Below are 57671 nucleotides of genomic sequence, written 5' to 3'. Positions count from 1 at the left end.
AAAAAAGAAAGTCCAAGATCATTAAGGTAATTCACACCCTCAACATCAAAGGCTGTTGAGAAAAACTGAATATTCCTTTCAGAGCAATAGGACATTAGATCTAAATGATTTTCGTGACTCAACTCTAATTTCTTCAACATAGCATACTGCGAGTCATCACCATCGTTGATATTAACGCTCTGATATTCTGCTTTTTTAGCCGATTTACTTACTAAACTATCTGCTTTAAAAGTCTGAAATTTAACATAATCAACTCCAGCATCTACAGCCACGTCAATTAGCTTTTTAGCTACTTGAATATCACCGTTATGATTTACTCCTGCTTCGGCTATAATAATTACTTTATTCATATTTAAATTATTCTGCCTGGATTTCCAACTACTTTTTTTCCATCAGGTATATTGGTAATAACTACAGTTCCTGCTCCTATTACAACATCTTTTCCAACAACAATTCCTTGCTTTATTACCGCATTGGCTCCCACAAATGTTCTATAGCCAACAGTAACATTTCCTGCTAAAACAGCTCCTGGCCCTATATGAACCGCATCAGCTAAAACACATTCGTGCTCAACAATACAGCCGGAATTTAATATTACATTTTCCCCAACTACTGCAAGCGCATTGACAACAACATTTTTATTAATAAAACTACCACTCCCTATCACCGCGTTCTTTGAAATGTGAGCTGTTTTATGTATAATTGTATCGACTGTCTTTCCTTTGCTCTCAATCAAATTGGCAATATTTTGTCTCAACTTATTATTGCCTATTCCGAGAACAAAAGTAACTTCCTTTTGCCATCCTATAAAATCATCATTATTTTCAAATCCTAAATATGATAAATTATAGGGGTCTGAATTCGATTCTTTTTTATCAGAATAACCAATAATTTCTAAACCATTTTCCAAAGCCGTTTCAGCAACTACAAAAGCATGCCCAGAATATCCAATAAGAATTACTTTCCTATCTAACACTACTTGGTATATTAATAATCCGCTCTTCCAAAAATTCGGCATTAATCTGTTCGTCTTTCTGACAATGGGCGTACATCGGCAAACGGTACATCAACTGCCATATTGGTCTGGTCATCACACTATTTCTGTTGGTAGTTTCCAAAAACAAATCTCGCTCGGCTTTATTCTCCAACTCCACACACATTAACCAATAGTTTGCTTTGGTATCAGGCGTTTCGGTTCTGAATTTTACTCCATTATTCGCAAAGAAAGATTGGTACTCTTTTGCTAATTTTCTTTTATTTTCTAAAAAACCATCCAACTGCTCCAATTGTGCACAAGCCAAAGCGGCATTCAAATTAGGCATCCTAAAATTATACCCCATTTCATCATGTACATATTCATAAGGATGCGGAATTTTTGCCGTAGTGGTTAGATACTTTCCTTTCTCTCCTATTGAAATATCGTTGGTAACTATAACACCTCCTCCTCCGGAGGTCACTATCTTATTCCCGTTAAATGAAAAAACACCTACCTTCCCTAAACTCCCTGTTGACTTTCCTTTGTAAACACTACCTAACGATTCTGCGGCATCTTCCACCACCGGAATTTTCCAAGCGTTACAAACATCAATCAGTTCATCTAAATGCACTGGAAATCCAAAAGTGTGCATCGGTAAACAAGCACTTATTTTTTTGCCAGTCTTTTTATTGTAGCAACCGTCCTCACACAAATTACCAAATTCTTCTAAAAATTGCGCCACTGCTTTGGGAGACAATCCCATAGTGTCTAAATCAACATCTAAAAAAATCGGGGTTGCGTTTTGGTAGGCTATAGCATTCGCTGTAGCCACAAAAGTTAACGCTTGTGTCAATACTTCATCCCCCGCTTTCACACCCACTAACCGCAAAGCCACTTGAATCCCCGCAGTACCATTGACAACAGCAACTGCTTTTTGAGTTTGGGTAATGCCTTCCATCATCAATTCAAATTGATTTACGTAAGCCCCTACAGAGGATACAAAAGTAGAATCGATAGTTTCTAATAAGTATTTTTTTTCATTCCCTCCAAAATGAGGAACATGCAACGGAATAAAACTTTCCGTTTTATACTGAGCTTTTATAAAGGATATAACCGAATTAAAATCTGCCATAATTACATTTTTGAATCTAAATATTTACCCGTTTCTTTATGTCCAAAATTAGGGATCATATTATGAAACAAAGCAACAATTTCTTCTTTATTCCATGATTTATCAACTTTCATTTGAGCAATTTTGGAGGTGAAGTTTTCTAATTTAGATGGGTCAAAATTAACGTCATTTTTTATAACACCTAAATTTTCGAAACGCTCCATATCCAAAACCTCGCTAACGGTAAAAAACTCTTCAAAATCCTTTTCTCCTGTAGTGTCACTGGCTGTAAATAGACAAGGCCATTTCTTTTGTGCGATCAAATCATCAACACTATTTCTGGCGTCCTCTTCCGATTCACACAAATAAGGTTCATATCCAATTTCAGCCAAATATTTCACCGCAATGTCGGAAAAAGAAATCAAATGCAAATTCTCACTTAATTTAGGAAAGAAAATATCTCTATTTTCTCCAAAAACACAGGACATCAAACACAACTCCCCTGATTCCTTAGGAGTAACGAAATAACGTTTAATATCATTTGGAGCCACTATGGGTTGTTTTTTCGTGATCCTCTGATTGAATCCGTGCAATAACGAGCCATCCGAAAAGGCCACATTAGCAAAACGAGCAGTGGAAATTTTTATTTGTTGGCTTTTTCGCATCAAATACATTTCCATGATGCGTTTGGATGCTCCCATCATATTTACAGGATTGGCCGCCTTATCAGTCGAAACACAAAAATACTTTTTAGTTCCATTTTCTATGGATTGCTGTAACGTTTTCTCGGTATTAAAAACATTCACATCTATCATTCTCATCAAGGTAAATCCATCTTTTTCGCTACGCACATGTTTCAAAGCGGAAAGATTCAATACATAATCGTATTTCCCATCTGATTTTATAAACGCATCATATTCTATCGACCCAATATCTAAAGCAAAAGTTTGAAAATCTCCATCGATATAACCATAAGAACTTCTCAAATCCCGAACTAGTTCCACCATGTTATTTTCGCTTATATCGACAACATGCAACTTAGTTGGATTACGTTTAAATATTTCTTTGGTTACCGCTTGACCTATGGATCCTGCACCACCAATTATTAAAAAAGAAGAACTACTAACAATTTTAGATAACTCATTTTCATAAGTTAAAATATCTTTTTTAAATATTTCTTCTTCTCTGCCTATTAATTTGAGAATATTCATTTTTTACTTAAAAATATATTATTTATATCAAAACAATTATTGAGTTATCGATTTCAACAACCTTCTAACAATCAAACCCAACACCACTAAAAATCCTGCTAAAAGACCACCCCTTACAATCCCTTTCGCCTTCCCAAATTTTTCTTTCTTTAAAGGTAAAATAGGCCTGTCAATCACCTGAATTAAAGGCGTTTCCTTACGTAAAGTAACTTTGGCTAATTCCGATTGTTTGACCAATTCGGTTAAAATAGCTGTATTAGCCTGAACGTCCACTTGTCTACGTGCAGAAGGCGCACGACGCACATTCATGGCGGGATTCAAACCAAAAGTATTATCATTGGCGACCGCCACACCAGTAATCGCTCCGTTGAGTTCCCTACGAATAGAATCGGTTTGTCTTTCGAGGACATCCATATTCATTCTGGCCTTCTTACTCTTGGTCGTGACATAAAAATCAGAAACTTCATTAACTAAGGCTTCCGTAAAATACTTGGCGAACAATTCATTAGACGAAGACATATCAATAGTTACAATCGCTACTTTTTTATCTTTTTGGCCTATAACTAATCCACTATTTGACAAATTTTGATACATTACCCCCAAAATACTGTCATGGACTCGGCTAAAATAAGTGCGCTTGGTGTCAGGTAAAAACTGGATATTTTTAAATTTGGATTTGCCTTTCCAACTATCTCTCCAACCGTTATTCTGAATATACATCTCCGCCAAAGAAATAGTCCTTCCATCTATAATAACTGGACTCAACAAGGTTTGCTCTACCATAGCGCGGGACTTGAATAACTCCGTCAAATTGGATCCGGTAAAAATACTGCCTCCCCCTCCACCAAGATCTATTCCAAATGAGCTGGCTAATCCTAAAGCGCCTCCCAATCCACCACTACCTTTCTCATCTTCTAAAACAAATGATAATGTTGCGGTGTAAATCGGTTTGTTAGATAAGGAATAGCTTAAGCCTAAAGCAGCCCCTATAATACCTGCTAGAACAATAATCTTCCATTGCGAAAGTAAATAAGCAATCCATTCTCTTCCTTTTTCCAGTAATTCCTTTAAAGATATTTCGTCATTAAGGTTTTGTTCATTCATATTTATACCGTAGTCGTTTATCCGTTAGTTGTTTTCCTTTTATTTATTGCCTACTGACTGCAAATTGTCATCAACGAACTGATTCCTATCTCAATAGCGCTATAACAACCCCAGCCAAACTCGCCAATACCCCTGCTATACTAACAAACTCTCCCGTACTCATCTTTTTGGTCTCTGGTTTTTCTGGCACTATAATTTGTGAACCTGGAGTCACTTTAGGATACGTTTTTATAAATAAGAAAGACCCCACTACATCTGCTTTCCCATTTGGGTAAATAATATAGGCTTTTTTCTTCCAGCCTTTGGCATCAATTCCACCAACGGCATTCAAATAATAATTAAAGCCCTTGCCTTTATCATAGGGTATCTCCGAAGTCAACAAAACATTACCAGTCACTTTTACACCTTCATTGTACGCCGCTACTTCAATCTCATCTCCTGGAAATAAAGTCACATTGGTATTACTCCCCGGATTTTCAAAAATGGCTTTCCAATCCACTGGTATGGTGGCAAATTTCAGGTCTTCTTTTAGTTTTTTTGTCAATTTTTTTTGAATACTATCTTTTTTTCCCAAATTCAAATTTACACTTTCAACCACTTCTATTTGTTTGGCTTGTATGGGTCTTTTAATTTTAACGCCATCCATATTGGCTAGTGAAGTCAGACCACCGGCTCTTTCAATAACATCATAGACCCTGTCTTTTTTCGTTGCCAAAACGTATTTTCCGGAATAATTTACAGCACCACTTATCGTTACCATCTCTGGTTTTTCGTACACGGCCATTTTACGAATATTTACAACATCAAAAGGCTCTAAAGCAAAGTTTTTTAACTGCTCATTGTTGTCAGCTGAAATCTCTAAATTGAACAATTGTGCTTTATTAGGATTGGCATCATCTATTTCTTCCGATTTTATCATTCGGGCAACCTCAACTCTTTTGGAGGCCGAACCGGTCAAGCCGCCTGCCTGAACTAATAAATCATTTAAAGTAAGATTCTCATGATAGTCATAAATTCCGGGCTTTTTAATTTCACCATCAATCGTTATTTTATACTCTTCTACAAAATCTAAAATCGAATACACCGTTACGACATCTTCTTTATGCAATGCAATATCAGCTTCTAGATCCCCTTCTAAGGCTTTAGCCAAATCTACATTGACGATTTCAGTAGTCAAATCCGGTTTTAATCGTATAATTCTGGCTCTATTGCTATAGGCATCTTCTTTTAACCCATCCGCTTTTGCAATCAGATCTGAAATGCGCATGCCTTCATAAAAAGAATAGGTGTCCGGTCTAAAAACGGCACCTTCAATTTTGATTCGGTTTTCAAATCGATTTAATATTTTTGACACTCGGAACACATCCCCTGACAGCGGTTTATAACTAGTATATTCAGCTGCATTGATGTCTTTCACTTTAAATTCTTTGCTTGTTTTTTGCAAAACATTTACCGAGGCGGTGTATGCAAATTCATTGAATCCTGACGCAAAAGATAATAAATCTGTAAATGTTTCTCCTTTTTTCATTTCAAAAATCCCTGGACGTTTTACCTGTCCTTCAAGAGTGACCCTTTGATTGTAAGCAGGGATTCGAATGACATCATTATCCTTTAAACCCACATTATCCGATTGATTTCCATTGACAAGGAAGCGGTAAAGATCAATATTTTTGTATACTTTATTATCTCGCAGCAACTCTATATTTCTATAACTGCCATTCTTTCCCGGGCCTCCACCCAAAAATAAGGCATTATAAACTGTTGCCAAAGAAGAGATAGAATAATTACCCGGTTGCTTACTCCCTATTATCGTCACTCTAATAGTTCTGATACGGCTCAAACTTACTGCGACTTGAGATTGTCCGGAGTCTACTGTACTATACACTCTTGCAATGGCTCCTTTTATTTTTTGGGTTGCAGCCTCAATCGTCATTCCCGTAACCGGAATCTGACCTACATACTGAATAGTTACTTTACCCTCTGTCGATACCGGCACACTGGCATTAAATTCTTGTACCCCATAAACACTGACTTGCAATTCATCTCCAGGGCCTAAAACATAATTTACAGGTGTAGCCAATTTCAAATTGGGCTCAAAATTCAACGTAGGATTATCAAACAGTTCCGAACCAAAAACTAAAGCATTTAGGGTATCTTTTACTTTACTGTTAACAATTTTTTCGTGTTTTCTGGTTAGCTCTTCCGATTCTTCCCCTTTCAAATCACCTTTTTTTCCATCCGCCGAAGTATTTTTTATTTCTCCCAAGCGGATTTTCAATTTAGCAAACTCTCCCGCAGGCATTCCTTTTGCCAAAGCCATTGGTTCCGCTTGTTCAATTGTTACATTATTAGTTTGCAACTGCGTTTTAATTTTTGCAATTTCACTGTCTGATAAATAATCCACTTTTAAGGTACTCAAATCAGTGCTTTTTAACAAGTCTTGCGCAAATGTATTGGAGGCCTGAAAAAGAGCAAACAACAATAAAAGGGTAGCAATTATTTTTCTCATAAGTAATTTATAATAATGTATATTGTATTTTAATCATTCTTTTTCAAGAATGTAATCGTTATTTTTTATGTAAAAAAAGCCGTTCAGGACAGGAAAACTTGAATTATTTTATTCTCAATTCAACAAATCTGAATGTTTCCTCTCCAATTCACTGTATATATTCTTAACATCCTGAGACCTTTCTTTTTGCAAAATCAAATTAGCGGTATCCGTATAAACGAAAATAGTATTTTTTAATCCAACAAAAGCAGTATAATTGTCGGTTCCAATGACCATATTCCCGTTTGTGTCGACAGGATGACCTTTAGAAATTAAATAATCATAAACAGACTCAAACGATCCTAAATCGGACCAAATGAAGGTAGAAGAAACAACTTTTATTTTTTTACTTCTTTCCATAACGGCATAATCAATACTGATAGAAGGTATTTCCATAGACAAATCTAAATCCAAATGTCCATTAATAGTAGCGTTCCAGGCAATTTTTGATTTTTCATAGACTTCTGGATAGAACTTATTTAATTCTTCCAATAAAACCGAAGCTTTGAAACAAAACATACCGCTATTCCAGAGGAAATTTCCTTTGGCTATAAAATCAGTAGCCGTTACTTTGTTTGGCTTCTCCCGAAAAGAAATGACATCATCATCTTTACGTTCGATGTAACCATATCCGGTTTCTGGTTTGGTAGGAATAATTCCAAAAGTAACAATATACCCTTTTGATGCTTTTTCAACAGCTTCATGAATGGCTGCCTCGTATGGTTCTATTCCATCAATAATATGATCAGAGGGCGTGACAATTAAAATATCATCCGGTTGGGAAGCAAAAGCAGCAAAAGCAATGGCGGCTGCAGTATTTCTTGGGGTTGATTCAATTATATCTAAATAGGGAGTATTCGATTTTTCCATCACTTGTCTACTGAGGTGGCAATTATCAATATTACCGACTACCATAATTTTATCCGCTATAGCACGATTGCGTTCCACAGTTATCTCAAACAACGACTTACCTTCAAATAAATCAAGATATTGTTTAGGTTGGCTTTTTCGTGATAAGGGCCATAATCTGCTCCCTACTCCACCGGTAAGAATAACATGTGTAATTGAAGGTTTATTTTTCATTATATGCTGTATTTTTTTGTCAGTTTGAGTGCCATTTTATTGTCGGTCAGTTCAAATGATTTTGCTCAAGAAACAATCCAAATCCCTTTAAAAATTGTTCTGAGAAGCTTCCCTTTAAGAAAATAAAGTGCTACAGAACTTTATTTTCTTTCAGCAATTCTTTTTCTTTTACTTCTTTACGCAAACTACTACTGGAAAATCGATGATCCCGAACATTAAAATAGAGTTCAATTCCTTTTTCTTCACAATACGTTCGACCTGTAAAATTTTTATCTTTGTATTCGTCCCCAATGATGCGGACATCTATTTTAAACGAACGCAAAATATCTTCTAAATCCTGTTCTGTTGCATAAGGGACAATTTCATCCACAAATCTACATCCTTTGAGTTGGATATAGCGCTCCACAACAGACTGAGTGGGCCTATTTTTTTCCGGACGATCAATCGTTGGGTCTGTTTGTAATGCGACTATCAAATAATCACATTGTCGTTTAGCTTCTTCCAACATAGTTATATGGCCCGCATGAAGCAAGTCGAAAGCACTAAAAGTTATTCCTGTTTTCATGATTTTTTTAATATAAGTTTATGCGAAAACATAACAATTTTACAATCTTCCATCCGCCGCATCCCCTAAAACACCTTTAACGTCGTATAACAAACTATTCGCATTTTGCAATTTAGATATTTCTAAATCTAGAAATTGGTGGTGCGCTACTCCCAAAACTACCGCATCAAATTTTTGATTCGGTACTACATTGGTGGTTATTAAACCGTATTCTTTTTTAACCTCATCAGGATTCGCCAACGGATCGTATATCGTTACTGTAATTCCATAATCCGTTAGAGCAGCAATGACATCCACTATTTTTGTATTGCGAACGTCAGGACAGTTTTCTTTGAAAGTGATTCCCATCATTAACACTATAGCGCTATTAACAGAAATTCCTTTTTTAATCATCCCCTTAACTACCTGAGAAGCTACATACTCGCCCATACTATCATTCAATCGCCTTCCGGCTAATATAATTTCCGGATGATAGCCAAACTCTTGGGCGCGTTGAGCCAAATAATAAGGATCTACTCCAATACAATGACCTCCAACTAAACCGGGTTTAAAAGGCAGAAAATTCCATTTGGTTCTAGCGGCTTCCAAAACGGCATGAGTATCTATATTCATCAAATTGAATATTTTAGCCAATTCGTTTACAAATGCAATATTGATATCGCGTTGGGAGTTTTCAATTACTTTGGCGGCTTCGGCAACTTTTATGGAAGGGGCTAAGTGTGTCCCGGCAGTAATCACTGATTTATATAATTCATTTACTTTATGTCCAATTTCTGGTGTAGAACCTGAAGTCACTTTTAAAATCTTCTCTACGGTATGTTCCTTATCTCCCGGATTTATTCTTTCAGGGGAATAACCTGCAAAAAAATCAACATTGAATTGTAAGCCCGAGACCCTTTCCAATACCGGCACACATTCCTCTTCGGTTACACCTGGATACACCGTAGATTCATAAATCACGATATCGCCTCTTTTCAAAACACGCCCTATCGTTTCACTGGATTTATATAAAGGAGTCAAATCAGGACGATTATTTTTATCTACCGGAGTAGGAACTGTTACAATGTAATAATTACAGTCCGCTATACCATCTAAAACTGAAGTACAATACAAACCAATAGCATCACCGGGTTTTTCCAGCAATACTTTTTGTAATACTTCATCGGTTACTTCAAATGTAGTATCAGTACCGGATTGCAAGGAAGCAACTCTGGATTGATTGATATCAAATCCTACAACAGCATATTTCGTTGCAAATAACCGCGCCAATGGTAAACCCACATAACCCAGACCAACAACTGCTATTTTTATATTTGAACTCATTTTCAAACCAATATTAATCAACTATTGTTAACTTAAATCCACCGCTTCGCGATTCAAACTCACAAAAAGAAGTCGGAATCAAGATGATTTTTGTGTGCAAATATAGTTACAATAAAGTATTTTATAAAATAAAAAAACATCGCCTAGAATCTCAAAATACGAATAAAGAAAACAAAGATAGGCAACCAACTAATAACCAATTAAAAGGAACGAAATTGACAAGCAGTTGTTATTTAAAAAAATCACCTAATTTAGTGATGCTAAAAATGCTAAAAAACAAGAATTTTAAGTAAGAATTCAACTCTAATACTTTAAAAAAGGACCCAAAAGATAGAAGAAAATTATTCTGATATTTCATACCTTCAAAACAGCTACCTATACAGAAAACAGCGTAAAAGAAAACGCTAGGATACAATATTTATTCTTCCACATGATTCCCGTGGGTTTGGGATAGGGAGGTCTTTTATTTGTATTTCATTTTCAAAACACATCCTAATGATTCCAAAACAAGAACATAATGGGTATTATTTACTTCTTGAACAATTGCCGTTTGAGCTGAAAATGGTCCTGAATTTAATTCTATCTTGTCACCTACTTGAAATGGAACAATTGTAATCTCACAACGATCATGTCCATCGAGTCCTTCCTTAATGATCTTAATTTCCTCATCCCTTACAATTGCAGGTTTGCCCAACCAGAACAAGTAACGCACCACACCAACTGACTGAAATACTAAATTTCTGTCAGAATCTGGTAATTGAACAAAAACATAAGAATTAAAAAGGGGCACTTCTACCTTTTTTTTTCGATCAGACCATTGACGAACTACTGTAATCAAAGGGCAATAGCATTCTATTCCACTTTTTTTCAATTGTTCAGCTACTTTCTTCTCCCATTTAGGTTTTGTATACACGACATACCAATTCATCTTGCATTCTGTATTAAAAAAAAAACATTCTCTTTATTTATTTGTATTCTCTCTTAGGTACTGTTTTATAAAAAACAATAATGTATCTGTAGATTCTTAAATCAATTACTATTATACTCTAAATGAATACTACCTTAAGAACCTATCCCCTGATAAACAAATCCAATCGCTTCCAGAGCCGCACCATCAAGTATGTTTCTTCCGTCAAAGACAAAAGCTGGTTTTTGCATGGAGTCATAAATTTTTTGCCAGTCATACTGAATAAATTCGTCCCATTCCGTTAGAATTGCTACAGCATGCGCATTTGCGCAGGCTTCATAAGGATTATCAAACGACATAATACGATCCTCATTAGTGGAAGCCGCCCTGGTTTCTAAATAATCCAAATCAGCCAAAACTTTCTTTCTGGATACTTTAGGGTCGTATACAGCAACTTTCGCATGCTCATTTATCAAATCATCGGCAACATAAATGGCTGCTGATTCTCTGGTATCATTCGTATCTTTTTTGAAAGCCCAACCCAGAAAGGTTATTTTTTTATCAGAAACCGTATTGTAAAGTGTTTGAACGATATTATTAGAGAAACGTCTCTTTTGATGATCATTCATTATAATTACCTGCTCCCAATAATCGGCTACTTCGTTCAATCCGTAGGATTTTGCAATGTAAACCAAATTCAAAATGTCCTTTTGAAAACAAGAACCCCCAAATCCAACCGATGCTTTCAGGAATTTCGATCCTATCCTGCTATCCATTCCTATGGCTTTGGCTACCTCATTGACATCAGCTCCAGTTTTTTCGCAAAGTTCTGACATCGCATTAATCGAAGAAATCCGCTGTGCTAAAAAAGCATTAGCAGTCAATTTTGATAATTCTGACGACCATACATTAGTCGTTAATATTTTATCTGCCGAAACCCAATTCGAATAAACAGCAACAAGTGCTTGTATGGCGCTTTGCCCTTCTTCCGAAGGATCGCCTCCAATTAGTATTCGATCTGGATTCAACAAATCCTGAACAGCAGTTCCTTCTGCCAGAAATTCTGGGTTTGAAAGAATTTGAAACTGCACTCCATTACCGGTATTATCCAGAATACTTTTGATTGCTTCTGCCGTTCGCACTGGAAGTGTTGATTTTTCGACAACTATTTTATTGTCTTTTGCTACACTGGCTATTTGTCTGGCACACAATTCAATATATTTCAGGTCAGCCGCCATTCCTTTCCCTTTTCCATAGGTCTTTGTAGGCGTATTGACTGATATAAAAATGATTTGGGCTTCGTCTATTGCTTTTTCCACATCGGTGGAGAAAAATAAATTTCTGCCTCTTGCTTCCCCTACAATTTTGTCTAATCCAGGTTCATAAATGGGAATATTAGCTATATTTTCATCATTCCAAGCTGCTATACGCTCTTTATTCAGATCAACTACAGTGACTTGTATTTGCGGACATTTTTGGGCAATAACTGCCATTGTAGGACCACCTACATATCCAGCACCAATGCAACAAATTTTTGTGATTTTCATTTTATAATATGCTTTCTTTTATTACCTGCTTTTTTCTTAAAAAGGTTTTTTTATTTAAGATTATCCCAATACCAACCCACCGCTTCTTTTAATCCTTCTTGCATCGAATAATGTGGATCATACCCTAATAGTGTTTTGGCTTTATCAATACTTGCCAAAGAGTGTGGAATATCACCTGCTCTGTTGGGTCCGTATTCCACTTCAACTGTGGCAATCCTCTTATCGTATTTAGACAAAAAATCCTTCAAATAATCAACCAGATTATTCAACGTATTCCTATCGCCATAAGCAGTATTATAAACAGTATTTACCGCGTCAGGATTTTTTGTTAACATCGCCAACTCGTTCATTTGAATCACATTGTCAATATAAGTAAAATCACGGGAATAGTTTCCGTCACCATTTATTTTTGGACTTTCCAATTGCATTAGTTGCATTACAAATTTTGGAATAACGGCAGCATACGCTCCGTTAGGATCTTGCTTCCGCCCAAAAACATTGAAATAACGCAAACCGATGGTTTCTATACCATACGTTCTACTAAAAATTTCAGCATACAATTCGTTCACATACTTTGTTATTGCATAAGGAGAAAGCGGCTTCCCTATTACGGCTTCTACTTTTGGCAATCCAACTGAATCCCCATAAGTGGAGGAACTTGCCGCATATATGAATCGTTTTACCTTGGCATCACGAGAAGCAACAAGCATATTTAAAAACCCCGAAACATTAACATCATTGGTAGTAACCGGATCAATTAAAGAACGCGGCACAGACCCCAAAGCTGCCTGATGCAGCACATAATCTACTCCCTTTACCGCATTTTGACAATCAGTCGCATTACGAATGTCACCTTCGATTAAACGAAAGTTAGCATTATTGATGAAATCTTTTAGATTATGTCTATATCCCGTCGCAAAATTATCCAAACAAATAACTTCATGTCCTTTAGACAAAAAATATTCACAAAGATTAGAACCTATAAATCCTGCTCCTCCGGTAATTAGTATCGTACTTTTTGTATCCTCTTTCATCTTTCTTAATTTAGAAAATCAGTTACTTTGTTATTTTTTGCGAAATTTACCCACTATAGTTTCAAATATATTTTTTGGTTTATCTTCTTCATGATACCCACTTGAATACGTTCCGTAGCCATAACCATATCCGTAACCGTAACCATAACCCGCACCGTATTTTGCTTTATTTTCAAACCCGTTCAAAATAATGCTGGTGTTATTTAATTCTCCACGTTTTACCCGGTTGTTTAATAACGTAATCATTTCTTTTTTAGTGAAATTCTGTCTTACTATATACAAGGTAACATCGCAATATTGTGCTAATTCCAAGGCATCAGATACCAAACCAACTGGTGGCGTATCCAATATAATATAATCATATTTTTTCTTTAATTCTTCAATTAATTCTCTCATTCCATCACTCATAATCATCTCAGCCGGATTTGGCGGCACCGGCCCTGAGAGAATAACATCAAGATATGGCACATGGGTATGATTAATAATTTCGTCAACTGTTTTCTGTTTAATCAAATAATTTACAATCCCAACTTCATTGGATAAATTAAATTCAGCAAACAATTTAGGCTTTCTTAAATCAAGACCAATAACTACTGTTTTTTTCTCGCTGAGCGCAAATATCGTAGCAATATTTATAGAACAAAACGTTTTCCCTTCTCCGCTTACAGATGATGTTATCATAAGGGTTTTAGCTCCATCGACATTTTGTTGTTTATACAAAAACTGTAGTGAAGAGCGAATGGCTCTGAAGGATTCAGATAAAGCAGATTTAGGTTTCTCAAAAACTGCCAAATTAGTATTCTCCTTACTCATCCCGACGACACCTAGCAAAGGAATTTGTGTCAACTTACTGATATCATCGGTGTTTTGAATCGAATTATTGATAAAGAAAATTGCAAATACAAAAAGCAAAGGAAATAGAACTCCCAGGAAAAATGCCAAAACATAATTCACAGATGTTTTTGGTCCTACAAGCCCTCCTCCAACATCTTTTGCAGGATCTATAAAATGAATATCCGATAAATTCGCTGCTTTAACAATATCAGCTTCACTTCTTTTTTGAAGAAAAGTACTGTAAATATTATCACTTAAATCATATTTCCTTTTAATCTTGATTAGCTCTTGTTGATCTTCAGGAAGTTGTTTTATAGTGCTTTCGGTTTCATTAATTTTACTGCTTACCATTGCTAAATCATATTGCAAAGATGCTTTGGCAGTAGCAATGTTTTCCAATAATACATTTTTAACAGCTTCCATTTGATTGTCAAAATCCTTGAATATTTTATCACTTTTAACTGCATACGCCATTTCAGATCTTTGGGTAGACAATGCAATCAATTTTGACACATTTACAACAATATTTGGATCTTCAATTCCAGCTACTGATGGCGCTGGAAGTTTAGCATAGTTTACGCTATTTTTTAAGTATGCTTTTAGCGAATTATAATATGCCATTTTGCGATTGACTTCGTCTTTCTTTACATCAAATTCTAGAATTTTATCCGAAAACTTAGCTCCGCCTTGTTCTATATCATAGATGTTTTTATCTTTCCTAAAGGATTTTAGCTCATTTCCTGTTTCTTTTAATTGGGATTCCATAGCAACTAATGTACTATCTATAAAAGCAATTGTATTAGTCGCAAACTGATTTTTACTGTCTAATTGTCTTTTTATAAGCATATTAACAGTAGAATTCAAATACTCAACCATTCTCGCTTTATTGGTCCCTTGCATTCCCAAAGTAATTATTGACCCTCCTTTATCATCTGATTTAACATTTATCCCTTTATATCCAGATACTGTTCCGTCAAAATCGTTAAATTGTACAAAATACTCTTTCCCTTTATAAAAGCCAGGATTATCTTTTATTTGTAATTTCCAATTTAAAAAAGGCAATGACACCTGCTCTCCTACCTTATATTTTTTTACAAAATCACCAGTTTCAACAGCGGTATTACTGTTTGAGTTAGTTGTGTAGGTTATTAATGATACATTTTGATTTTCAAAAGGGATTTTGATTTCGTATACATTTTCACTCAAAAATCTAATTCTTATCAGATTTCTTGCTAACTGGCCTTTTGATTTATCAATATTTACATAAAAAGGGACCGCACCATAAGCATCTTCCATATTATATTTACCCTGAACTAAGTAATCAATATAGTATTGCAATTTATCAACAACCAATTCATTATGAGATCTGGATTTCAAAGTAGTTGAAATGGTTTGAACTTGATCTGAAGTTCCACCCCAATTAAAAACCAAACTAGTATTAGACGTAAAAAGAGGATTACTTTCTTCCTTTACAGAAATAAGCGTTTCCATACTGTAAATTTTTTGTTTACGAATATTCACCTGATAGGCAATTGTGAAAGTGATTAATAAACTCAGCAGAAACCATTTCCAATAACTTCCGATTTTTATTAAAAATCCTTTAAAGTCAAAACTCACTTGGTTTTCAAAAATCGAAAAATCTTTTATATCTAACATTTTTTGAATTCTGTTTTAATTTTTTAATAGTAAAAAAGTAGTTGTTGCCAATGATAACAGTGTAATAATAGTACCCAAAGACTCTATGCCTGTTTTTCCGGTTCCCCAAGTTTTTTGCTTGAGTGGTTTCACATAAATATAATCATTCGGTTGCAAATAATAATAAGGCGATTTCATCACATTTATATCCGTAAGATCTAAATCCTGCATTTGAACCCCAGTTGGTGTTTTTCTCATGATTGTAACCGCTTTTCTATTTCCGGTAATAGTAATATCCCCTGCATTTGCAATAGCTTCCATGACAGTTACATGCTCTTGAAATAATGTTTTTGTACCTGGGCCACCAATTTCTCCATTAATAGTATATTTGAAACCCGCTAATTTTACAGTTACAAAAATGTTGGCCTCTTTATTAAAATATTCTGCCAACAGTTGCTTCTCAATTCTAACTCTTATTTCATCTAGGGTATAACCAATAACATTTAATTCTCCCAAAACCGGAATTCTAATATTTCCATGATCATCAACCGTAAATCCATCAAAATATAATCCTGAATCTGATTTACCAACAGAAACACCTTCATTTGTAGTAGTAAAAATAGCGACTAATTTTGGATCGATTGCCTTAATTGTGATACTCAAGACGTCATTAGTTTGCAATCTATAAGGCTTTGATCCCACCGCTGAGATAGAAGTATCGTCTTGTGAATTATTCTTTTTTTGAAGATATATTAAATCTTGAGTTGAAATACAAGAAGAAAATAACACACTAATAATTAGCAATAAATAGACTCCGGATTTACTCATTTTCAATATTTTTAACGACAAATATAGCTTTTCATTTACTATTTAAAAAGCGTAACGATTCATTAAATAGATTAATTACTTTTAAAAGACTTTTCAAAAGGGACTCTTTGCAATATACTTCTTCCCAAGGTAACTTCATCAGCATATTCGAGTTCATCACCTACCGAAATTCCTCTTGCAATTGTTGATACAATTATTTCACAATCGGCTATTTGTTTGTAAATATAAAAATTAGTGGTATCCCCTTCCATCGTAGAGCTTAAAGCAAAAATGATTTCGTTTACACTTCCTGATTTCACTTTTTCGACCAATGTCGTAATATTTAACTGACTGGGACCAACTCCGTCAATGGGTGAAATTTTACCTCCCAAAACATGATAAATCCCTCTATATTGGCCTGTATTTTCAATAGCCATTACGTCGCGAATATCTTCTACGATACAAATAATTTGATGATTTCTACTTTTGTTCGCACAAATTTCACACAACACACGATCCGATATATTATGACAATTATTGCAATATTTAATATCTTCACGCATAGCAACCAAAGCTTGTGACAAAAAACCCGTTTGTTCTTTGGGTTGTTTCAATAAATGCAAGACTAACCGCAACGCCGTTCGTTTACCAATTCCGGGCAACTGAGACATTTCGTTAACTGCTTTTTCTATTAATTTCGAAGAAAATTCCATAAATGCAAATGTAGTAATTTGTTTAATGTTTTAATCGGTTAAATGTTTAAACGAACAAAACAGTTAAGCGAATAATCCGCAAAAACAATTAAACAAAAAGTTGTATTTTGGTCACTTTAAATTCAACAAATGACACCTAGCACCATTCTACTACTTATAATCGTTTATTTTGGAATTTTATTTTACATTTCTCATACTGTAAGTAAAAAAGACAGTGGAAATGATGCTTTTTTTAAAGCCAATAAAAATTCCAAATGGTATTTAGTTGCCTTTGGAATGATTGGAACGGCTCTTTCTGGAGTGACTTTTATTTCGGTTCCAGGAGAAGTTGGGGCACCAAGCGGAGAACAATTCAAGTACTTCCAGTTTGTATTGGGTAATGCCATTGGTTTTGTCATCATTGCAAAAGTATTACTACCATTATATTATCGAATGAATTTAACTTCGATTTATAGTTACATAGAACATCGACTAGGAGTTTATTCTTATAAAACTGCCGCAACAATTTTCCTGATAAGCAGAACTACAGGTTCGTCTTTCAGATTATATCTCGTGGTGATTGTTTTACAACGCTATGTTTTTGATTTTTATAAAATTCCTTTTGCCGTTACCGTTTTGATTTCATTGGCTTTGATATTTGCATATACCTATCGTGGTGGATTAAAAACGATTATCATAACTGACACCCTACAAACTTTCTTCTTAGTTTCTTCTGTTTTTTTGACTATTTTCTTTATTTGCAGAAGTCTAAACTTAACTGTTTTTGAAGCTTTTGAAGCAGTAAAAAACAGCAATTATTCCAAAGTATTTTTCTTTGAGGATTTTGTGTCAAGTAAGTTCCATTTTGTGAAACAAATTCTGGGTGGAATTTTCGTAACCATCGCGATGGTAGGCTTGGATCAGGACCTAATGCAGAAAAACTTGAGTTGCAAGAACATTGGTGAAGCTCAAAAAAATATGTTCACTTTTACGGGGATATTTGTACTTATCAATATATTTTTCCTTAGCGTAGGCGCTTTACTTTATATTTACGGCAATAAAAACGGAATTGAAGTTCCAACCGATTTAGTTACCGGAAAACCCAGAACCGATTTGCTTTTCCCCGAAATTGCCTTTCATCATTTGGCCTTAATTCCCTCAGTTATTTTCTTATTGGGATTAACAGCAGCTACATTTGCCACAACAGATTCGGCATTAACGGCGCTTACGACTTCGTTTTGTGTAGATTTTCTTGGAATGGATAAAGCCGAAAATCTAAACAAACCAAATATAGTACGAACTAGACATTATGTTCATATTGTCTTTTCGTTTTTGATGTTTCTGGTAATTATTTTCTTTAATGCTATCAATGACAGTTCTGTAGTCGGAATGATTTTCAGGGTGGCTTCCTATACGTATGGCCCACTTTTGGGATTGTTCTGTTTTGGATTATTTGTAAAGTCGAAGACTGTAAAAGACAAATTTGTTCCAATAATTTGCTTCTTATCCCCTGCTGTAACTTTCCTTATTAGCGAAAATTCGAAAACATTTTTTTTTGGGTATGTTTTCGACAACGAACTGATTATCGTAAACGGACTAATCACTTTTCTGGGATTGGTATTGATTAGTAAGAATGCTACTTCTGAAACACGTTTTTAGCCCATCCCGAAGTTTCGAGAGACAGCAACATCCTTTCCCAGCCTGAACTTATTTCAGGATTCTAAACAAGTTCAGGCCGGGAAAAACATAGCGAAGAGCTGGACAGCAGCGAAGCGAACTGACAAATTAAATAGCTCCAAAAAAACTAATATTGATTTGTTGCCAACATAACCAGTGTACACGCTATTTCGACTTTGATATCATTTAATTTCAACAATTGATAGAACTCCGGATTCTCAGTACCTGGATTGAAAATAACACGTTTTGGTTGCGCCTCAACAATATAATTGTAGTAATCGCGTTGACGTAAAGGATTCAGATAAAGAGTGACCGTATCTATGTTTTTTAGTGGAATCGCTTTAGTCTGAATTTTAATTCCTGCTACTTCACCTGCATTTTGACCAATCGCAAGAACAGAATGCCCTTTGTCAACCAGTTTTTCAATTGCTAAAAAGGAGTATCTGACCGGTTTTGTTGAAGCCCCAAGAACCAGTGTTTTTTTATTTTTTATCATTTTCTGTAATTATATTTTGCAAAAGTAATCAAAAAGAGCCATGAGTTTATGAATTATTAAGTTTAGTTACAAAAGCAATTAAAACAATATCCTAACATTTGCACCTTTCATAGGATAAAAAAAAGAGTAATTTTACAGCATTAAATTAGAAAATTTATGGATCTTTTCATCTACTTGTTTGTTGCTCTTTTTTCAGTATTAAATCCTATTGGTACCGTTCCAATATTTGTTGGACTTACACAAGATGACACCAAACAGGAACGCTCCAGAATTTCCTTATGGACGGCAATAAATGTTTTTGCTATTCTGATAATCTCCTTTTTTATAGGTCAATATGTTTTGCTGTTTTTTGGAATCAGCATTGACGCACTCCGAATTGCTGGAGGATTAATAATTGTTAGCTCCGGATTTTCATTGCTTTCAGGTAAATTCAATAAAAAAAGAGGGATTAACAAAAAGATAGAAACAGATGCTCAAAAAAGAAATGATATTGCCTTAACTCCTTTAGCAATTCCAATGCTTGCTGGCCCTGGATCTATTTCATTACTTATTGCATTTTATCAGGAACACAACTCAACAAGCGATATCATTATATCCTCACTAGCCATTCTTGCTATAGCTGTTGCTATTTTTATTATTCTTAGAAGTGCCCATTATTTAGCAAAAATACTAGGAGCATCAGGGATTGTTGCTATTTCGAGAATCATTGGCTTTATCGTAATTGCAATTGGGATTCAATATATTGTAAGTGCAATTATCAATATTATTAAAGGGAACTTAACCTAAAACAAATAATTTTAAACTCTGACAAACTGAGAAGCTTGTCAGAGTTTTAAAATTAATTTCTAGGTAAGAAAATCTCTGCCATCATACACCTGGCACTTCCGCCGCCACAAGCTTCTATAGTATCTAAATTGGAGCTTAAAATTTCGGTGTGATTTTCCAGTTGTTCAATCTGTTTCGGGGTTAAACTATGATGTGCTGCTGCACTCATAACCAAATGCTTTTTATCATTTGCTCCACGAACTTCCAGCATGTTTCCTGCAAAACTATTCATTTGAGCTTCGGTAATCAAAATAATTTCTTTTCCGTTTTCTTTTAAGTTATCCAAAACCATTTTGCGTTCTTTTTTGTCATCAATACAATCAGAACAAATCACCGCAAAAGTTTCTCCCACGCACATCATTACATTGGTATGATAAATCAATTTTCGCTCTGAATCAATGGTTTGAAAAGCTTCAAAAATTACTGGTGCATAATCAAAATCTTCACAGAATTCGATAAATAATTCTTCATCAGCTCTAGGAGACAAAGCGCAATACGCTTTGCTATTCGCTCTATCCAGCACTAAACTCCCTGTCCCTTCCAAGAAAAAACCATCTTCCTCAGCCGATGTATAATCCATTATATTATTGATTACAAAACCTTTATCTTCGAGAATATCTAAAATATCTTCACGGCGTTCCTCACGACGATTTTCGGCAAACATAGGATATAAAGCTACATCCCCATTCTCATGAAAAGAAACCCAATTGTTTGGAAATATACTATCCGGGGTATCTGGATTTGAAGTGTCATCAATAACTGTAACATCAACGCCAACAGCTGTTAATTTGGCAACAAAAGCATCAAATTCCTGTTGTGCTTTGGCATTTACTGTTGCTGGCAAAAGCCCGTCTAATACTTTTTGATAATAATTGTTTACTGTCGTTTGTTCATTCATTCGAAACGCCACCGGGCGAATCATCAATATGGAATTTGTTGCTTGTTTCATTTTTTATTTTTTTTATTTTTTTCTAAAAACCCGCTGCAGCGCTTCTGTACTGTGCGTCTCTACAGAAAAATTAATCTCTAATTAAAGGTAAGGAGGAACATCGTAATAACCCTTCTTGTTTTGCAATTTGTGCATATGGAATTTCTTCTACCACAAACCCATTGGCCCGCAACCAATTGTTTAATCTGGTAAAGTTATTTTCGGAAACTACAACATTCTTATCTATAGAAAAAACATTAGAATTCATATGATACATTTCGTCTCTTGTAATATGAAACAAATTTTCTATTCCAAAAAGGTTCATAAGAAACAGATAATCCGCTTCTTCACGGAATCCTCTTTTATAAATAATTCCTTTATCATTCCCAACAGGCTGAAAACAACAGTCTAAATGCAAAGCATTGTCTCGGGCTTCAATTTTTGATTTTACCAAATCAAATCCCTTAACCACTTTATTTGGAAACAAATCTTTGATATATTGGACTCCCTGTACATTCGTTCTTGCGGTAATATAATCTTTATAGTCACTCCCTTTGTAAGTTCCAACAAATATATAATCATTCCACAAAATAACATCTCCTCCTTCAATGTGTACTTCCTCTGGAGGACGAACAACTTTTTTGGGATCTATTTGATCAATAACATATTGTATCGCATCTAATTCTCGCTCTCTGTCCGGCAATATATTAGATTTAATAAAAATATCATCAATAACAAAACCAATGTCTCTGGTAAATATCTGATTGTAATTGGCTATCATTTCTGGTCGAAAAACTGTCACATTATATTTTTGGAGGACTTTATTAAAAGCTTCCATTTCGGCAATCATGTCTGATTCTTTAGGATAAGTACCCGCTAAAATATGTTCTAATGATTTCGGATCATAAGCTTCTTCTGCCTTTGGTGTAGGTCCATTATTAATCGCCGAGCCTAAAACTACAGCTCTCAATCTTGAAGTTTCATTCTTTATATGTAATGCTAGCATGTATTTTTGCTTTTGACAAATATAAAAAAAGCTCCACAAATTAGTGAAGCTTTTTAATCGAAATTTATCTTTTCTCAGACGAAATAAAGCCTCTCAATGGACTACCTGTATATATCTGTCTTGGTCTTCCAATAGGTTCTTTATTTTCGCGCATTTCTTTCCATTGTGCAATCCAACCCGGTAAACGACCGATGGCGAACATCACAGTAAACATATCCGTAGGAATTCCTAATGCTCGGTAAATAATTCCAGAATAGAAATCTACATTTGGATATAAATTTCGTGATTTGAAATATTCATCCTCTAAAGCCGATTCCTCCAGTTTCTTAGCGATAGCTAGAATTGGGTCTTCTACTCCTAAAGTTGATAAAACTTCATTAGCTGCTTTTTTAATGATTTTGGCTCTTGGGTCGAAATTTTTATATACCCTGTGACCAAATCCCATCAAACGGAAAGGATCATTTTTGTCTTTGGCTTTAGCTATATATTTCTCAGCGTCACCACCATTTTTGTGAATTTCTTCTAGCATTTCAAGTACTGCTTGATTAGCTCCACCATGTAAAGGACCCCAAAGTGCAGAAACTCCTGCAGATATTGAAGCAAATAATCCCGCATGAGAAGAACCTACCATTCTAACGGTTGATGTAGAACAATTTTGCTCATGATCCGCGTGAAGAATAAACAATCTGTCTAATGCATCAATCACAACTGGATTCGCTTTATAAGGCTCCGTTGGCAATTCAAACATTAAACACATGAAGTTTTCTACATATCCTTTTGTATTATCATAATAATTTAAAGGATAACCCATACTTTTTCTGTAAGTCCAAGTTGCAATCACCAAGAATTTACCCATGGTTTTACAAACTGCTTCATACATCTCTTTTTCATTTTCAACATTTACTGACTTTGGATTAAATGCTGTCAAAGCACTTGTCAAAGCAGCTAAAACACCCATTGGATGAGCTGTTTTTGGAAAACCGTCAATGATATTTTTCATTTCCTCGTTAACCAAAGTATATTTTCTAATATCATTTTCAAATTGCTCTAACTGAACTTTAGTTGGCAATTCTCCAAAAATTAAAAGATAAGAAACTTCTAAAAAATCTGCCTTTTCAGCTAAATCTTCTATTGAATACCCTCTATAACGCAAAATTCCAAGCTCTCCATCAAGGAAAGTAATTTCGCTTTTACAAGAACCTGAATTTTTGTAACCCGGATCAATAGTAATTGCACCCGACAAATCACGTAATTTGTTAATATCGATCGCAACTTCATTTTCAGTTCCTACAGTAATAGGAAATTCAAATTTTTTACCATCAATTTCTAATGTTGCTGTTTTTGACATAATATAATTGGAAATAAAACTTTTAAAATAATAATTTATCAAATCTAGGGAATTTCAAAGTAATTAAAAAATGAATCACACAATGAAATTGTTAAAACTATCAAAAAAAAAGCCACTCACTTTACGCGAATGGCTTTAAAAAAATATATACTGATAATTATTTTATTTTGAAAGCATTTTTACCTGGAAAATAAGCTGTATTTCCTAGTTCTTCCTCAATTCTCAATAATTGATTGTATTTCGCCATACGATCTGAACGAGAAGCCGAACCTGTTTTAATTTGACCACAATTTAAAGCTACTGCTAAATCTGCAATGGTGTTATCTTCTGTCTCTCCTGAACGGTGTGACATTACTGAAGTATAACCTGCATTTTTAGCCATGTTAACGGCTGCAATAGTTTCAGTCAAAGTACCAATTTGGTTCACTTTTACTAGAATTGAATTAGCGATTCCTTTTTCAATACCTGTAGCCAAACGCGTCACATTGGTAACGAATAAATCATCTCCAACTAATTGTACTTTATCTCCAATTTTTTCAGTAAGCAATTTCCATCCATCCCAGTCGTTTTCATCCATACCGTCTTCGATAGAAATAATTGGATATTTAGCCACTAATTCTGCTAAATAATCTACTTGCTCTGCTGAAGATCTGATCTTACCTGTTTCGCCTTCAAATTTAGTATAATCGTATTTTCCATTTACATAAAACTCAGCTGCAGCGCAATCTAAAGCAATCATGATTTCATCTCCAAAAGTATACCCTGCAGTTTCAACTGCTTTTTTGATAGTATCCAATGCATCTTCAGTTCCTCCAGGAAGATTTGGTGCAAAACCACCTTCATCACCCACAGCAGTTGAAAGACCTCTATCGTGTAATACTTTTTTCAAACTATGAAAAATCTCTGTTCCCATTTGCATTGCATGTGAAAAAGAAGTTGCTTTCACTGGGAAAATCATAAATTCCTGAAACGCGATAGGCGCATCAGAATGAGAACCTCCATTGATGATGTTCATCATTGGAACGGGCAATGTGTTGGCAGAAACACCACCAACGTATCTGTATAAAGGCAAACCTAATTCATTCGCAGCAGCTTTTGCAACAGCTAGAGAAACTCCCAAAATTGCATTTGCGCCTAAATTCGATTTATTTGGAGTACCATCTAAATCGATCATCATTTGATCAATAACATTTTGTTCGAAAACTGAAACTCCTACAAGCTCTTCAGAAATAATGGTATTCACATTTTTCACAGCATTTAAAACTCCTTTTCCAAGAAATGCTTTTCCTCCATCACGTAATTCAACTGCTTCATGTTCTCCAGTTGAAGCTCCTGACGGCACAGCTGCTCTTCCTAAAACACCATTATCCGTAATTACATCTACTTCTATTGTAGGGTTCCCTCTTGAATCGAAAATTTGTCTTGCGTGAATTTTGATAATTATACTCATATACTAAAATTTTTAATTTTAAAAATACAAATATATTCTATCTTTCGTAATGATTTAATGAAAACAATGAATGTTATTAACGAAAACGTTATAATTTTTTCACAAACAAAACATTCAAGCCATTTTAAAAATTTATTTTTAAATAATCTGTTATTTTTAATCATTGCATTAAAATCAAAACAAATCAATTTACACCACTTTGTCAAAAATTCAGTACGACTTCTTTAAAACTAAAACTAATTAATTAAAGCCAAAAAATAAATCAAAAATAACTTCATTATCAATAATATAGATTAACTTTATATTCATTTTTTTTAAATTAAAAACACCCTTTATTTCGTATATTTTTTAATTCGAATTTTTCATTATTCAACTATAAATTAAAAAAAATAAAAACGTGGTGAACGCTTTAAAAAACCGTAACAATTTAATTAATTCTAGTGAAATTATAGCATTATTGAACAAAACGTCTTCTCCCCTAGAAAATCCCGCAGATTTAGATCCATTAATCAGTTACATTGGAGATGCAAAATATGTTCTTTTAGGCGAAGCCTCTCACGGAACACATGAATATTATGTCTGGAGAGCTAAAATTACACAACGACTAATAAAGGAAAAAAGGCTTTTCTTTTGTAGGTGTGGAAGGCGATTGGCCAGATTGCTATCGTTTAAATCGGTATGCAAAAGGATATTTAAATTCCGGAAAAGACATCTTAAGCGTCTTAGATGAATTTAATAGATGGCCAACATGGATGTGTGCTAACTGGGAGACTGCTGCATTCATAGATTGGCTTAAGGTTTATAACGAAGATTTATCCCCTGATAAGCGAATCGGATTTTATGGTTTGGATGTTTATAGTTTCAGAGAATCAATGAATTCCATCATTGAATACTTAGAAAAAAATGATCCAAAAACATTAGCAGTTGCAAAAACAGCCATGAAATGTTTTGAACCCTACAACAAAGATGAGGGACAATCTTATGCACGAGCCTCTTCCTACGTACCGGAATTATGTTTCCACAATATTACCAGAAAGATATGATGCCTTTATTTTTATTGACGAATCAAGCGCATTGCATCCGATACACATTAAACCAGATGGTTATCAAATTCCGGAAACCTATCCTTTCGGCATGTAGTTTACATTATTTTATAAAAAAAGGGTTTGACTTAATTAAAAGTCAAACCCTTTTTTTTATAAAACCTGAGCATAAATAAATACTACTAAAACGCTAGCCTTTTATATTTTCAATAAATTGATCGAATAAATAAGAGGAATCATGTGGCCCAGGACTTGCTTCCGGATGGTATTGAACTGAGAAACAATTTTTATTTTTCATTCGCATACCTGCAACTGTTCCATCGTTTAAATGAAGATGTGTAATCTCCAAATCAGGATGATTGTCCAACTCTTCTTTATTAACGGCAAAACCATGATTTTGAGAAGTAATTTCCCCTTTTCCAGTAATGATGTTTTTTACGGGATGGTTTATTCCTCTGTGTCCATTAAACATTTTATACGTTGAAATTCCATTTGCAAGACCAATTACTTGGTGTCCAAGACAGATTCCGAATAATGGCTTGTCGTTTTCAAGAATTTCTTTTGCTACTTGAATAGCACCCAAAAGAGGCTCAGGATCACCAGGTCCATTTGATAAAAAATAGCCATCTGGATTAAATGCAGCTAAATCTTGGTAAGTTGAATCAAAAGGAAATACTTTGATATAGCAATCTCTTCTGGCCAAATTACGAAGGATATTCATTTTAATTCCTAAATCAAGTGCAGAAATTTTATAGGTTGCATTTTCATCACCAAAGAAATAAGGTTCAGTAGTAGATACTTTAGAAGCTAATTCTAATCCTTTCATATCCGGAACTTTTGCCAATGCAATTTTTAGCTCTTCAATTGATGTATCATCTGTACAAATTACAGCATTCATGGCACCATTGTCACGTATGTAACTTACCAGTGCACGTGTATCTACATCAGATATACAGATAAGGTTTTGTTTAATAAAATAGTCTTCCAAACTCCCGGAAGCACCTTCACGAGAATAATTGAAGCTAAAGTTTTTACAAACTAAACCTGAGATTTTAATACTTTTTGATTCAACTTCCGAATCGTTTACTCCATAATTTCCAATATGTGCATTGGTGGCTACCATCAATTGACCAAAATAAGAAGGGTCAGTGAATATTTCTTGGTAACCTGTCATTCCTGTGTTAAAACAAACTTCCCCAAAAGTAGTCCCACTGATTCCAATAGATTTACCATGGAATATGGTTCCGTCACTTAATAGAAGAATTGCTTTTTGTCGTGTTGTATATTTCATTCGTTGAATTCTATTATTTTTTTAATAGTCATGTAACTTGCAAAACTCGTTTCATGTGTAGTTAAATATTGTGCAAATTTAATTCTTTAAAGCAATGAATGCAACGTTTTTAAAATTTAAATTTTAAACATAAAAACACAAGGATTAAAGAAATACAGATTTTGAATTAAACATCATGTCTTTTTGAAATTTCTTATTGAAAAACAAAAGTCAACTAACCCTGATTACTTCACTTAGTCCCTATTTCATAACAGTCAGTGAACTTCATTTGAAGCGTTATGCTTTTTCTTGTCATTCGAACGAAAGCAGAATTACAAAAAAGATTTAACGAAAAGCAGGTCAAAACTTCATTCTACTATGTAATTTGTGCTTCTCAAATTAAAAAAAATCAAAAAAAAAGGATAAACTAGTACTAGCTTATCCTTGATTTTTATTGAATGATTATTTTCATAACTATTCAGCAGTCTCTGTAGTTGTTTCAGTCTCAGCAGCTGGAGCTTCAGTAGCTTCGTCTTTCTTAGCTTTACCACCACGACGGCTTTTTGCTTTTTTAACTTCTTTTTTACCACCATTGTAAAGTTCATTGAAATCTACTAATTCGATCATTGCCATATCAGCATTATCTCCTAAACGATTTCCAACTTTAATGATACGAGTGTATCCACCTGGACGGTCTCCTACTTTAGCAGCAACGTCTCTGAACAAGTCAGTTACCGCATATTTGCTACGTAAGTATCCAAAAACGATACGACGATTGTGAGTAGTATCAGCTTTTGATTTTGTTATTAAAGGCTCAACAAATTGTTTAAGCGCTTTTGCTTTAGCAACAGTAGTGTTAATACGTTTGTGCTCGATAAGAGAACAAGCCATATTAGCTAACATAGATTTTCTATGTGCAGTCTGTCTGCTTAAGTGATTGAATTTTTTTCCGTGTCTCATTGCTTTATGAAATTTAATCCGCCAAGGCGGATTAGATTATTCTTTATCTAGTTTGTATTTTGCTAAATCCATACCGAAGTTTAAATTTTTAACTGCAACAAGTTCATCAAGTTCAGTTAAAGATTTTTTACCAAAATTACGGAATTTCATTAGGTCATTTTTATTGAACGATACTAAATCACCAAGTGTATCAACTTCAGCCGCTTTCAAACAATTTAATGCTCTTACAGAAAGATCCATATCAACAAGCTTAGTTTTAAGCAATTGTCTCATGTGTAATGACTCTTCGTCATAAGATTCTGTTTGTGCAATTTCGTCAGCCTCGAGTGTAATTCTTTCGTCAGAGAATAACATGAAATGGTGAATTAAAACTTTTGCAGCTTCAGTAAGAGCATCTTTTGGATTGATCGAACCATCAGTTTTTATTTCAAAAACTAATTTTTCATAATCTGTTTTTTGCTCAACACGGAAGTTTTCAATGGCATATTTTACATTTTTTACCGGAGTAAAAATTGAATCTGTAAAAATAGTTCCAATTGCAGCATTCTGTTTTTTGTTCTCTTCAGCAGGAACATATCCTCTACCTTTTTCGATAGTTAAATCGAAATTAAGTTTGATTTTACTGTCTAAATTACAGATAACTAGTTCTGGATTCAAAACTTGGAAACCTGAAATAAATTTTTGAAAATCACCAGCTGTCAATTGATCTTTACCTGAAACAGAAATAGTAACTGATTCATTATCTATATCTTCAATTTGACGTTTGAAACGTACTTGTTTTAGATTAAGAATAATTTCGGTAACGTCTTCAACAACTCCTGAAATAGTAGAAAACTCATGATCTACACCTTCAATGCGAACAGATGTTATTGCATAACCTTCTAATGCTGAAAGCAAAACTCTTCTAAGTGCATTACCAACGGTCAATCCGTAACCAGGTTCTAAAGGTCTAAATTCGAATTTACCTTCAAAATCGGTTGAATCGATCATGATAACTTTATCGGGCTTCTGAAAATTAAATATTGCCATAAATTTCGACTAAGTCAATTATTATTTGTTGTACAACTCTACGATTAATTGTTCTTTGATGTTTTCTGGAATTTGAAGTCTAGCAGGAACAGTAACAAAAGTACCTGATTTAGTTTCGTTATTCCAAGTAATCCATTCATAAACATGACTTGAATTTGATAAAGAACGTTCGATAGCTTCTAATGATTTAGATTTTTCACGAACACCTACTACATCACCTGGTTTCAAGTGGTAAGAAGGAATATTTACATTTTCTCCGTTTACAGTAACATGTCTGTGTGATACGATTTGACGAGCACCACGTCTAGAAGGAGCAATACCCATTCTAAAAACAACGTTGTCTAATCTTGCTTCACACAATTGCAAAAGAACTTCACCAGTAACACCTTTGGTTGCTGATGCTTTTTCGAATAAGTTTCTGAATTGTTTTTCTAATATTCCGTAAGAATATTTAGCTTTTTGCTTTTCCATTAACTGGACTGCATATTCAGATTTTTTTCCTCTTTTTTTAGCCATCCCGTGTTGTCCAGGTGGGTAATTTCTTTTTTCGAAAGCTTTATCGTCTCCGAAAATTGCTTCGCCAAATTTACGAGCGATTTTGGTTTTTGGACCAGTATATCTTGCCATTTTAAAAAATTTAAGGTAGAGATTATGAATTCAGGTCATATCCTCCGATAATCTATATTCTACCTATGTTATACTATAATTATTTTGAGTATTATACTCTACGTCTTTTAGGAGGACGACATCCATTGTGAGGCATTGGAGTAACATCGATAATCTCAGTCACTTCAATTCCACCGTTATGCAAAGAACGAATAGCAGACTCACGTCCGTTTCCTGGTCCTTTTACATAAACCTTTACTTTTTTAAGTCCAGCTTCAAGAGCTACTTTACTACAATCTTCTGCTGCCATTTGGGCTGCGTATGGAGTGTTCTTTTTAGAACCTCTAAAACCCATTTTACCAGCTGAAGACCAAGAAATAACTTCACCTTTTTTGTTAGTCAAAGAAATGATGATATTGTTAAAAGTAGCAGAAATATGAGCTTCTCCCGTTGATTCAACGATAACTTTACGTTTTTTTGCAGTTGCTTTAGCCATATTACTTATTATTTAGTTGCTTTTTTCTTGTTGGCAACAGTTTTTCTCTTACCTTTTCTTGTTCTAGAGTTGTTTTTAGTTCTTTGTCCTCTTAAAGGAAGACCAGTTCTATGACGGATACCTCTATAACATCCAATATCCATTAAACGTTTGATGTTCAAAGAAACTTCAGAACGTAATTCTCCTTCAATTTTGAAAGTTGATACTGCTTCACGAATTGCTCCGATCTCATCATCATTCCAGTCTTGAACTTTTTTATCTTGGCTAACTTGAGCTTTTGCTAAAATCTCAATAGCTCTACTACTTCCTAATCCGAAGATGTAGGTTAGTGCTATAACACCTCTCTTATTTTTTGGGATATCTACCCCTGCTATTCTTGCCATAACTATCCTTGTCTTTGTTTAAATCTAGGATTCTTTTTGTTTATTACGTACAATCTCCCTTTTCTTCGCACAATTTTGCACTCGGGACTTCTCTTTTTTACTGAAGCTCTAACTTTCATTTTGAATATCCTTTAATATCTATAAGTAATTCTTGCTTTTGACAAATCGTAAGGGCTCATTTCTAGTTTCACTTTATCACCAGGTAATAATTTGATGTAATGCATACGCATTTTTCCAGAAATATGGGCGATTACAATATGTCCATTTTCTAACTCTACACGGAACATCGCATTTGATAATGCTTCAATGATGGAACCGTCTTGTTCTATTGCTGATTGTTTTGCCATAAGTTAAGCTACTGCTTTTCTATTTTTACCACTCTTCATTAAACCGTCATAATGTTTGTTTAACAAATATGAATTGATTTGTTGAATTGTATCTATGGCAACACCAACCATAATTATTAATGAAGTTCCTCCAAAAAACATTGCCCAAGATTGTTGAACATCCATAAGACTTACAACAATTGCTGGGAACACAGCGATCAAGGCAAGAAATAAAGATCCTGGAAAAGTTATTAAAGACATCACTTTGTCAAGAAAATCAGAAGTTTCAACTCCAGGTCTAACACCGGGAATAAAACCGCCACTTCTCTTTAAATCGTCAGACATCTTATTAGTAGGAACCGTGATTGCAGTGTAAAAGAAAGTAAATACAACAATTAAAGTTGCAAAAACAAAATTATACCAAAACCCAAACATATTACTAAAAGCGCCAACAATCGATTGTGATGCATCTGATTTGGATAAACCTGCTACAGCAGCAGGAATAAACATAATTGCCTGAGCAAAAATAATAGGCATAACTCCAGAAGCATTAAGCTTCAATGGAATCCATTGTCTATTACCACCCATTAAGTCTTGTTCGTAATCGCCTGAAGAAGTACGACGAGCGTACTGAACAGGTATTTTTCGAACTGCCATAACAAGCAATACACACGCAATAATAACCAATAACCAAATGATAATTTCAATAACCAATAACATTGGTCCACCATTATTATTAGTAACTCTGGTTGTAAACTCTTGAATAAAAGCCTGAGGGAATCTAGCCAAAATACCAACCATAATCAACAATGATATACCGTTACCAATACCTTTATCAGTAATTTTTTCCCCTAACCACATGGCGAATACCGTCCCTGTAACTAAGATAATCACTGAAGAAAATAAGAATTCAAATGAATCAAATCCTAACAAAAAAGCACTACTAGGTAAAGTTCTATACAAATTATAAATGTACGTTGGACCTTGGACCAGGGTAATACCAATTGTCAACCAACGGGTAATTTGATTAATCTTTTTTCTACCACTTTCACCGTCACTTTGAAGCTTTTGTAAATATGGAATCGCAATTCCCATTAACTGAACAACAATAGATGCAGAAATATATGGCATTATACCTAAAGCAAAAACCGAAGCTTTAGAGAAAGCACCTCCAGTAAACATATCTAGAATAGATCCAATACCATTTTTGGTTTGACCAGCTAAACTGTTTAATTGAGTTGCATCAATTCCAGGAAGCGTAACGTGTGCTCCAAAACGATAAACTAAAAGAAGACCTAAAGTGATTAGGATTCTATTTTTAAGTTCCTCAATTTTCCAAACATTACTTAATGATTCAATAAATTTCTTCATCTTAATAGAAAAATTATATTGTTACAGCTTCTCCACCAGCAGCTTCAATAGCAGCTTTTGCAGTAGCAGTAAATTTGTGAGCAGTTACTTTTAATTTCGCTGTCAATTCTCCTCTTCCTAAAATCTTAACGATTTCATTTTTAGTAGCCAAACGATTAGCAACATAAACTGTCATATCAACAGCATCTGTTATCACACCATTATCAACTAATAATTGAAGTGTATCTAGATTAACACCTTCGTATTCTTTACGATTGATGTTTGTGAAACCAAACTTAGGCACACGTCTTTGAAGCGGCATTTGACCACCTTCAAAACCAATCTTTTTAGAATAACCAGAACGAGATTTTGCTCCTTTGTGACCTCTTGCAGAAGTACCACCTTTTCCAGAACCTTCTCCTCTACCTAATCTTTTATTTTGATTGTGTGTAGAACCTTCAGCAGGTTGTAAGTTACTTAAATTCATAACAGTATTTGTTATTTAGCTTCTTCAACAGAAACTAAGTGTTTAACTTTATTTATCATCCCAAGGATTGTAGGGTTTGAATCATGCTCTACAACTTGTCCCATTTTACGTAGACCTAAAGCTTCTAATCCTCTCTTTTGTGAAAGAGGACAGTTGATTTTGCTTCTAATTTGTTTTACTAATACTTTAGCCATAATTTCCTTGAATTAACCTTTAAAAACTTTTTCTAAAGAAACGCCTCTTTGTTTTGCAACAGTATAAGCACTTCTCATTTGTAATAAAGCATCAAAAGTTGCTTTTACTACGTTGTGAGGATTTGAAGATCCTTGAGATTTAGATAATACATCATGAATTCCAACTGATTCAAGAACTGAACGAACAGCTCCACCAGCAATAACTCCTGTACCATGAGAGGCAGGAATTAAGAATACACGTGCACCACCAAATTTACCTTTTTGTTCGTGAGGAACTGATTTACCATTCAAAGGAATTTTTACTAAATTTTTCTTAGCATCTTCCACTGCTTTCGCAATTGCTTCAGAAACATCTTTAGATTTTCCTAATCCGTGTCCAACCACTCCATTTTCATCACCTACAACTACAATAGCAGAAAAACCAAAAGCTCTACCTCCCTTTGTAACCTTAGTAACACGATTTACACTTACCAAACGATCTTTTAATTCAAGACCACTAGGTTTTACTAACTCTACATTCTTGTATTTACTATTAGACATACTATATTAGAATTTAAGTCCAGCCGCTCTTGCGCCTTCCGCTAATGATTTAATACGACCGTGATATAAATAACCTCCTCTATCGAAAGTTATTACATCTATCCCAGCTTTTAAAGCTTTTTCAGCAATTAGTTTTCCAACCGCTGTAGCAACTTCAATGTTCGTACCGTTACCTATTTCTTTTTCTCTTGAAGAAGCCGCCAATAAAGTAACTCCGTTTACATCATCAATAAGTTGAGCGTAAATTTCTTTGTTACTTCTAAATACAGATAGTCTTGGATTAGTAGCAGTACCACTAATACTTTTTCTAATTCTGAATCTAATTCTTTGTCTTCTTTCAGGTTTTGTTAATGACATAATCTTATTTTTTAAGCTGATTTACCTGCTTTTCTTCTTAATACTTCACCTACAAATTTAACACCTTTTCCTTTGTACGGCTCTGGCTTACGAAAACCTCTGATTTTCGCTGCTACCTGACCTAAAAGTTGTTTGTCAAATGATGTTAATTTCACAATTGGGTTTTTCCCTTTTTCTGAAATAGTTTCCAAAACAACTTCTGGAGCAATTTCTAAAACAATATTGTGCGAATAACCAAGTGCTAAATCTAATTTTTGTCCTTGATTTGAAGCTCTATAACCAACTCCTACCAATTCTAATGACTTAGTAAAACCATCTGTCACACCGATAATCATGTTATTGATTAAAGATCTGTACAAACCATGTTTTGCTCTTTGGTCTTTGTGATCAGACGATCTGTCAACTTGAACTTGACCATCTTCAACTGTAACAGTAACGTCCGAAAACTCCTGAGTTAGTTGACCATTTTTTCCTTTTACTGTAATAATACCATTTGCAACTTCAACAGTTACACCAGCAGGGATTACAACCGGACTTTTACCTATTCTTGACATCTTATATAGTCTTTAAATTAGTATACGTAACAAATTACTTCACCACCAACATTTAACTGTCTGGCTTTCTTTCCTGTCATCAAACCTTTTGATGTAGAAACAATAGCAATTCCTAATCCATTAAGGATTCTTGGAATAGTTGAAGAACTTGAATATTTACGTAAACCTGGTTTACTAATTCTTTGGATATCTTTAATTACTGACTCTTTAGTATCTTTATCATACTTCAAAGCAATTTTGATTGAACCCTGAACAGCGTTGTCTTCAAATTTGTAACTCAAGATATAACCTTGATCAAATAAGATCTTAGTTATTTCTTTTTTTAGATTAGATGCAGGAATTTCAACAACTTTGTGGTTTGCAGCCACAGCGTTACGAACTCTTGTCAAATAATCAGCAATAGGATCTGTATACATGTGTATTAATTTGCGGTTTTGGTTTTCAACAAACTATTTGTCGAACCTGAAACCAATTTATAAATGTTTATGATACAGACAAAACGTAAGTAATGTCTGTATCAGGACGCAATAAATTACGTCTTACCAAGATGCTTTTTTAACACCAGGTATCAATCCGTTATTTGCCATTTCACGAAATGTAACACGTGAAAGACCGAATTGACGCATATACCCTCTTGGTCTACCTGTTAATTTACAACGATTGTGTAAACGAACTGGCGAAGCATTTTTTGGTAACTTTTGCAAACCTACGAAATCTCCAGCTTCTAACAAAGCTTTTCTTTTCTCAGCATACTTAGCTACTGTTTTTTCTCTCTTAACCTCGCGGGCTTTCATTGATTCTTTAGCCATGTCTTAATTCTTTTTAAAAGGTAATCCTAATTCTGTCAATAGAGACTTTGCTTCTTTATCTGTTTTTGCACTAGTTACAAAAGAGATATCCATTCCTGAAATTTTGTTTACTTTATCAATATCAATTTCCGGGAAAATGATTTGTTCCAAAACTCCAAGGTTGTAATTTCCTCTTCCGTCAAAACCAGTAGCTTTAATACCACTGAAATCTCTTACACGTGGTAAAGCTGAAGTAATAAGTCTATCTAAAAACTCATACATTCTTTCTCCACGCAAAGTAACTTTTGCTCCAATCGGCATCCCTTTTCTCAATTTGAATGACGCAACGTCTTTCTTAGAAATTGTAGATACTGCTTTCTGTCCAGTGATCTTTGTTAACTCATCAACCGCATAGTCGATTAGTTTTTTATCAGATACAGCTGCACCAACTCCTTTACTTAAAACGATTTTTTCCAATTTTGGAACTTGCATTACGTTTACGTATCCGAATTCCTCTTTAAGAGCAGCAATTACTCTGCTCTTATATTCTTCTTTTAGTCTAGGTATATACGCCATTACTATAGTACTTGATTAGATTTTTTTGAAAATCTTACTTTCTTATCTCCTTCTACTCTAATACCAACTCTAGTTGTTTCCTTAGTTTTAGGATCAATTAAAGAAATATTAGATATTTGTATAGAAGCTTCTTTCTTTACGATACCACCTTGAGGGCTTTTTGCACTAGGTTTCGTATGTTTTGAAACCATGTTTACACCTTCAACAATCGCTTTGTTTTTCTCACGGTAAACACGTAATACTTTACCTTCAGCACCTTTATGGTCTCCAGCAATTACTCTTACGATGTCACCTGATTTTATTTTTAGCTTTATCATCTTAAAACGAATTAAAGCACTTCTGGTGCTAATGATACAATTTTCATGAATTGTTTTTCACGAAGTTCTCTTGCTACCGGACCAAAAACACGAGTTCCTCTCATTTCACCAGCAGCATTTAATAACACACATGCGTTGTCATCAAATCTAATGTATGAACCATCGGCTCTTCTCACTTCTTTTTTGGTACGTACAACAACTGCAGTTGAAACAGCTCCTTTTTTAACGCTTCCGTTAGGAGCAGTATCTTTGATAGAAACTACAATCTTGTCACCAACAGAGGCATACCTTCTTTTGGTACCTCCTAAAACACGGATAGTTAAAACTTCCTTTGCTCCAGTGTTATCTGCTACTTTTAGTCTTGATTCTTGTTGTACCATAATTATTTAGCTCTTTCTAGGATTTCAACTAACCTCCAACATTTTGTTTTACTCATAGGACGCGTTTCGCTAATCCTTACAGTATCTCCAATGTTGCAGTCGTTCTTTTCGTCGTGTGCGTGATACTTTTTAGTTTTCAACACGAACTTACCGTATAATGGGTGTTTAACTTTACGCACTTCAGCAACAACAATAGACTTATCCATTTTGTCCGAAGTAACAACACCAACTCTTTCTTTTCTTAAATTTCTTTTTTCTTCCATCTTTCAGCAGATTACAATTATTGCAACTCTCTTTTAGTAAGTTCCGTAGCTAATCTTGCAACTGTTCTTCTTACACTTCTAATTTGAAGTGGGTTCTCAATTGGAGAAATAGCGTGAGCCATTTTTAGGTCGGCATATGCCTTCTTAGTCTGACTAAGTTTCTCTTGCAACTCCGCTGCAGAAAGATCTTTTATTTCTGATTGTTTCATAATATAATATAAATTATGCTTCGAAATCTCTAGCAACGACAAATTTAGTTTTTACTGGAAGCTTTTGAGCTGCAAGACGTAACGCCTCTTTTGCAACTGACAAAGGTACTCCTCCAACTTCAAACATAATTCTTCCGGGTTTAACAACGGCAGCCCAATACTCAACTGCACCTTTTCCTTTACCCATACGTACCTCAAGAGGTTTCTTAGTGATAGGTTTGTCTGGAAATATTTTGATCCATAATTGTCCTTCTCTTTTCATAAAACGAGTTGCAGCAATACGCGCAGCTTCGATTTGACGAGAGGTTAAGAACATTCCATCTTCATGTACAGATTTAATACCAAACATTCCATTAGAAAGTTCATGTCCTCTTTGAGAATTTCCTTTCATTTTACCCTTTTGTACCTTACGGTATTTTGTTCTTTTAGGCTGTAACATTTTTCTTTAGTTTAAAAATTTACTTTCTTTTACGAGCGTCTGGTTTTCCACCTTTATTAAAAGGCTTTCTGTCTCCTCTAGGAGAATCGCCACCTTTACCACCACCAGTTCCGGATTGTTTTTTATCCATTCCTGCAAGCGGAGAAAGATCTCTCTTTCCATAAACTTCACCCTTCATGATCCACACTTTGATTCCCATTCTACCATAAGTAGTATGAGCTTCTGCAAGCGCATAATCAATATCAGCTCTGAAAGTTGATAGAGGAATTCTACCTTCTTTGAAACCTTCTGAACGAGCCATCTCCGCACCATTCAAACGACCAGAAATCAAAACTTTGATACCTTCCGCGTTCATACGCATAGAAGCAGCAATAGCCATTTTGATTGCACGTCTGTAAGAAATTCTGCTTTCGATTTGACGACAGATGCTTGTAGCAACTAGATACGCGTCAAGCTCAGGTCTTTTGATTTCAAAGATGTTGATTTGAACCTCTTTGTCAGTAATTTTCTTAAGTTCTTCTTTCAACTTGTCTACCTCTTGTCCACCTTTCCCAATAATAATACCAGGTCTTGCAGTAGTGATAGTAACGGTTACAAGTTTTAAAGTTCTCTCGATGATTACTTTTGATACACTAGCTTTTGATAAACGAGCATGGATATACTTTCTGATTTTGTGATCTTCGGCAAGTTTATCACCATAATCATTTCCACCATACCAGTTTGAGTCCCATCCTCTGATGATACCAAGTCTATTTCCAATTGGATTTGTCTTTTGTCCCATCTTGTATTAAATTGCTTGTGTGTTATTAATAGATCCAAGCACGATTGTTACGTGATTAGAACGTTTTCTAATTCTGTGCGCACGACCTTGTGGAGCTGGACGAAGTCTTTTCAACATCATTCCACCATCTACTGTAATCGTTTTAACAAATAAACCCGCTTCTTCCATATTAGCGTCAGGGTTTTTTGCTTGCCAGTTGGCAATTACAGATAAAACCAATTTTTCTAATTTTCTTGAAGCTTCTTTAGAACTAAATCTTAAGATGTTTAGTGCTCTTTCTACCTTCTGACCTCTTACCAAGTCCGCTACTAAGCGCATTTTTCTAGGTGAAGTAGGGCAGTTATTCAATTTTGCGAAAGCAATAGACTTATTAGCCTCTTTTCTCGCATCTGCTGTTTCTCTTTTACGAACTCCCATTGCTTCTTATTTTTTACCTTTATTTTTTGCTCCAGCATGACCTCTAAAAGATCTAGTTGGTGAAAATTCTCCTAATTTGTGACCTACCATGTTTTCTGTTACGTAAACTGGTACAAATTGACGACCGTTATGAACTGCGATAGTTTGCCCAACAAAGTCTGGAGTAATCATAGAAGCTCTAGACCATGTCTTAACTACTCCTTTATTTCCACCTGCGATGTTTTCCTGAACTTTCTTGTCTAACTTATAATGAACGAAAGGTCCTTTTTTTAATGAACGTGCCATATCTTATTATTTCTTTCTACGTTCTACGATATACTTGTTACTCGGGTTTTTCTTAGAACGTGTTCTATAACCTTTAGCTGGTATTCCATTTCTTGAACGTGGATGTCCACCAGAAGAACGTCCTTCACCACCACCCATTGGGTGATCGACAGGGTTCATTGCAACAGGTCTTGTTCTAGGTCTTCTTCCTAACCATCTTGTTCTACCTGCTTTTCCAGATACAACTAATTGGTGGTCTGAATTAGAAACCGCTCCAATTGTAGCCGAACAAGTCAACAAGATTAATCTTGTTTCTCCAGAAGGCATTTTGATTGTAGCATATTTTCCATCTCTTGCCATTAATTGAGCAAATGTTCCAGCAGAACGAGCGATTACCGCCCCTTGACCTGGTCTCAATTCGATACAAGAAATCACAGTTCCTAATGGAATTCTGCTTAAAGGTAATGTATTACCAATTTCAGGTTGAGATTCAGGACCAGAAACTAATTTCTGACCAACTTTCAATCCGTTTTGAGCAATAACATATGTTTTCTCTCCATCAGCATATGCCAACAAAGCGATAAACGCAGTACGATTTGGATCATATTCTATTGATTTAACCGTCGCAGGAATTCCTTCTTTTGTACGTTTAAAATCAATGATACGATATCTCTGCTTGTGACCACCACCTGTATAACGCATGGTCATCTTTCCTTGACTATTTCTACCACCAGAGTTTTTTATCGGCGCTATCAAAGAGCGTTCCGGCTTATCAGTTGTAATGGCGTCATAACCATTCACAACTCTAAATCGCTGACCTGGGGTAATAGGTTTTAATTTTCTTACTGACATTTTATCTTAGATATTGTTGTAAAAATCAATTGTTTCTCCTTCTTGTACTTGAACAATTGCTTTTTTAATTGCATTAGTCTTTCCACTGATTAAACCACTTTTAGTGTATTTAGTAGTTCTATCCGGTCTTACGTTCATTGTGTTAACACTCAAAACAGTTACTCCATAAGCAGCTTCAACAGCTTTCTTAATTTGTACCTTGTTTGCTTTTTTGTCAACAACAAATCCGAAGCGGTTTAAAACTTCACTTTCTTTGGTTACTTTTTCCGTTACTATAGGCTTAATTATGATGCTCATATCCTATTATTTACTTAAATTTTCTTCAATTATCTCCAAAGAACTCTCTAAAAGCACTAAATTATTAGCGTTTAATATAGCGTAAGTGCTTAATTCTAAGCTACTTACTACACTAGAGCCTTTTAAATTGCGTGACGACAAATATACATTTTTATTTGTATCACCCAAGACAAACAGGGATTTTTTATTTTCTAACTCTAAAGCTTTCAAAACGTTAATGAAATTTTTAGTGTTTGGTGTTTCAAATTCAAAGTCTGCAAGAACGATAATGTTCGATTCTTTTGCTTTAATTGAGAAAGCAGATTTTCTTGCCAAACGTTTCAAGCTTTTATTCAATTTGAATGAATAACTTCTTGGTCTTGGTCCGAAAACTGTTCCACCACCTTTAAACAATGGATTCTTTGCACTACCCGCACGAGCAGTACCAGTTCCTTTTTGTTTTTTAATCTTACGCGTACTTCCCGCAACTTCAGCTCTTTCTTTAGCTTTGTGCGTTCCTTGTCTTTGATTAGCAAGATATTGCTTTACATCAAGATATACTGCGTGATTGTTTGGTTCTATACCAAATACTGAATCAGAAAGTTGAACTTTTCTTCCAGTATCTTTTCCGTTGAAATCTAATACTTTTGCTTCCATTACTTCTGAATGATTACATAAGAGTTGTTACATCCAGGAACACATCCTTTAATAACAAGTAGGTTCTTTTCAGCAACTACTTTTAAAACTCTAAGGTTTTGAACTTTTACATTGTCTCCTCCCATACGTCCAGCCATACGCATTCCTTTGAATACTCTAGATGGATAAGAAGAAGCTCCTACAGAACCCGGCGCTCTTAAACGGTTGTGTTGACCGTGAGTTGCTTGTCCAACACCACCAAAACCGTGACGTTTTACAACCCCTTGAAAACCTTTACCTTTAGATACACCTTGTACATCTACAAATTCTCCTTCTTGAAAAATAGAAACATCAATAAGATCTCCTAAATTTTGTTCAGTTGCGAAATCTCGGAATTCAACGACTTTTTTCTTAGCTACAGTTCCCGCTTTCTTAAAGTGACCTAAAGCCGCTTTTGTGGAATGTTTCTCGTTTTTGTCATCGAAACCAAGTTGCAACGCTTCGTACCCGTCAACACCTTTGGTTCTGACTTGGGTAACAACACATGGTCCAGCTTCGATTACCGTACAAGGAATATTCTTCCCGTTCTCGTCGAAAATGCTAGTCATGCCGATTTTTTTACCAATTAACCCAGACATAATTATTAATTATTAATTATTAAATATAAATATAGAACGCAGCTTTTAACCGAATCCTATTTTTTTAGTGGGTGCAAATGTATAACTTATTTACACACAAACCAAAAAAATAATTTTCGATTAAAAACAGCGTCCTTTTTACTCTTAAACTACTTAAACTTTGATTTCAACTTCAACTCCACTTGGCAATTCAAGTTTCATTAAAGCATCAATAGTTTTAGATGAAGATGAATAAATGTCAATTAATCTCTTGTATGACATTACTTCAAATTGCTCTCTCGCTTTTTTGTTAACGTGTGGAGAACGCAGTACAGTGAAAAGTTTTTTGTGAGTTGGCAATGGAATTGGTCCTGTTACTACTGCACCTGTACTTTTTACAGTTTTTACAATCTTTTCAGCAGACTTGTCTACCAACATGTGATCGTAAGATTTTAATTTTATTCTAATTTTTTGACTCATTTTCTTAAAGATTAAGCGTTTCCTTTTGCTTTTTTGATAACTGCTTCCGAAATATTCGAAGGAGTTTCAGCGTAATGTGAAAATTCCATTGTTGATGTTGCACGACCTGAAGACAAAGTTCTTAAAGTAGTAACATAACCAAACATTTCTGATAATGGCACATCAGCTTTAATAGTTTTAGCACCATTTCTATCACCCATGTCATTTACCTGACCTCTACGACGGTTAATATCACCTACGATATCTCCCATGTTTTCTTCTGGTGTAATAACTTCCATTTTCATGATAGGCTCAAGAATAACAGCACCTGCAGCACGACCTGACTCTCTGTAACCCATTCTTGCAGCTAACTCAAAAGAAAGCGCATCTGAATCGACAGGGTGAAAAGATCCGTCTAATAAAGTTACTTTCAAACTATCTACTTGGTATCCTGCTAAAGGACCTGTTTTCATAGCTTCTCTGAAACCTTTTTCAACTGAAGGGATATATTCTTTAGGAACGTTACCACCTTTCACTGCATTAATAAACTGCAATCCTACCGGAGCTTTACCGTCAACTAAATCTGCTGGTTCGATTCTAAATACGATATCACCGAATTTACCACGACCACCTGATTGTTTTTTGTAAGTTTCTCTGTGTTGTGCAGATTTAGTAAATGCTTCTTTATATTCAACTTGAGGTTCACCTTGGTTCACTTCAACTTTAAATTCACGTTTCATTCTATCAACAAGGATATCTAAGTGAAGCTCACCCATACCAGAGATAATAGTTTGACCTGAAGCCTCATCTGTTCTAACAGTAAATGTTGGATCTTCCTCAGCTAATTTAGCCAAAGCCATACCCATTTTATCTACGTCAGCTTTAGTTTTTGGCTCAATTGCAATACCAATTACCGGTGCAGGAAATTTCATTGACTCAAGAATAATCGGGTGTTTTTCATCACACAATGTATCTCCAGTTTTAATATCTTTAAATCCTACTGCTGCTCCAATATCACCTGCTTCGATATAATCGATTGGATTTTGTTTGTTAGCATGCATTTGATAGATACGAGAAATTCTTTCTTTGTTTCCTGAACGAGTGTTCAACACATAAGAACCTGCATCTAAACGTCCTGAATAAGCACGGAAGAAAGCTAAACGACCTACGAATGGGTCAGTAGCAATTTTAAATGCTAAAGCTGCGAATGGCTCTTTAACATCAGGCTTACGTAAAATTTTAGTTTGATCTTCTTCTAATAAATCAGCATCATCAGGATGAATCCCTTCAATACCTTCTTTATCCATTGGAGATGGCAAATACTTACATACTGCATCTAACATAAATTGAACTCCTTTGTTTTTGAAAGAAGAACCAGCAATCATCGGAATGATAGCCATATCCATAGTAGCAGCTCTTAAAGCAGTATTAATTTCTTCCTCTGTAATAGAGTCTTCATCTTCCATGAATTTTTCCAACAAATTCTCATCATAATCAGCAACTGCTTCAATAAGAATTGATCGGTATTCTTTCACTTCTGCAATCATATCTTCAGGAATAGGCACAATATCATACGTAGCACCCAAACCTTCTTCATGCCATACAATAGCTTGATTTTTAACTAAATCTACCACCCCTTTGAAGTCGTTTTCTTCACCAATTGGCAAAGTAATAGCAACTGCATTAGATTTCAACATGTCTCTAACTTGCTGACAAACCATCAAAAAGTTAGAACCTTGACGGTCCATTTTATTAACGAATCCGATACGCGGTACTCTATATTGATCTGCAAGTCTCCAGTTAGTCTCTGATTGAGGCTCAACACCATCAACAGCACTAAACAAGAAAACTAAACCATCAAGTACACGTAATGAACGATTTACTTCAACAGTAAAATCAACGTGTCCTGGGGTATCAATAATATTAAAGTGATACGGCAATGTTTCCGGTAAAGGCACTCCTTGTGTAGTAGGAAAATTCCACTCACAAGTAGTAGCAGCAGAAGTAATTGTAATACCTCTTTCTTGCTCTTGCGCCATCCAGTCCATAGTTGCAGCACCATCGTGTACTTCACCTATTTTGTGTGATTTACCTGTATAGAATAATATACGCTCCGTTGTTGTTGTTTTACCAGCATCAATGTGGGCAGCAATTCCAATATTTCTTGTGTATTTTAGATCTCTAGCCATTTCTTATGAATTAAAATCTAAAGTGAGAGAATGCTTTATTAGCTTCTGCCATTTTGTGAGTATCCATTCTTTTCTTAACGGCAGCACCTTCTTCTTTAGCCGCAGCTAAACATTCTGAAGCTAACCTTTGAGCCATCGATTTTTCGTTTCTTCTTCTAGAATAAAGAATTAACCATTTCATCGCCATAGAAATTTTTCTATCTGGACGAATTTGCATTGGAATTTGAAATGTCGCCCCACCTACTCTACGACTACGTACTTCTACGTGAGGCATAACATTGGTTAACGCATCTTTCCAAATTTCTAATGATGGTTTCTCTGCATCTTGTTTTTTAGACTCAATGATGTCAATCGCATCATAAAATACTTTAAACGCTGTCGATTTTTTTCCATCCCACATTAAGTTGTTCACAAAACGTGTTACCAGTTGGTCATTAAACCTTGGATCTGGTAAAAGTGGTCTTTTCTTTGCCGCTCTTTTTCTCATGTCTTTTTTTTAATAAAAGGTCATACCCATACAAATGTGACTAATCACATCGCTACAAGAAATAACTTTTTAAATTACTTTTTTACTTCTTTTGGGCGTTTTGCTCCATACTTAGATCTTCTTTGCGTTCTTCCTGCTACTCCTGACGTATCAAGTGCACCACGAACGATGTGGTATCTAACTCCTGGTAAATCTTTTACCCTTCCACCCCTAACTAATACTATCGAGTGCTCTTGTAAATTGTGTCCTTCACCAGGGATGTAAGCATTCACTTCATTACCATTTGTCAAACGTACACGCGCTACTTTACGCATTGCAGAGTTTGGTTTTTTTGGTGTTGTAGTGTAAACACGCGTACAAACCCCTCTTCTTTGAGGACAAGAATCTAAAGCAACCGATTTACTCTTCTTAGTTATCTGAGTTCTTCCTGTTCTTACTAATTGTTGAATTGTTGGCATAATTAATACTAAAAATTTCTTATTATATTAAATTCCCGCTTTTTACGGGGTTGCAAATGTAGAAAATATTTTTTACTCTACAAACGTTAAACCATTAATTTTCAATAAGATTATTTAATCATTTTATTTTCACTACAAACAACCGATATTTGCATTACTTTTATTAAAAACAGAAACTCATTGAAACCCATACTTATTTTCATTATATTTTTTTGTTTTGGATTGGGTTGTTCAGCTCAAAATTTTCAATTACACATTATTGGCAGCACTGATTCCGAAACAAAAACTATTGATTCATTGAATTATAATTCGAATCATAAAAACGTAAAATCCATCAGTGACGAAACAATTCGAATAGCAGATAAATTATCAGAAATAGGATTTATTGAAAACATTATAACTGATAATATAAAAGTAAATGACACTAGTTATACAGCAAAACTAAGTTTGCACAATAGGGTCAAAACGATACATATATATATAGGTAGAAATAATGAATTATACAACTCGATCGTACCTAACAAAGTTAAAGACACAATCATCATCCGATATGAAGAAACAGCAACATTCCTGAACAATACTTTACAAAAATTAGAACAAAAAGGATTTGCTTTAGCAAAATTAAAACTGATTAATATTCAAAATAGAAATCAGACACTTTACGCTGATTTAGAATTCACATCTGACAAAAAAAGAAAATTAAACGCAATAGAAATTAAATATATTGAAAAGGGCAATAAAATAAAATTTCCAAAAGGATACATAAACCAAATCAATCACAAATACCAAAATAAAATTTTCAATCAAAACATTGTTAATGAAATACACAAAGAATTTGAAAAGTTCAAATTTGTCAATCAGATAAAATATCCTGAAATTTTATTCTCAAAAGACAGCACAAAAATATACGTATATCTTGAAAAAAGAAAATCGAATACTTTTGACGGCTTTATAGGATTTTCGAACAATGAAAACAAAAAAATTAATTTTAACGGCTATTTGGACATCAATCTTGAAAACACGCTTCAGGCAGGAGAACAATTTTCCATTTATTGGAAAAGCGATGGAAACAAACAAAAAACATTTAAAACCAGTTTAGAATTACCCTATTTATTTAAAAGTCCAATCGCCCTAAAAACTCATCTGATAATTTTCAAACAAGACAGCACCTACCAAAACACAAAAAAAGGAATTAACTTAGGGTATTTTATCAATTACAACACCCGAATTTATGCAGGATACCAATCAACCGAATCCATCGATATTCAGAATACCAACAGCAAACAAATAAGCGATTATAAAAACTCATTTTGGACTTCAGATTTCGAATACATAAGGAACGATAGTAACAATTCTCTTTTTACAAAAAAATCAATTTTTACATTTGCTATTGGACTTGGGAAAAAGAAATCCAACAACCTACCTCAAACTACAACCACAAACAAACAACTTTTTGTGAATCTAGAAGTAATGCATAATTTTTATTTAAATAAAAAAAACAGCATTAACATAAAAAGCCAGAATTATTTTTTGAAAAGCGATACTTACATCATAAATGAACTAATTCGTTTTGGAGGGCTAAATTCCATACGAGGATTCGAAGAAAACAGTCTTCAAGCACATTTTTTAACATTAATATTAACAGAATATCGATACACACTTTCACCAAGTTTATATATTCATTCTATAATTGATTACGGCATATACAAAGACAAAACAACACCGGAAGGAAACAACCAAAAAATGAGCTTAACCGGGCTAGGAATGGGATTAGGAGTACTAACAAAAAACGGATTACTGAAATTAGCTTTTGCAAACGGAAGCAACAAAACCCAAAAAATAAATTTTTATAACACTATTATTCACTTATGTTACAATGTTAAATTTTGAATGCATGCATAAAAAATCATTTGAAATGTTAGGAAAGTTAACAAATTATTAAGATTTTTGTCTCACTAATTCAAAATAATTAAAAATGAAACTAAAGTTCAATGGATTCTTAGTACTATTAGTAGTACTTGTGGCGCAACTAACTTTTGCGCAAGAAAGAGCTGTTTCAGGAACTGTTTCTGATAATGCAGGATTGCCTTTACCAGGTGTGAGTGTATTAGTGAAAGGAACTAAATCTGGAACACAAACTGATTTTGATGGAAAATACGCCATCAAAGCATCGCCAAGTCAAGTCTTAATTTTTAGCTACATTGGTATGAAAACCAGGGAAGCAGCAGCGAGTTCAGCAACTATTAATGTAAAATTAGTTAGTGATGCATTAGAACTTGAAGGTGTTGTAGTTACAGCTTTGGGAATTAAAAGAGAAAAAAAATCTCTTGGATATGCAACACAAGAAGTTAAAGCAGAAGACTTAAATTCCGGTGCTGGAAGTGGAAATTTCATAAACGAACTTTCTGGAAAAGTAGCAGGTGTTAATATCAAAAGAAACAATAATTTTGGTGGTTCCTCTAGTATTGTATCCAGAGGGGTTAAAAGTTTAACTGGTAGTAATGAAATGCTAATTGTTATCGATGGAATGCCAATTAATAACTCCTTAGTAACCGGCGGTACAGGTAACCAAGCATCAGGAGCTGGCGGAACTTACGATTATGGTAACAACGCAATGGATATCAACCCTGAAGACATAGAAAGTGTAAATATATTAAAAGGAGCTGCAGCTTCCGCTTTATACGGTTATTTAGGTGGTAATGGTGTTGTAATGATTACAACTAAAAAAGGTAGAGCAAAAAAAGGTATGGGAATCACTGTTTCTTCTGAATTTGTTGGAAGTACTATTGACAAATCTACTTTCGTTAAATATCAAGATAAATATGGAGCAGGTTACGGTCCTTTTTATGAAGATGCTTCCGGATATTTCTTATCAAGAGATATCAACTTAGACGGTGTAGCAGATTTAGTTGTCCCTACATCTGAAGACGCTTCTTATGGAGCAGCTTTTAACCCTAATTTGAGTGTATATAACTGGAATGCATTTACTCCTTGGTCTGATAGTTATGGAAAAGCTACTCCATGGGTAGCTGCTAAGAATGACCCAACAACTTTCTTCCAAACAGGAACTTCATTTAACAACTCTGTTTCAATAGAAGACGGAAATGACACTACTAACTTTGTATTAAATTATACTAATTCTAAACAAACTGGTATTCTTCCAAACAGTGATATGAAAAAAAATAGCGTTAGCGCTAAAATCAATCATAAGTTTACTGATAAATTATCAGCTAGTGTTTTTGCCAATTACAATTCGCAGAGCACGGTAGGTAGAAACTCAACGGGTTATAATGAAAACATTATGTCAAATTTCCGTCAGTGGTGGCAAACTAACGTAGACGTTCAAGAATTAAAACAGGTTTATGAAAGATCAGGAGGACAAAACATTAACTGGAATTTCACCGATCCATCTGACTTAACTCAAATATACTGGGATAACCCTTATTTTATCAGAAATAAAAACTTCCAGTCTGACGAAAGAAACCGTTTCATCGGCTACTCGAAACTGGATTACAAAATTGCTGACTGGGTAACAGCTACAGCTAAAATATCGACTGATTCTTACAGCGAATTACGTGAAGAAAGAAGAGCATTCGGATCTATAGCAGGTCAGTTTGGAATAAACAGATTAGACGAAACATCTGGATACCAAAAATATCAAAGATCTTTTTCTGAACAAAATTATGATTTTATCTTAACATTCAAAAAAGACATCTCAGAAAATATTAATTTTACTGGTATTCTTGGAGGCACTGCTGTACGAACTAGAATTGCCTCTACATTAAACTCTACACAAGGCGGTCTTATCGTACCAGACTTGTTCAGTTTATCAAATTCGGTTCAAACCGTTCCTTTCCCTTTGGAAGCAGAAATTAACCAAGGAGTTAATAGTTATTACGGATCAGCATCTGTCGGCTTTAAAGATTTCTTTTTTATAGATGCAACTGCAAGGAGAGACGCGTTTTCAAGTCTACCTGCAGGAAAGAATGCAATTTGGAGCTACTCAGCTTCTGGAAGTTATGTTTTTACGAAACATATTGATCAACCGTGGTTAAGTTTTGGTAAAATTAGAGCTGGTTATTCTGAAAGCCCGCTAGGAACACCAAATTTGTCTTTAGTGGATACTTATGTTAAAAACGATCCCTTTGGTTCTAATCAACAATATTCTGTTGGCGGTACAAAAAACAATCCAAACTTAGAAGCAGTAAAAACAAATACACAAGAAATTGGTTTAGAAATGCAATTTTTAAACAGAAGACTTGGTTTTGAAGTAAGTGCTTACAGAAACGTAAACAACGGAGAAGCTTTCCAAGTTCCTTTTTCAACTGCTACGGGTAATAGTGCAAGATATATTAATGCCGCAACTGTAGAAAACAAAGGTTTAGAGGTTCAATTTAACGTTACACCTTTTAAAACAAAAGATTTCGCATGGGATATTTTTGTAAACTGGTCTAAAAACAAAAATAAAGTAACCAAGTTAGCTCCAGGAATTGAAAATTTAAGATTGAACTCCTTTCAAGGTGGTGTAACTTTAAATGCTTCAATAGGACAACCTTATGGGGTACTTAAAGGAACTGATTTTACTTACTTAAACGGAGAAAGAATAGTTGGCGCTAATGGTAGATACGTGCTTAACCCAACTGCTAATAATGTTATTGGAGATGTTAATCCTGATTGGTTAGGTGGTATTCGTAATAAATTTACATATAAAAACTTATCTTTCGGATTCTTAATTGATATGAAAAAAGGTGGAGATATCTTTTCACTTGATCAATCTTACGGCTTAGCCACAGGTTTATATGATGTTACTGCAGGTACTAATGAATTGGGCAACCCAATTAGAAATACAATTGCCAATGGTGGTGGTGTTATCTTGCCAGGTGTTACTGCTGCAGGTGTACCTAATACGGTTAGAACTCCTTCTCCAAACCAATATGGTAATGTTTCTGGATATAGGAGAGCACCAAATAAAGCTTTCGTATATGACGCTTCATTTATTAAGCTAAGAGAGGTAAATATTAGTTATTCTCTTCCATCTACACTTGTTACAAGAATGAATCTTCAAGAAATGAAATTTAGTATAGTAGGTTCAAATTTATGGATAATAGATAAAAACCTTCCGTATGCTGACCCAGAAAGTGGGTTAAGTGCAAGTGCTTCATCAGCAGGTTACTCAATCGGTTCTTTACCAACGACAAGAAATGTTGGTGTTAACGTAACATTTAAATTTTAAATTATGAAAAAAATAGTTTTAATAATCTCGTTTTTAGCCTTGACCGTATCATGTACTGATGATATAACAGGATTAAATACAGACACGAAAAATCCAACATCTGCCAAACCCGAGTTTTTATTCACAAATGCTCAAAAAACTTTAGTAGACCAAATGGTAAATGCTTCTGTCAACAGAAACGTTTTCAGAATGTTAGTACAACAGTGGACAGAAACTACTTATCCAGATGAAAGTCAGTATAATTTGACTACAAGACCTATTCCTGATGCTCACTTTACAACCCTTTACAGAGATGTTCTTAGAGATTTTAAAGAGTCTAACACTTTATTAAATAAAGTTGTTACCGCTGGAGCAAGTGAAGCGGCAATTGTGGCTAATAAAAGAGCTATAATCGAAATAATGAATGCTTACACTTTTAGTGTTTTAGTAGATAGCTTTGGTAATGTTCCTTATTCTGAAGCTTTAGATATCGAGGCACATCCGTTGCCAAAGTATGACGATGCACAAACGATCTATAAAGATCTTATTGCAAGATTAACTGCGGCTCAAGCTAAATTAAATACTTCAGAAAGTAGTTTTGGGACCGCTGATTTAATATATAGTGGCAATACTGCAAAATGGAAAAAATTTGCAAATACTCTAAGATTAAGACTTGCTATAAATATGTCTGACGTTGATGCAACTTATTCTTCTGCCCAAGCTACAGCTGCGATAAACGCAGGACTTATGTCAAGCAATAGTGATGATGCTAATTTAAATTATTTAGGCGCACAACCTAACGCAAACCCACTATATGCAGATATAGTTGCAAGCGGAAGAAAAGATTTTGTGATTGCCGATACATTCGTTAATAAATTAAACGCATTATCTGATCCAAGAAGAGCTAAATATTTCACATTTGCACCAGGTACTACTGTATATAAAGGAGGTATTTATGGCTCATCAAATAGTTATACAAATTTTTCCACTATAAATAGTAACATTTTAGCTCCAACTTTTCCAGGGACTATACTTTCATATAGTGAACAAGAATTTCTGTTGGCTGAGGCAGCCGCAAGAGGTATAGCTGCTGCTGGCTCTCCAGTTTTCCATTACAACAACGCTGTTTTTGCTTCTATGGATAACTGGGGTGTAGCAAAAGACGATGCAATAGCTTATCTAGCTGCTAATCCTTACAATGGGACATCAATTGCAGCTTGGAAAAAAAGCATTGGAGAGCAAGCATGGATTGCTTTATATAACAGAGGATTTGAAGCATGGGATTCTTGGAGAAGATTAGATTTTCCAGTATTACTTGCTCCTACTACTACTTACAACGATATAAAATCAGTTCCAACAAGGTTAACTTATCCAGCAGGTGAAGCAACTGTTAACGCTACAAATGTTACTGCAGCAGCAGCAACTGTAACAGGCGGAGATAAATTAACATCAAAAATATTCTGGGATAAATTATAAATTTCACTTAATTAATTTTTATTAAAACCATCCCATTTTTGGGGTGGTTTTTTTTTATATCTTTGCGCCATGGAAAAAGAACATCAAATATTTGGGATTAGAGCAATAATTGAAGCCATACAAGCGGGCGCAACTGTAGACAAAGTCTATATTCAAAAGGAAGCTAGTAGCGAACTAATGAAGGACTTAATGAAAGTAATGAAACGCGGTAACATTAATTTTTCTTATGTTCCTGTTGAAAAACTAAATCGACTTACGCCAAATAACCACCAGGGTGCAGTGGCAACCATTTCTCCTATCTCGTTTTTTGATTTAGAATCTTTGATCGAGTCTGTAATTGAAAATGGAAAAAAACCATTGTTTTTAATTTTGGATCAAATATCTGATGCCCGTAATTTTGGTGCTATAATAAGAACCGCTGAATGTACGGGAGTAAACGGAATCATAGTTCAAAAAGCAGGTTCAGCACCTGTTAATGGCGATACTGTAAAAACCTCCGCCGGAGCCGTTTTTAACATTCCTATTTGTAAAGTAGAACACATCAAAGATGCTATTTTTCTTTTACAGGCCAGTGGCATTAAAACAGTAGCCGCTACAGAAAAAACAGATCAAAATATCTATGACATTTCATTAAATGAACCTGTAGCGATAATTATGGGATCTGAAGATCGTGGTGTAAACCCATCGGTTTTAAAAATTGTTGATGAGAAAGCAAAACTGCCTATGTTTGGAACTATTGGCTCTTTAAATGTTTCGGTAGCTTGTGGTGCCTTTTTGTATGAAGCAGTACGACAAAGAAGTTAAAATATTTTTGATTTTAAAAAAAATCAATATGTTAAAAATGAATTAAGACTCCGGTTTTGATTCATTTTTTTCGTTTGGAACTATTGTATAATCTACAGGAAGCGATGAAGAATAATAAGCCCATAATTCTTCTGATTCTTCAGGTGGCGGAAGATTAACGAAATTCCCCTCCGTATCAAAACGCTCCATGAAAGGATCACCATCAGGATTATAATCTGGTTTTTCCCAATCGTACTTGATTACCTTTTTATACTCCGGTGTTTTATAAAATAAAGATAAAACAAAACCAGTTATCAAGCCAGCCAAATGGCCTTCCCAAGAAATTGTCTTATCAACCTTTGGAAAAGCATACCAAACCAACCCTCCATAAATAACAATAACCGAAAGTGACAAAGCCACCAAGCGATAATATTTTGTTTGTAGGCCTTTAAAAAAAATAAAACTCACCAAGACATAAATCAAACCACTAGCACCAATATGATAATTGTCCCTGCCAATAACCCAAGTAATCATTCCCGAAAGTAAAACTCCAAATACAATAACTTTAGCAGACTGATTCGCATAAAAAAAATGCAAAGCAGCTAATAAAATCAACAATGGAATTGAATTATTATATAGATGCTCAATATCAGCGTGAATAAATGGACTAAAAAAAACTCCTTGTAAACCAGAAAACACTCTTGGGTAAATCCCATTTTCAACAAAATCAAAATCAAATCGCATTTCAATCCAAAAAACAAACCACAGGAATACTACAAAAAAAAGCGGAAGTCCAATAACCGCATTAGTAAATTTGAAATGATTATCCATTAGTTTTAGTTTCGTGTTCTTGCTGAATTAAACTCAAAAATTTATCCAAAAGCAATTTAATGCTATTTTGTCATACTAAACCCAAAAGGACATTTTAATACAGACCCCTCCCAAATGGAAACGGCATCCTTTTTATCTCGTTTTTTTTACGAGATAAAAAGATACAGTGGACAGCAGGAAATAGCTCCAAAAAAAATTAGAAACTAAAACAAGTTCAGTTTGAAATATAGTAATTTTACAAAATGGAAGCACCACTTGCAGAACGCATTCGACCACAAAAATTAGAGGACTACATAAGTCAATCCCATTTGGTAGGGCCAAGTGGCTCATTAACACAGCAAATTACTAAAGGATTAATTCCTTCGCTTATTTTTTGGGGACCACCAGGGACGGGGAAAACAACTTTAGCACAAATTATCGCTCAAGAATCTAAGCGACCGTTTTATATTTTGAGCGCAATCAATTCAGGCGTGAAAGATATTCGAGAGGTTATTGAAAAAGCCAAACAAAGTGGTGGTCTTTTTACAGCGAAAAATCCTATCCTATTCATAGATGAAATTCATCGTTTTAGCAAATCACAACAAGATTCTTTATTAGCTGCTGTAGAAAAAGGCTGGATTACATTAATAGGAGCTACAACCGAAAATCCGAGTTTTGAAGTCATCCCCGCTTTACTTTCACGTTGCCAAGTTTATGTTTTAAATGCTTTTACAAAAGCTGATTTGGAATCCTTATTGGAACGTGCTATTAAAACAGATACTTTTTTGGCAACGAAAAACATTATTTTAAAAGAAACAGAAGCGCTTTTGAGACTTTCCGGAGGTGATGGACGCAAGCTATTAAATATTTTTGAACTTGTCGTAAACGCCTCTAATGAAGCTGAAATTACAATTACCAACGATCGGGTTTTTGAATTGGTGCAGCAAAATACAGTTTTATATGATAAAAGTGGTGAACAGCATTATGATATTGTTTCGGCTTTTATAAAATCAATTCGCGGTAGTGATCCTAATGGAGCAGTTTATTGGCTTGCAAGAATGATTGAAGGCGGTGAAGATGTAAAATTTATAGCAAGACGTATGCTCATTCTATCTAGTGAAGATATAGGAAATGCAAATCCTACCGCTTTTATTATGGCCAATAATGCATTTCAAGCTGTTTCAACTATTGGATATCCTGAAAGTAGAATTATATTAAGTCAATGTGCCATTTATTTAGCAACATCGCCAAAAAGTAATGCTTCTTATCTAGCGATAGGAACCGCACAACAATTAGTCAAACAAACAGGCGACTTACCAGTTCCAATTCATTTGCGCAATGCTCCAACAAAATTAATGAAAGAATTGGGTTATGGTGAGGAGTATAAATATTCACACGATTTTGCTAACAATTTTGCTGAACAGGAATTTCTACCAAATGAATTAAGTAATAAACCAATTTTTATTCCAGGAAATAACTCAAGAGAAAATACCATTCGGGAATTCCTAAAAAACCGTTGGAAAAATAAATATGGATATTAAAATTAAAGCGATGCTGGGCATCGCTTTAAAAAATTATATCTTTTAAAATCTAAAATTTAACATCTACTTTTTCAGAAATTAATTTGTCATTTAGGTAATATTCAAAAAACCACTGATTATCAATTGCAATTAAAATACCTTGTGTATTTCCTTTTGTTGCAATGAAAGAATCTTTTCTAGAAGTATTATACACTTTCATTATCACTTTTGGTGTACTATCAATTAATTGAAAACCCGCAATTGTAGGTTGTGCATACAGCATTTTCGAACTATCAACAATTGTATTCTGTGATCTTACAACTTGTTTTACAGGCTCTGAAGTTGAACCAATTTCGGTTATTCCTTTAGAGACATTTTGCACATCTGGTCCGGAAACTACAATTGAACCCCCATTATTATATTTATATTGTAAAGCATAAACCGACACAAAAGCCTTATTCAGTGCTTCGGTGTAAGCCAGTTGATAGTCTTTTTCTTTACTCACACCATTTGCTGATTGAAATATTATTTTTCCATTACAATCCTTGAAAGTGACATACAGTTTAGTTGTTAAAAAAGACTTTTCTTTTACCACATCAAAATATAACAAACTACATCTATCATTGTTCTCTTTAGGCAAAGGCTCATTTATATAAAAGCCTTGAAAACCCGCTTTATTTAAATTAAATTTAGATAGAGTGGCCAATCTATATTGATTGTCGCTTTTTGTAAAGTCAAATTTTAAAGGAACAAGAACCGCTTTATAATCATTTACGGATTGCGAGAAACAGCAACTTGAAATTAATACTACTAGAAATAAGAATGTTGTTTTCATATGTATACGCTATTTGTTTTTTAATGGAATATGATATCACCTTTCTTTATTTATGATTGTGTTTTTTGGAATCATGGCGATTTCATAATTCATAAATATTTTTTTAACTCTAATAAATAATTGACTTGTTTAATATTTTGTTCCACTTTTAGGTTGCTTATATTAAAAAAAATTGCATCTAACCCTGCATTAAGAGCTCCATGAACATCCGCTTCAATGCAATCTCCAATCATAACACTACTTTCTTTTTTAGCTTTGGCCAAATCAAGGGCATATTCGAAGATAATAGGATTTGGTTTTTTGACCCCGGCCATTTCAGAATTGGTAATCGTTTGGAAATAACTACCAATATTGGAATTACTTATTTTTTTAAATTGCACCTCAGCAAAACCATTAGTAATAATATGCAGTTTATATTTTTGATTTAAATACTCCAAAACCTCCAAAGTCCCGTCAAAAAGATGATTGTTCTCTGGTAATCGCTGAATGTATTCTTGAGCAATATCTTCAATCTGTTCATCGGAAATAGTATAATTCAATTCATCAAAAGAATGCTTCAATCGATTGTAACGCAATTCAGCATGGGTAATTTTATCATATTGATACAATTTCCAGCACGCTTGATTTATTGGCACATATTTTTCAATGAATGCAGCAGTTTCAATTGTCGGATGACTTCTATTGAAAATAGTCTCAAACGTTAATTCGGAATTCCTATCAAAATCCCAAAGTGTATGATCTAAATCAAAGAAAACGTCTTTTATAATGGTATGTTTCATTTTTTATTTCTAAAATATTCCTTCATCAACAAAACTATAATAACTAGTTTCTGTCACAATAAGATGATCTAAAACTTTTATTTCTAAACTATCTCCAGCTAATTTCAGCTTCCATGTAATTTGTTTGTCGGCATCACTGGGAATTAAAGTTCCTGAAGGATGGTTGTGACATAATATTAACCCAGTTGCCCCCATTTCAAGTGCAGTTTTAAAAACTAATCGCACATCTACCAAGGTTCCAGTTATTCCTCCTTTACTCAATTGTGATTTTGAAATAACCTTATTTGAATTATTTAAATACACAATCCAAAATTCCTCGTGTGGCAATTCACCAATAATAGGCTGCATGATTTCGAAAATAGTTTTACTAGAAGTAATTTTTGTTAATTCAACAGCATCTTCTGCCCTTCTTCGTCTTCCTAGTTCCAAAGCCGCAATAATCGAAATAGCTTTGGCCTCTCCTATTCCTTTAAAATTTGTCAATTGAGAAATAGATAATTTCCCTAACGCATTTAGATTATTATTGACACTCCCTAAAATCCGTTTGCTCAAATCAACTGCTGATTCATTGCGACTTCCAGAACCAATCAAAATAGCAATTAGTTCCGCATCACTCAAGACACTTTTACCTTTTAACATCAGTTTTTCTCGTGGTTTGTCGTCTTCGGACCAATTGGTGATTGGAAAAAAAGAATTTTCAGGCATAGGCTTATCTATTAAATTTGTTTTTTCATGCAGATGCTATTTTCTAAACCTACGTAAGGTGGATAGTTTTCAATAATAGTATAACCTACCTTTTGATACAAACCCACAGCTTCATTTTGTTTATTTAACGTCTCTAAAACAGAGAAAGAAAACCCTAACTCATGCGCCCAAAGTTCCAGTTCATTTACTATTTTTTGGGCAAACCCCATCCCTCTTGCTTCAGGAGAAACAAACATACGCTTTAATTCAATTGTATTTTTATCATATTTCTTAAAACAACCGCAAGCTACAGGCTTATTTTCGAAATAAATAAGCACAACATTCGGATTTAATGCTAGAATATTATTACCCCAATAATTTGTTTTTAATTCTGGATAACGTTCCCATAAACTTTTATCTAATGCAGCGATGAGAGTAATAAAATCTGAATTTTCGCTGGTA

Annotated in this window: 65 protein-coding genes and 1 pseudogene (2 of these 66 running past the window's edge); 8 read left to right on the top strand and 58 right to left on the bottom strand. The window is 34.5% G+C overall.

Going from position 1 to position 57671, the window contains the following annotated elements; genetic code table 11:
• From neuB to recR, 15 genes are all read right to left on the bottom strand, one after another.
• Positions 1-350, bottom strand: the 5' portion of a protein-coding gene (gene neuB, locus ACM55G_RS05585) for an N-acetylneuraminate synthase (RefSeq protein WP_416842911.1). 673 nt of this gene lie to the left of the window's left edge; only the first 350 of its 1023 coding nucleotides appear in the window; its start codon is at positions 348-350; the stop codon falls past the left edge of the window.
• Positions 351-352: 2 nt separating this feature from the next.
• Positions 353-976, bottom strand: a complete 624-nt coding sequence (locus tag ACM55G_RS05580; protein ID WP_416842910.1) for an acetyltransferase — start codon at positions 974-976, stop codon at positions 353-355.
• Positions 966-2108 carry a LegC family aminotransferase gene (locus tag ACM55G_RS05575; protein WP_416842909.1) on the bottom strand — a complete coding sequence of 381 codons (1143 nt, stop codon included), beginning with the start codon at positions 2106-2108 and terminating at the stop codon, positions 966-968. Before ACM55G_RS05575 ends, ACM55G_RS05580 begins: the two co-directional genes overlap by 11 nt.
• 2 nt (positions 2109-2110) lie before the next feature.
• Positions 2111-3298 (bottom strand): UDP-N-acetylglucosamine 4,6-dehydratase, encoded by a 1188-nt coding sequence (locus ACM55G_RS05570; protein WP_416842908.1) that lies wholly within the window; start codon positions 3296-3298, stop codon positions 2111-2113.
• Between the two features lie 36 nt (positions 3299-3334).
• Positions 3335-4402, bottom strand: a complete 1068-nt coding sequence (locus tag ACM55G_RS05565; protein ID WP_416842907.1) for a GumC domain-containing protein — start codon at positions 4400-4402, stop codon at positions 3335-3337.
• A gap of 85 nt (positions 4403-4487) precedes the next feature.
• Positions 4488-6911 (bottom strand): SLBB domain-containing protein, encoded by a 2424-nt coding sequence (locus tag ACM55G_RS05560; RefSeq protein WP_416842906.1) that lies wholly within the window; start codon positions 6909-6911, stop codon positions 4488-4490.
• 114 nt (positions 6912-7025) lie between these two features.
• Positions 7026-8033, bottom strand: coding sequence for a mannose-1-phosphate guanylyltransferase (locus ACM55G_RS05555; RefSeq protein WP_416842905.1), 1008 nt, complete (start codon positions 8031-8033; stop codon positions 7026-7028).
• 130 nt (positions 8034-8163) lie between these two features.
• Positions 8164-8598 (bottom strand): adenylyltransferase/cytidyltransferase family protein, encoded by a 435-nt coding sequence (locus tag ACM55G_RS05550; RefSeq protein ID WP_282730626.1) that lies wholly within the window; start codon positions 8596-8598, stop codon positions 8164-8166.
• 39 nt (positions 8599-8637) lie between these two features.
• Complete coding sequence (locus ACM55G_RS05545; protein WP_416842904.1) at positions 8638-9921, bottom strand: nucleotide sugar dehydrogenase; 1284 nt, start codon at positions 9919-9921, stop codon at positions 8638-8640.
• A 463-nt stretch (positions 9922-10384) separates the two neighbouring features.
• Positions 10385-10849, bottom strand: coding sequence for a UpxY family transcription antiterminator (locus ACM55G_RS05540; protein WP_416842903.1), 465 nt, complete (start codon positions 10847-10849; stop codon positions 10385-10387).
• 134 nt (positions 10850-10983) lie between these two features.
• Positions 10984-12375 carry a nucleotide sugar dehydrogenase gene (locus ACM55G_RS05535; RefSeq protein ID WP_416842902.1) on the bottom strand — a complete coding sequence of 464 codons (1392 nt, stop codon included), beginning with the start codon at positions 12373-12375 and terminating at the stop codon, positions 10984-10986.
• Positions 12376-12425: 50 nt separating this feature from the next.
• Entirely contained in the window at positions 12426-13409 is a 984-nt protein-coding gene (locus ACM55G_RS05530; RefSeq protein ID WP_416842901.1) for an SDR family oxidoreductase, read from the bottom strand.
• Positions 13410-13439: 30 nt separating this feature from the next.
• Positions 13440-15899, bottom strand: a complete 2460-nt coding sequence (locus ACM55G_RS05525) for a polysaccharide biosynthesis tyrosine autokinase (RefSeq protein ID WP_416842900.1) — start codon at positions 15897-15899, stop codon at positions 13440-13442.
• A gap of 15 nt (positions 15900-15914) precedes the next feature.
• Positions 15915-16706, bottom strand: coding sequence for a polysaccharide biosynthesis/export family protein (locus ACM55G_RS05520; RefSeq protein ID WP_416842899.1), 792 nt, complete (start codon positions 16704-16706; stop codon positions 15915-15917).
• Between the two features lie 71 nt (positions 16707-16777).
• Positions 16778-17398 carry a recombination mediator RecR gene (gene recR, locus ACM55G_RS05515; RefSeq protein ID WP_416842898.1) on the bottom strand — a complete coding sequence of 207 codons (621 nt, stop codon included), beginning with the start codon at positions 17396-17398 and terminating at the stop codon, positions 16778-16780.
• Between the two features lie 129 nt (positions 17399-17527).
• Between recR and ACM55G_RS05510 the strand changes: the two genes are divergently transcribed.
• Complete coding sequence (locus ACM55G_RS05510; protein WP_416842897.1) at positions 17528-19036, top strand: sodium:solute symporter; 1509 nt, start codon at positions 17528-17530, stop codon at positions 19034-19036.
• Between the two features lie 145 nt (positions 19037-19181).
• On the opposite strand, the gene ACM55G_RS05505 is transcribed toward ACM55G_RS05510, so the two are convergent.
• Entirely contained in the window at positions 19182-19547 is a 366-nt protein-coding gene (locus ACM55G_RS05505) for a CoA-binding protein (protein ID WP_416843194.1), read from the bottom strand.
• A 159-nt stretch (positions 19548-19706) separates the two neighbouring features.
• Between ACM55G_RS05505 and ACM55G_RS05500 the strand changes: the two genes are divergently transcribed.
• Positions 19707-20336, top strand: a complete 630-nt coding sequence (locus ACM55G_RS05500) for a MarC family NAAT transporter (RefSeq protein WP_416842896.1) — start codon at positions 19707-19709, stop codon at positions 20334-20336.
• Between the two features lie 52 nt (positions 20337-20388).
• On the opposite strand, the gene ctlX is transcribed toward ACM55G_RS05500, so the two are convergent.
• The 4 genes from ctlX to eno form a co-directional block, all read right to left on the bottom strand.
• The gene (gene ctlX, locus ACM55G_RS05495) at positions 20389-21324 is read right to left on the bottom strand and encodes a citrulline utilization hydrolase CtlX (protein ID WP_416842895.1); all 936 of its coding nucleotides are present in this window, start codon (positions 21322-21324) and stop codon (positions 20389-20391) included.
• 70 nt (positions 21325-21394) lie between these two features.
• Positions 21395-22309, bottom strand: coding sequence for a dimethylarginine dimethylaminohydrolase family protein (locus tag ACM55G_RS05490; RefSeq protein ID WP_416842894.1), 915 nt, complete (start codon positions 22307-22309; stop codon positions 21395-21397).
• 64 nt (positions 22310-22373) lie between these two features.
• Positions 22374-23657, bottom strand: a complete 1284-nt coding sequence (locus ACM55G_RS05485) for a citrate synthase (protein ID WP_416842893.1) — start codon at positions 23655-23657, stop codon at positions 22374-22376.
• Between the two features lie 157 nt (positions 23658-23814).
• Positions 23815-25107, bottom strand: coding sequence for a phosphopyruvate hydratase (eno, locus tag ACM55G_RS05480; RefSeq protein ID WP_416842892.1), 1293 nt, complete (start codon positions 25105-25107; stop codon positions 23815-23817).
• 626 nt (positions 25108-25733) lie between these two features.
• Here eno and ACM55G_RS05475 point away from each other — a divergent pair.
• Positions 25734-26150: pseudogene (locus ACM55G_RS05475) on the top strand (erythromycin esterase family protein); the annotation flags it as partial.
• A gap of 190 nt (positions 26151-26340) precedes the next feature.
• Here ACM55G_RS05475 and carA read toward each other — a convergent pair.
• From carA to rpsL, 33 genes are all read right to left on the bottom strand, one after another.
• Positions 26341-27441, bottom strand: coding sequence for a glutamine-hydrolyzing carbamoyl-phosphate synthase small subunit (gene carA / locus ACM55G_RS05470; protein ID WP_416842891.1), 1101 nt, complete (start codon positions 27439-27441; stop codon positions 26341-26343).
• 453 nt (positions 27442-27894) lie between these two features.
• The gene (gene rplQ, locus ACM55G_RS05465) at positions 27895-28380 is read right to left on the bottom strand and encodes a 50S ribosomal protein L17 (protein WP_416842890.1); all 486 of its coding nucleotides are present in this window, start codon (positions 28378-28380) and stop codon (positions 27895-27897) included.
• A gap of 36 nt (positions 28381-28416) precedes the next feature.
• Entirely contained in the window at positions 28417-29409 is a 993-nt protein-coding gene (locus ACM55G_RS05460; protein ID WP_039110214.1) for a DNA-directed RNA polymerase subunit alpha, read from the bottom strand.
• 21 nt (positions 29410-29430) lie between these two features.
• Positions 29431-30036: a 30S ribosomal protein S4 gene (gene rpsD / locus ACM55G_RS05455; RefSeq protein ID WP_039110215.1), complete on the bottom strand. Its 606-nt coding sequence runs from the start codon at positions 30034-30036 to the stop codon at positions 29431-29433.
• A 91-nt stretch (positions 30037-30127) separates the two neighbouring features.
• Positions 30128-30511, bottom strand: a complete 384-nt coding sequence (gene rpsK, locus ACM55G_RS05450; RefSeq protein WP_024981527.1) for a 30S ribosomal protein S11 — start codon at positions 30509-30511, stop codon at positions 30128-30130.
• A gap of 8 nt (positions 30512-30519) precedes the next feature.
• The gene (rpsM, locus tag ACM55G_RS05445; RefSeq protein ID WP_416842889.1) at positions 30520-30894 is read right to left on the bottom strand and encodes a 30S ribosomal protein S13; all 375 of its coding nucleotides are present in this window, start codon (positions 30892-30894) and stop codon (positions 30520-30522) included.
• A 2-nt stretch (positions 30895-30896) separates the two neighbouring features.
• Positions 30897-31013 (bottom strand): type B 50S ribosomal protein L36, encoded by a 117-nt coding sequence (ykgO, locus tag ACM55G_RS05440; protein WP_008992256.1) that lies wholly within the window; start codon positions 31011-31013, stop codon positions 30897-30899.
• Positions 31014-31025: 12 nt separating this feature from the next.
• A complete protein-coding gene (gene infA / locus ACM55G_RS05435; RefSeq protein WP_007136545.1) occupies positions 31026-31241 on the bottom strand; it encodes a translation initiation factor IF-1 in 216 nt (71 codons plus the stop codon).
• Positions 31242-31244: 3 nt separating this feature from the next.
• On the bottom strand, positions 31245-32591 hold the full coding sequence (secY, locus tag ACM55G_RS05430) for a preprotein translocase subunit SecY (RefSeq protein WP_416842888.1): 1347 nt from the start codon (positions 32589-32591) through the stop codon (positions 31245-31247).
• Positions 32592-32604: 13 nt separating this feature from the next.
• Positions 32605-33057 (bottom strand): 50S ribosomal protein L15, encoded by a 453-nt coding sequence (gene rplO, locus ACM55G_RS05425; protein ID WP_416842887.1) that lies wholly within the window; start codon positions 33055-33057, stop codon positions 32605-32607.
• Positions 33058-33068: 11 nt separating this feature from the next.
• Entirely contained in the window at positions 33069-33251 is a 183-nt protein-coding gene (gene rpmD, locus ACM55G_RS05420) for a 50S ribosomal protein L30 (RefSeq protein WP_416842886.1), read from the bottom strand.
• 12 nt (positions 33252-33263) lie between these two features.
• Positions 33264-33791, bottom strand: coding sequence for a 30S ribosomal protein S5 (rpsE, locus tag ACM55G_RS05415; protein WP_073210380.1), 528 nt, complete (start codon positions 33789-33791; stop codon positions 33264-33266).
• A gap of 6 nt (positions 33792-33797) precedes the next feature.
• The gene (rplR, locus tag ACM55G_RS05410; protein ID WP_416842885.1) at positions 33798-34148 is read right to left on the bottom strand and encodes a 50S ribosomal protein L18; all 351 of its coding nucleotides are present in this window, start codon (positions 34146-34148) and stop codon (positions 33798-33800) included.
• Between the two features lie 11 nt (positions 34149-34159).
• The gene (gene rplF, locus ACM55G_RS05405; RefSeq protein WP_416842884.1) at positions 34160-34702 is read right to left on the bottom strand and encodes a 50S ribosomal protein L6; all 543 of its coding nucleotides are present in this window, start codon (positions 34700-34702) and stop codon (positions 34160-34162) included.
• A 17-nt stretch (positions 34703-34719) separates the two neighbouring features.
• The gene (rpsH, locus tag ACM55G_RS05400) at positions 34720-35118 is read right to left on the bottom strand and encodes a 30S ribosomal protein S8 (RefSeq protein WP_035668108.1); all 399 of its coding nucleotides are present in this window, start codon (positions 35116-35118) and stop codon (positions 34720-34722) included.
• 123 nt (positions 35119-35241) lie between these two features.
• Positions 35242-35511, bottom strand: coding sequence for a 30S ribosomal protein S14 (rpsN, locus tag ACM55G_RS05395; protein WP_007136553.1), 270 nt, complete (start codon positions 35509-35511; stop codon positions 35242-35244).
• 3 nt (positions 35512-35514) lie between these two features.
• Positions 35515-36066, bottom strand: coding sequence for a 50S ribosomal protein L5 (gene rplE, locus ACM55G_RS05390; RefSeq protein ID WP_091173704.1), 552 nt, complete (start codon positions 36064-36066; stop codon positions 35515-35517).
• A gap of 2 nt (positions 36067-36068) precedes the next feature.
• Positions 36069-36383, bottom strand: a complete 315-nt coding sequence (gene rplX, locus ACM55G_RS05385) for a 50S ribosomal protein L24 (RefSeq protein ID WP_035668111.1) — start codon at positions 36381-36383, stop codon at positions 36069-36071.
• Positions 36384-36394: 11 nt separating this feature from the next.
• The gene (rplN, locus tag ACM55G_RS05380; RefSeq protein ID WP_026717863.1) at positions 36395-36763 is read right to left on the bottom strand and encodes a 50S ribosomal protein L14; all 369 of its coding nucleotides are present in this window, start codon (positions 36761-36763) and stop codon (positions 36395-36397) included.
• Between the two features lie 2 nt (positions 36764-36765).
• On the bottom strand, positions 36766-37026 hold the full coding sequence (gene rpsQ, locus ACM55G_RS05375; protein ID WP_039110222.1) for a 30S ribosomal protein S17: 261 nt from the start codon (positions 37024-37026) through the stop codon (positions 36766-36768).
• Between the two features lie 17 nt (positions 37027-37043).
• Positions 37044-37235 (bottom strand): 50S ribosomal protein L29, encoded by a 192-nt coding sequence (rpmC, locus tag ACM55G_RS05370; RefSeq protein ID WP_035668115.1) that lies wholly within the window; start codon positions 37233-37235, stop codon positions 37044-37046.
• A 13-nt stretch (positions 37236-37248) separates the two neighbouring features.
• Complete coding sequence (gene rplP, locus ACM55G_RS05365; RefSeq protein ID WP_007803637.1) at positions 37249-37674, bottom strand: 50S ribosomal protein L16; 426 nt, start codon at positions 37672-37674, stop codon at positions 37249-37251.
• A gap of 19 nt (positions 37675-37693) precedes the next feature.
• The gene (gene rpsC / locus ACM55G_RS05360; RefSeq protein WP_039110223.1) at positions 37694-38455 is read right to left on the bottom strand and encodes a 30S ribosomal protein S3; all 762 of its coding nucleotides are present in this window, start codon (positions 38453-38455) and stop codon (positions 37694-37696) included.
• A 6-nt stretch (positions 38456-38461) separates the two neighbouring features.
• Entirely contained in the window at positions 38462-38872 is a 411-nt protein-coding gene (gene rplV, locus ACM55G_RS05355; protein WP_007136561.1) for a 50S ribosomal protein L22, read from the bottom strand.
• A 6-nt stretch (positions 38873-38878) separates the two neighbouring features.
• A complete protein-coding gene (gene rpsS / locus ACM55G_RS05350; protein ID WP_007136562.1) occupies positions 38879-39157 on the bottom strand; it encodes a 30S ribosomal protein S19 in 279 nt (92 codons plus the stop codon).
• A gap of 6 nt (positions 39158-39163) precedes the next feature.
• A complete protein-coding gene (gene rplB / locus ACM55G_RS05345; RefSeq protein WP_059114053.1) occupies positions 39164-39988 on the bottom strand; it encodes a 50S ribosomal protein L2 in 825 nt (274 codons plus the stop codon).
• A gap of 6 nt (positions 39989-39994) precedes the next feature.
• On the bottom strand, positions 39995-40285 hold the full coding sequence (gene rplW / locus ACM55G_RS05340; protein WP_104000023.1) for a 50S ribosomal protein L23: 291 nt from the start codon (positions 40283-40285) through the stop codon (positions 39995-39997).
• 6 nt (positions 40286-40291) lie between these two features.
• Positions 40292-40921, bottom strand: a complete 630-nt coding sequence (gene rplD, locus ACM55G_RS05335; protein WP_113666973.1) for a 50S ribosomal protein L4 — start codon at positions 40919-40921, stop codon at positions 40292-40294.
• Entirely contained in the window at positions 40921-41538 is a 618-nt protein-coding gene (gene rplC / locus ACM55G_RS05330) for a 50S ribosomal protein L3 (RefSeq protein ID WP_039110224.1), read from the bottom strand. The genes rplD and rplC overlap by 1 nt, the downstream gene beginning before the upstream one ends.
• 153 nt (positions 41539-41691) lie before the next feature.
• The gene (gene rpsJ / locus ACM55G_RS05325) at positions 41692-41997 is read right to left on the bottom strand and encodes a 30S ribosomal protein S10 (RefSeq protein WP_011963470.1); all 306 of its coding nucleotides are present in this window, start codon (positions 41995-41997) and stop codon (positions 41692-41694) included.
• A gap of 11 nt (positions 41998-42008) precedes the next feature.
• Positions 42009-44165, bottom strand: coding sequence for an elongation factor G (gene fusA, locus ACM55G_RS05320; RefSeq protein ID WP_416842883.1), 2157 nt, complete (start codon positions 44163-44165; stop codon positions 42009-42011).
• Between the two features lie 10 nt (positions 44166-44175).
• Positions 44176-44652 carry a 30S ribosomal protein S7 gene (gene rpsG / locus ACM55G_RS05315; protein WP_035668130.1) on the bottom strand — a complete coding sequence of 159 codons (477 nt, stop codon included), beginning with the start codon at positions 44650-44652 and terminating at the stop codon, positions 44176-44178.
• A gap of 74 nt (positions 44653-44726) precedes the next feature.
• Positions 44727-45110: a 30S ribosomal protein S12 gene (rpsL, locus tag ACM55G_RS05310; protein WP_144893908.1), complete on the bottom strand. Its 384-nt coding sequence runs from the start codon at positions 45108-45110 to the stop codon at positions 44727-44729.
• Positions 45111-45290: 180 nt separating this feature from the next.
• On the opposite strand from rpsL, the gene ACM55G_RS05305 reads away from it, so the two are divergent.
• The 4 genes from ACM55G_RS05305 (at position 45291) to rlmB (ending at position 52602) form a co-directional block, all read left to right on the top strand.
• A complete protein-coding gene (locus ACM55G_RS05305; RefSeq protein ID WP_416842882.1) occupies positions 45291-47000 on the top strand; it encodes a BamA/TamA family outer membrane protein in 1710 nt (569 codons plus the stop codon).
• An 85-nt stretch (positions 47001-47085) separates the two neighbouring features.
• Positions 47086-50343 carry a SusC/RagA family TonB-linked outer membrane protein gene (locus tag ACM55G_RS05300; protein ID WP_416842881.1) on the top strand — a complete coding sequence of 1086 codons (3258 nt, stop codon included), beginning with the start codon at positions 47086-47088 and terminating at the stop codon, positions 50341-50343.
• Positions 50344-50346: 3 nt separating this feature from the next.
• Positions 50347-51798 carry a SusD/RagB family nutrient-binding outer membrane lipoprotein gene (locus ACM55G_RS05295; RefSeq protein ID WP_416842880.1) on the top strand — a complete coding sequence of 484 codons (1452 nt, stop codon included), beginning with the start codon at positions 50347-50349 and terminating at the stop codon, positions 51796-51798.
• Between the two features lie 69 nt (positions 51799-51867).
• Entirely contained in the window at positions 51868-52602 is a 735-nt protein-coding gene (gene rlmB / locus ACM55G_RS05290) for a 23S rRNA (guanosine(2251)-2'-O)-methyltransferase RlmB (protein ID WP_035668140.1), read from the top strand.
• 42 nt (positions 52603-52644) lie between these two features.
• On the opposite strand, the gene ACM55G_RS05285 is transcribed toward rlmB, so the two are convergent.
• The gene (locus tag ACM55G_RS05285; protein WP_416842879.1) at positions 52645-53412 is read right to left on the bottom strand and encodes a rhomboid family intramembrane serine protease; all 768 of its coding nucleotides are present in this window, start codon (positions 53410-53412) and stop codon (positions 52645-52647) included.
• A gap of 242 nt (positions 53413-53654) precedes the next feature.
• Here ACM55G_RS05285 and ACM55G_RS05280 point away from each other — a divergent pair, with 242 nt between their 5' ends.
• The gene (locus ACM55G_RS05280) at positions 53655-54932 is read left to right on the top strand and encodes a replication-associated recombination protein A (RefSeq protein ID WP_416842878.1); all 1278 of its coding nucleotides are present in this window, start codon (positions 53655-53657) and stop codon (positions 54930-54932) included.
• Positions 54933-54981: 49 nt separating this feature from the next.
• Here ACM55G_RS05280 and ACM55G_RS05275 read toward each other — a convergent pair whose 3' ends face one another.
• The 4 genes from ACM55G_RS05275 to ACM55G_RS05260 form a co-directional block, all read right to left on the bottom strand.
• Positions 54982-55746: a hypothetical protein gene (locus ACM55G_RS05275; protein WP_416842877.1), complete on the bottom strand. Its 765-nt coding sequence runs from the start codon at positions 55744-55746 to the stop codon at positions 54982-54984.
• A gap of 89 nt (positions 55747-55835) precedes the next feature.
• Positions 55836-56525, bottom strand: a complete 690-nt coding sequence (locus tag ACM55G_RS05270) for a YjjG family noncanonical pyrimidine nucleotidase (protein WP_416842876.1) — start codon at positions 56523-56525, stop codon at positions 55836-55838.
• A gap of 9 nt (positions 56526-56534) precedes the next feature.
• Positions 56535-57230, bottom strand: a complete 696-nt coding sequence (radC, locus tag ACM55G_RS05265) for a RadC family protein (RefSeq protein WP_416842875.1) — start codon at positions 57228-57230, stop codon at positions 56535-56537.
• 11 nt (positions 57231-57241) lie between these two features.
• Positions 57242-57671, bottom strand: the 3' portion of a protein-coding gene (locus ACM55G_RS05260; protein WP_416842874.1) for a GNAT family N-acetyltransferase. Its footprint extends 29 nt past the window's final position; 430 of the gene's 459 nt are visible here — the last part of the coding sequence; the start codon falls outside the window, past its right edge; its stop codon occupies positions 57242-57244.

Source organism: Flavobacterium algoriphilum (assembly GCF_048158655.1).
Lineage (GTDB): Bacteria > Bacteroidota > Bacteroidia > Flavobacteriales > Flavobacteriaceae > Flavobacterium > Flavobacterium algoriphilum.
Note: the sequence above shows the minus strand (reverse complement) of the source record. Positions and strands in the feature narration are given on the sequence as shown.

Coding starts and splice junctions, on each gene's coding strand:
- ACM55G_RS05575 (WP_416842909.1), bottom strand. CDS start 2,108: ATGGCAGATTTTAATTCGGTTATATCCTTTATAAAAGCTCAGTATAAA.
- ACM55G_RS05570 (WP_416842908.1), bottom strand. CDS start 3,298: ATGAATATTCTCAAATTAATAGGCAGAGAAGAAGAAATATTTAAAAAA.
- ACM55G_RS05565 (WP_416842907.1), bottom strand. CDS start 4,402: ATGAATGAACAAAACCTTAATGACGAAATATCTTTAAAGGAATTACTG.
- ACM55G_RS05560 (WP_416842906.1), bottom strand. CDS start 6,911: ATGAGAAAAATAATTGCTACCCTTTTATTGTTGTTTGCTCTTTTTCAG.
- ACM55G_RS05555 (WP_416842905.1), bottom strand. CDS start 8,033: ATGAAAAATAAACCTTCAATTACACATGTTATTCTTACCGGTGGAGTA.
- ACM55G_RS05550 (WP_282730626.1), bottom strand. CDS start 8,598: ATGAAAACAGGAATAACTTTTAGTGCTTTCGACTTGCTTCATGCGGGC.
- ACM55G_RS05545 (WP_416842904.1), bottom strand. CDS start 9,921: ATGAGTTCAAATATAAAAATAGCAGTTGTTGGTCTGGGTTATGTGGGT.
- ACM55G_RS05540 (WP_416842903.1), bottom strand. CDS start 10,849: ATGAATTGGTATGTCGTGTATACAAAACCTAAATGGGAGAAGAAAGTA.
- ACM55G_RS05535 (WP_416842902.1), bottom strand. CDS start 12,375: ATGAAAATCACAAAAATTTGTTGCATTGGTGCTGGATATGTAGGTGGT.
- ACM55G_RS05530 (WP_416842901.1), bottom strand. CDS start 13,409: ATGAAAGAGGATACAAAAAGTACGATACTAATTACCGGAGGAGCAGGA.
- ACM55G_RS05525 (WP_416842900.1), bottom strand. CDS start 15,899: ATGTTAGATATAAAAGATTTTTCGATTTTTGAAAACCAAGTGAGTTTT.
- ACM55G_RS05520 (WP_416842899.1), bottom strand. CDS start 16,706: ATGAGTAAATCCGGAGTCTATTTATTGCTAATTATTAGTGTGTTATTT.
- recR (WP_416842898.1), bottom strand. CDS start 17,398: ATGGAATTTTCTTCGAAATTAATAGAAAAAGCAGTTAACGAAATGTCT.
- ACM55G_RS05510 (WP_416842897.1), top strand. CDS start 17,528: ATGACACCTAGCACCATTCTACTACTTATAATCGTTTATTTTGGAATT.
- ACM55G_RS05500 (WP_416842896.1), top strand. CDS start 19,707: ATGGATCTTTTCATCTACTTGTTTGTTGCTCTTTTTTCAGTATTAAAT.
- ctlX (WP_416842895.1), bottom strand. CDS start 21,324: ATGAAACAAGCAACAAATTCCATATTGATGATTCGCCCGGTGGCGTTT.
- ACM55G_RS05490 (WP_416842894.1), bottom strand. CDS start 22,309: ATGCTAGCATTACATATAAAGAATGAAACTTCAAGATTGAGAGCTGTA.
- ACM55G_RS05485 (WP_416842893.1), bottom strand. CDS start 23,657: ATGTCAAAAACAGCAACATTAGAAATTGATGGTAAAAAATTTGAATTT.
- eno (WP_416842892.1), bottom strand. CDS start 25,107: ATGAGTATAATTATCAAAATTCACGCAAGACAAATTTTCGATTCAAGA.
- carA (WP_416842891.1), bottom strand. CDS start 27,441: ATGAAATATACAACACGACAAAAAGCAATTCTTCTATTAAGTGACGGA.
- rplQ (WP_416842890.1), bottom strand. CDS start 28,380: ATGAGACACGGAAAAAAATTCAATCACTTAAGCAGACAGACTGCACAT.
- ACM55G_RS05460 (WP_039110214.1), bottom strand. CDS start 29,409: ATGGCAATATTTAATTTTCAGAAGCCCGATAAAGTTATCATGATCGAT.
- rpsD (WP_039110215.1), bottom strand. CDS start 30,036: ATGGCAAGATATACTGGTCCAAAAACCAAAATCGCTCGTAAATTTGGC.
- rpsK (WP_024981527.1), bottom strand. CDS start 30,511: ATGGCTAAAGCAACTGCAAAAAAACGTAAAGTTATCGTTGAATCAACG.
- rpsM (WP_416842889.1), bottom strand. CDS start 30,894: ATGGCAAGAATAGCAGGGGTAGATATCCCAAAAAATAAGAGAGGTGTT.
- ykgO (WP_008992256.1), bottom strand. CDS start 31,013: ATGAAAGTTAGAGCTTCAGTAAAAAAGAGAAGTCCCGAGTGCAAAATT.
- infA (WP_007136545.1), bottom strand. CDS start 31,241: ATGGCAAAACAATCAGCAATAGAACAAGACGGTTCCATCATTGAAGCA.
- secY (WP_416842888.1), bottom strand. CDS start 32,591: ATGAAGAAATTTATTGAATCATTAAGTAATGTTTGGAAAATTGAGGAA.
- rplO (WP_416842887.1), bottom strand. CDS start 33,057: ATGAATTTAAGTAACTTACAACCTGCTGAAGGTTCTACACACAATCAA.
- rpmD (WP_416842886.1), bottom strand. CDS start 33,251: ATGGCTAAAGTATTAGTAAAACAAATTAGAAGCAAAATCAACTGTCCT.
- rpsE (WP_073210380.1), bottom strand. CDS start 33,791: ATGTCTAATAGTAAATACAAGAATGTAGAGTTAGTAAAACCTAGTGGT.
- rplR (WP_416842885.1), bottom strand. CDS start 34,148: ATGTCATTAACAAAACCTGAAAGAAGACAAAGAATTAGATTCAGAATT.
- rplF (WP_416842884.1), bottom strand. CDS start 34,702: ATGTCAAGAATAGGTAAAAGTCCGGTTGTAATCCCTGCTGGTGTAACT.
- rpsH (WP_035668108.1), bottom strand. CDS start 35,118: ATGTATACAGATCCTATTGCTGATTATTTGACAAGAGTTCGTAACGCT.
- rpsN (WP_007136553.1), bottom strand. CDS start 35,511: ATGGCTAAAGAATCAATGAAAGCCCGCGAGGTTAAGAGAGAAAAAACA.
- rplE (WP_091173704.1), bottom strand. CDS start 36,066: ATGGCGTATATACCTAGACTAAAAGAAGAATATAAGAGCAGAGTAATT.
- rplX (WP_035668111.1), bottom strand. CDS start 36,383: ATGATAAAGCTAAAAATAAAATCAGGTGACATCGTAAGAGTAATTGCT.
- rplN (WP_026717863.1), bottom strand. CDS start 36,763: ATGGTACAACAAGAATCAAGACTAAAAGTAGCAGATAACACTGGAGCA.
- rpsQ (WP_039110222.1), bottom strand. CDS start 37,026: ATGGAAGAAAAAAGAAATTTAAGAAAAGAAAGAGTTGGTGTTGTTACT.
- rpmC (WP_035668115.1), bottom strand. CDS start 37,235: ATGAAACAATCAGAAATAAAAGATCTTTCTGCAGCGGAGTTGCAAGAG.
- rplP (WP_007803637.1), bottom strand. CDS start 37,674: ATGTTACAGCCTAAAAGAACAAAATACCGTAAGGTACAAAAGGGTAAA.
- rpsC (WP_039110223.1), bottom strand. CDS start 38,455: ATGGGACAAAAGACAAATCCAATTGGAAATAGACTTGGTATCATCAGA.
- rplV (WP_007136561.1), bottom strand. CDS start 38,872: ATGGGAGTTCGTAAAAGAGAAACAGCAGATGCGAGAAAAGAGGCTAAT.
- rpsS (WP_007136562.1), bottom strand. CDS start 39,157: ATGGCACGTTCATTAAAAAAAGGACCTTTCGTTCATTATAAGTTAGAC.
- rplB (WP_059114053.1), bottom strand. CDS start 39,988: ATGTCAGTAAGAAAATTAAAACCTATTACCCCAGGTCAGCGATTTAGA.
- rplW (WP_104000023.1), bottom strand. CDS start 40,285: ATGAGCATCATAATTAAGCCTATAGTAACGGAAAAAGTAACCAAAGAA.
- rplD (WP_113666973.1), bottom strand. CDS start 40,921: ATGGAAGCAAAAGTATTAGATTTCAACGGAAAAGATACTGGAAGAAAA.
- rplC (WP_039110224.1), bottom strand. CDS start 41,538: ATGTCTGGGTTAATTGGTAAAAAAATCGGCATGACTAGCATTTTCGAC.
- rpsJ (WP_011963470.1), bottom strand. CDS start 41,997: ATGAGTCAAAAAATTAGAATAAAATTAAAATCTTACGATCACATGTTG.
- fusA (WP_416842883.1), bottom strand. CDS start 44,165: ATGGCTAGAGATCTAAAATACACAAGAAATATTGGAATTGCTGCCCAC.
- rpsG (WP_035668130.1), bottom strand. CDS start 44,652: ATGAGAAAAAGAGCGGCAAAGAAAAGACCACTTTTACCAGATCCAAGG.
- rpsL (WP_144893908.1), bottom strand. CDS start 45,110: ATGCCAACAATTCAACAATTAGTAAGAACAGGAAGAACTCAGATAACT.
- ACM55G_RS05300 (WP_416842881.1), top strand. CDS start 47,086: ATGAAACTAAAGTTCAATGGATTCTTAGTACTATTAGTAGTACTTGTG.
- ACM55G_RS05295 (WP_416842880.1), top strand. CDS start 50,347: ATGAAAAAAATAGTTTTAATAATCTCGTTTTTAGCCTTGACCGTATCA.
- rlmB (WP_035668140.1), top strand. CDS start 51,868: ATGGAAAAAGAACATCAAATATTTGGGATTAGAGCAATAATTGAAGCC.
- ACM55G_RS05285 (WP_416842879.1), bottom strand. CDS start 53,412: ATGGATAATCATTTCAAATTTACTAATGCGGTTATTGGACTTCCGCTT.
- ACM55G_RS05280 (WP_416842878.1), top strand. CDS start 53,655: ATGGAAGCACCACTTGCAGAACGCATTCGACCACAAAAATTAGAGGAC.
- ACM55G_RS05275 (WP_416842877.1), bottom strand. CDS start 55,746: ATGAAAACAACATTCTTATTTCTAGTAGTATTAATTTCAAGTTGCTGT.
- ACM55G_RS05270 (WP_416842876.1), bottom strand. CDS start 56,525: ATGAAACATACCATTATAAAAGACGTTTTCTTTGATTTAGATCATACA.
- radC (WP_416842875.1), bottom strand. CDS start 57,230: ATGCCTGAAAATTCTTTTTTTCCAATCACCAATTGGTCCGAAGACGAC.